The organism is Granulosicoccus antarcticus IMCC3135 (assembly GCF_002215215.1).
Classification (GTDB): Bacteria; Pseudomonadota; Gammaproteobacteria; order Granulosicoccales; family Granulosicoccaceae; genus Granulosicoccus; species Granulosicoccus antarcticus.
In genome coordinates, this window is the sequence record NZ_CP018632.1 from 3094483 (window position 1) to 3152153 (window position 57671).

Genomic DNA, 57671 nt, shown 5'->3' on the forward strand with positions numbered 1-57671 from the left:
CGATGGCAAGTTTGAGAATGTCTAGCTCTGATTGGCTTTTGTCCATTATTTTTTAGTGTACATTATTAATGTACATCGGTCAGAAGTAGTACGTAATTTCATCTGACGTGCAGGTCGAGTGCCTGTCTGTCTTGGTGAGGCCGGGCTAAACTGGCAGATACCATCATGCCACCCCCGCGCTGTAGTTGGAAAAAACATCACCCGGCAAAGGGTATTGCAACCTCCAGGTAATCTGGGTCGGCCGTTCCGATTGATGTTCCACATGGCTGGCCGGACCTGCGAAAAAATAGGACATGGTTTGGCCATTGGGCTGCTTCTTGGCAACTTGTTAACAGGCTTCGGGCTCGCCCAGCTCCGGCGGAACCAGGCGCTATTTGTCGAGTTTGTTCCGTGCGCGGACATTGCGCTGTTGGTTGGATTGTCGGGGAGGAGACAGCGTTGGAGGATGGACGTGGTGATGCCGAGTTGGTTTTGACGGCTAGATCTGGGGAATACGGCTTCCTGGCAAGATCTCGCGCAGGTAAAGAGATCGTCGTCGTCTACGAGGCGGCAGTGGCGAAGCTGCTACCAGAGATAGGTGACGGACAAGTGATCCGTGTTCTCGACGGCTTATAGAATAGAGAAGCGCTGCCAGCTTGAGATAAAGGCGTGGACAGAGCTCTATGTTGTGCAATAGGACAAGTGACTGTTTGTACCCGGCGTTGATTTGGATGCAGAGAGGGAAAGTAGCGGTGTTTGTCAGCATAGTTGCGTGTGCCGCAGTAATGCGGATCGTTCGACAAGGAGTCTACCGAGAAGTACGAGAAGCTAGAAACGATGCAGATGACCCATTGGCAACCGGAGTAGCCACTGGGGGCGGTGTGTCCTTCAAGGCGACTCGTTTGCCTGAAGACACGGATGCAGCGATTGTGCAGGCTTTGGAGGACAAGTTGTGGCAGGCCGAGCGTCCCTTGCTTGGTCGTATGGGGGCTTGCTGAGATAGCGAATGCGAAGAAAGACCGACGATGAGGTCTGCAGTTGCTCTTGCCTGATCCGTATCCACAGAATCTATGGATAACCCTATGGATGCATAGCGTATAGATCGTCTGAGCAGATATGAGGTGGTGCTATCGAAAATCTGCACAGAAAATGTACAAGGCCCGTAATCCATCAGCGGGTGACAGTAGGAGAGTGACACGAATCCGCGTCAGACAGCATCAGGATTTCGGCGAGTAGCGTGCCAGTATCTCCGTCACACCTGGCGTGGCCAGACCCAGCGACTTGGCGCGGTCGAGTTGCAGGTCGATTCGTAAGGGAATGCCCCGGTTAGCTGGCGCAGGTCCCTCATCGATGTTTTCCGGAGCATGCCCCCAGTAACGAAGCATTGCCTTGGCGAATTCAGAGCGGCTGATCGATTCCTCGCCAGCCAGATTCAGTGTTCCTTGTGCATCGAGATCCAGTGCCAGCTTCAACAGGCCCTCGGCGAGGGCATCGATCCATATTGGTTGGCGGTATACATTGTCAAACAGGCTCTGACGTTCGCCACGTTCTAACCGGGCGATGAATGAGGCTGTGCCACGATCAATCTGTTCCAGGCCATAGATCAGTGAGGTCCGGACGCACACGACATTGTCATGAGCTGCCAGTGCTGTAGCTTCAGCCGCCGCCTTTGATTCACCGTAGGCATTGATCGGGTCCGGGCGCGCGTCATCGGCATAGGCTCGTGACGAGCCTGCGTAGACCATGTCGCTCGACACGAGGACCAACCTTGATCCTATCGCTTTGGCGGCTTCGGCAACGCGCGCGCTCATTGTCTCGTTGGTGCCGATATTGTCGTCGTCAACCCCAGGGTTGATGGCCGCTGCATGAATGATGGCATCAGGGCGATACTGCTCGAACAGTCCTTGCAGATCGTTTGTCAGGTCAGCCTGCAGCCATTCAACGCCTTCTTCTGTGTGGGGTGCCTTTCGGGATACTGCCAGTACATCCGCTCGTTGCTTTGCGAGCGGCACCAGGCGATGGCCCAGATAGCCGCTCGCACCGGTTATCAATAGACGACTGCGAGAGGAGGGTGATGGCATGCTGCTTATCCGGTAAGGGCCTGAAGAGCGATTTTACCTCAACGTGCGGAAAGCTCCGTCCTTCAGGGCGGGGATGGATAGGTGCGCCCGGCATGGGTGCAATCTTGGAGGTGAAAGTCCTGCCGGAAGCTGACCATAGCGAGCGAAGTAAAGCACAACTGTGCGAGGGTGACCAAGCGCGGGGAGAAAAAGGTGATGCGTGCAGCGCTTGCTGTGGCTGGGTGATAGGTGGTTGACCGCGAGTAGTCAGCTCTCGGGGTCTGCCGTGGAGCTGATGGCAGAATTCGAGTCCGCTTCGGTCTGAGTAAGGGCGTTGTGGGGAGGGACGTCCTTGAGATTCGAGTGTGGGTAATTTGTAGGCTAGCTTTTGGCCAATCGTTGGCTGAAACTCCGGATCAATTGGCCGAGTCTCGATGAGCCTCGACTAGTCTGGCGGGTTCCAAGTTCGGACGGTTTGTTAACCAAGAAGCCTGTCTGCCAAGTCCATGCAATGATAGCGCCTGTTATTACAAAGACCCTTTTTTATCAGGCGCAGATTGAACAAACGAATCGCGGTAAGAACGGTTGGGTCTTTCAGTAGTTGGCAAGCTGCTTCATATCCCTGGACCTCCAGGTGAACCTGGTCAGAGCCCCCTGTTTCATATAGATAATTGCCCATTTGCAAGCTCCGGTGCTTTCTCTTCAGCGAGTCAAGTGACTTTCCGTGTTCAAGTTCCAGAGGCGAGCGAGCCAGGTGAAAACTAAACCACAAGACATTATCCTCATTGATCACCGTCAAGACTTCTTGCCAATAAACATTGATTCTTGAGTAAACGGTGACGTGCTTAGTGCTATATGTGGGTAGGCAGGAGCAGCTCCAGAATGAGTATTCACTTTCTATCGGAACAGGCAAGCCCAGCTGCACATATCGTCGCAAGAATTCGGTTGACTCTTCTGCATAAGGCTTGGAGGCGAGTGTCTTGAATCTCTTCTGGTATTTCTGACGAAGAGTTTCGTCTTGGATTCTTGTACCTGTTAGCAGAGGGGCGTCATGTGTCTGAACCCATTCATCCTGTTCAGCTAATGGCATCACCAAATCAAAATCTGACACGCCTTTGGGAATGCTGGTCAGGGCAATGTTTCGCAATGTGAAGTCTTGGTCTTCCAGGCCACTGATGACTGCCTTCTCTTCAGCGCTGAGTCTTGATTTTGGTACACGCTTGAAGCTGATATGACTGATGTCATTATGAATTATGCGATGTTGTACATAGCGTCGGGTGACATCTGTCGACTTGCCTGCATAAACTTCACCGTTGAGAAATCTCAGTACGTATATTCCGCATCGATTCTTTTTTCCGTAAATACCAGCTATCGATGCTCGTCCTTCAACATGACGGGCTCTGGGAAAGTAATAGCGTTCCTTCAGAAACGATTCCAGCTCCTGCATGAGTGGGTGTTCCGGTTGTCCATGAATCGGAGGGTGTGTACTTCTGGCTATTTTGAAAGCATACTCGCCTTTTGAGCAGTCGGATGCGTAAACCCGTCCCGCCAGTTGAGGTTTGTCCACAAGGACATTGTGATACGGATGCGGCCAGATGTGTTCCCGATTCCAGTAATCGGACTTGTTTTGATCGCTTCCGGATGCTGGGTGGTTCTTATCAACGGGTGCTTGGTGTACACCAGTTGTGTCATGTTGTTCATTGTTTGGGCAGCGCAAGAAATGATGTCCCAGGAATGGCCGTTTTTGATTGTTCGATTACCAGCAATTTGCTCATGATGTTTTGCCTGCAGTTTCGGCCGTTCGGCTATCGAGTTGTCCAACGAGTGCTTGACGCAGCCTTGCAGCAGCCTTCGACATACAAAAGTGGCAGCTATCAGCAGTAGAGCGAACTCTATTTCTACATAAATTATCCGCAAGGAATTCGTCGCTCAAAATTTCGTGTGGCAATGAGTCCATCGTCCATCGTAGTGCGTTATATTAGATGGTTCTGCTAGACCAGTAGACCTTGGGAATAATACCAACGCTGTTGATTGCCCGGCTTTAGGTACTTGTAATATGAGCATGATCTGGTGGAAAATCACTGGTTCTGTATGACCTGGTCTGGTGAGTTTGAAGTTGGCTTGCCTCTGAATCAAGGTAGTCTGCAGTTCTAAGCGTAACCGCTCCCAGGCAGCTGGGGTGGTTTTAAGGAATCGTTCACCAAAGGATGGAAGGGCACTTTGCTAGGTACAATCAAAAAACTATGGAAACGGATTTTTCCCCCGCTTGGTGTGTCACATGGTTCCGCTCCTTTTCCAGATATCGATAAAGATAGTCTCAGGCGTGAGTTGGAAGTCGTTGAGAAAGCAAAGGAGGAGGGGGTCAAGAACCTTCCTGACAGCCACAGTGTCAGAGCTGCAAGCTACGAACAGACTATTGTCCAGGGTATCAGTAAGATTGCCAGCGACACCAGCCAGAAACTGACAGCGGTTTTGAAATCACATGCGCAAACTGCCCAGCTAACCCCCGTACAGTTTGATCGAATAGCATTGAAGAATGCGGTTGTATCATACAAGACGGATGTCGAGGGGATTTTGGTCGGAGCTACTCCAGAAATTAATGCGAGTATGAGGCGCCTTGCTCAGCGTGAAACAGAGCTGAGTCGCTTCAGGAAGACACATGGTTTGCGACGACATGCCGAATATCCGGATAGCTCTCTGTTAACCTGGGCTGTTCTCGCAGCCATCATGGTGCTGGAATCCTTATTGAACGGTTATTTCTTTGCTCAAGGCTCCGCAAGTGGAATGCTTGGCGGCTTTGGACAGGCAGCAATGATCTCATTGGTTAATGTCTTATTGGCTGCAGCTGTTGCACTGCTGCCAGCACGACTTATACCGCACAAAAATATTATTCTGAAGTTGGTAGGTGTGTTGGTTACTGCTGCATATTTCGTTGTGCTCGTAGTCGTACTTCTATTTCTGACCCAGTATCGTGATGCCTTCACCGCCGATCCTGACAAAGCGCTTCAGGTTGCTTTTCAGAATATTGAGGCTGGCAACTGGAAGCCAAGTGATATCAACTCCTATCTCTTCTTTGCGTTGACACTCTTGTTTGCTATCGGTGCTTTTGTGAAGGTTTTGTATTCAGATGACAGATATCTGGGATATGGCCGGATGACACGCAAAGTTGTGGCAGCCGAAGAACTGATCGCGGGCTATCAAGATGATCTTTCCAGTGCTATTCAACGAGAGAAGGATCTATGCCGTGAAAAAATTGAAGAGTTTGGTGAGAAAATCGAATTCAACGTCAATAGCATTCATGATGCTGTGAAATCCCATAATAGGTTGTTATCACATTGGGAAAATTTCGGACAACATCTGGTTGCTTGCCATGATGCGCTTGTTGCCGACTATCGAATCGCTAACCGCAACGCTCGTAGTGATACTCCGCCAGATTGGTTCAAGGAAATCACACCTTTCGATATGGCTGCTTATCAACCGCAAGTTCAGGAATGCAGTTTGCCAGACGGGTTGCCAGAACACTTAGAGGAATACAAAGACTTTGAGGCTCGAGCGATTGAAGTTCTTAGTAAGACTCATAACAATATGATTGAAGAAATGCATGCTCTTTTGTCACTTGATAATTATGGGAAAGTGTCATGAGCGTACTGAGAAAAAAGTCCAAGGCTAAGAATGATCGTTTAGGTGTCTGGATCTTTGCAGTACTGGGAGTTGTTGGCTCAGCAGTAGCGGCTTTTCTTTGGTGGAATACTCAGAGCCAGGTCAAGTACGATGATGCTACGGGTTGCCCAGCTACCGGGCCTTCCGCAAAAATGGTATTTCTGATTGATACCAGTGACCAGATCAGTCCGTTACAGCGACTTGATCTACGAAAACAGATTGACAAGTACATTGAATCCGCGCCGACTTACGCCAAAATAGTTATCTATAGTCTGGTGCCGGACGAAGAGACCCATGTTGAAAAGGTATTTGATAGCTGTAAGCCGCGTGATGGAACCGCTGCGAACGCTCTGACCGAAAACGAGCGAATTCTCAAAAATGGGTGGCGTGAGAAATTTGCAGAGCCAATTAAAATCATTCTCAGTGACGCATTGGTGACGAAAAATTCTGATGAATCACCAATACTGGAAGCGCTTCAATACGTTTCAGTTGCTCAGATGGATGATTCTGATCTGGCTGGAGACGTTCAGCTAATCATTGGCTCTGATATGTTGCAAAACATGCCAGAGTACAGTCACTACCGTGATTCGCAAGATTTCAGCTTCTATGTCGAGCTTCCTTATAGTCAAAAGACAGCTCTTTCTTTACCGCCAATAGACGTCAAGCTGCTCTACATTGCCCGTACAGGCTACGAAACTGTGCAAAGCAGGAAACATGTGCTCTTCTGGGAGCAGTACTTTGCAAATGCCGGGGCGATGATCGACTCGGTAAAGATACTCCCAGCTGGCGGATAACATGGCAGATAGCTCGAGAAAGAAAGCTGTGAGGAGTGATATGGAAGACGCAAGGTCAATGGATCTGGCCAGAATCTTCCTCACGATATTTATACTCGGCTCACTTGTTGTTGCAGCCCCACTGCTCTTCCCATCCTTTGGTGTAAATCCATTGCTGAAGACTCTGGGTACGGTTATACCGATTGTTTTGATGGTCATTTTCATGAGAATCGGCAGGCACCGTGTGGAGGAGCAAGGATCTGTTGAAATAGAGCAGGTGGCTGATAGCTTGTACTTCATGGGCTTTATGTTCACGCTCGTTGCACTGCTGGTAGCGTTGCGTCAGATCAGTTTTCCAGTTGACATGAGTGCAATCACATCTCGTTTTGGTATTGCCATGATCACCACGTTGGTTGGTTTACTGTTAAAGGTACTGTTGACTCAGTTCAAGCAGGTAGGCGGTGTTTCGCAGCGCCAGGCGCAAAACGATTTGCTTCGAGCCACAATACGTTTCACCAGAGCGCTGGACAGGAGTTCGGCTAATGTTGAAAAAACTGTCAACGACGCTGCTGCCAAAATGTTGGCTTTGGCGGAAGCCTCAATAACGGATATGACCGACTATGCGAAGAGTGCACAGGAGTCTGTAGCTGTTCAGGGAAAGTCTGCACTAAAACAAATGTCTGCACAAAGCAAGTCAGATATAGAAATGCTGGCAGCCTATTCCAAGTCGAACATTGAGGGAATAGTGGGTCAAGGGAAGGCAGGTATCGAGATGATGTCACGTCATAGTAAGGAGGCACAGATTCAAATGCTGGGTGATTCAGAGGCGGCATCAAAGGCTTTAGCGGAGGTTTCCAAGTCTAGTTCAGTTGCGAACAGTGAGTATATCACCCGGTTGAATATGCACTTGAGTGGTTTGCAGGGTGTGGTAGAAAAAACGAGTGAACGCTTTGATGATTTAAGTAGCACTGTTGATGGTTCAATTCAGAAGCACAGTTTAGCTCTCGAACCGCTTGAGCGATTTGGGAGCTTTTTGGCAGGCAATAACGATCTATTGTCAGACTTCCAGGGCACGTTGACGAGTGTTGTTGCTACAGGGAGTTTTCTCAACGAGAGTGTTGAGCGTTTGGAGGGTGCGGTTACTCAGTTACAAGGAAGTTTGAGTAATGCAGCGAGAGTTAACTCCTATATTCATCTTGGAGATGACGCAGATCAGTCATGATTTCAAGCTGTTGCAAAAAGACTCGAGGTAGATTCGTCGCAACCTGGAAAGATAATGGGTATGGCCATTGTATTGCGCATTAATGGCATATTCGCTGAGATGAATATGTCAATACAACTAGATAGTACTGTCTCTGTTAACATGTTTGAGCTGCCACCACATGATTGATGCAGCAGAGCGGCGTTCATTTCTGTTTGGCATAACACTGACGGAAATTTTGGTTCTCTTTGTTTTTTTGCTTGCATTGTTGATTGGAGGCAATATGGAAAATAGACAAGCCGAAGCCTCAGCTAGGAAAAATTTGCCTGAGAAAGTCTTTGATCTGCAGGAAGAGCTGGTTGGTACACGCCAGAGAATGTTCGATACTGGCGAGCAAATGACGTTGCTGAAAAGTCAGTATCAGCAGATTGTAGATGAGAATGCGGCTCTCAAGGATATGGTCAAATCAGAGTCAGCTATACAGAAAAACCCTGAGCATGAGGCAGTGTTATCGGCTTTGACCCCACTGTTGAATCCAGAAACTGTCGAATTCTTGAAGGAGGTGACGGATACACTGAGGCAAGATTTGGGCGTGGAGTCTCTTGCAGAAAAGACTGATCTCTTGTCGGATTTACTGGACGCTAGTAAATCGAAAGTAGAAGCATGTACGGGTCTACTGTCTGAGGATAATCAGAATTTTGGTGAGTTTGAGATGGATATTCAGGAATGTACTGGAAGACTTCGGTATTTTGAAAGAACGTATGCTGAAGGTATTAGCGATGTTCCTCCACCTTGCTGGATATCCGTGAGTGGTAGATCTGAGAGTCTATTCTTTGTGAATATTGACACAGAGGGGTTTGAGGTAGGCAAAGCCTGGGCGCCAGGTCGTCAAGAGGATGCTGCACAGGTCGTGGGCGCTTTGCCGATGATCGGGAAAAAGCTCGATTCCCAGCAATTCCTTGCAGCCACAGAAGGTTTGTTTGAGCAGTCTCGGCAGCTAAAGTGCCGGCACGTAGTTGACGTGTATGACAAGATTGATAAGGACAAAGAGTTATACAAGGCTCGAATGAAGATCATTGAGGCGAGGTTTTATAAGAACCTGCGAGGCTAAAATGGCAGGGCTTTGACTTGTTATTTGGCCGAAATGTAGTAAAGCCAAATGCTCGTTGACGATCAATGGGTGACTTGTTTATGAAAACACGAGTCAAGGCATGGCCATGAACTATTCGACAGTGAGAGAGTGCAAGGTTAAACTCGGTTCTGTGAAATCACGAAGCTCCTGCAATGAGGCATGAGTCCTGAGAGCAAGTATGAAGATGGGTATGGATATGGAACTGGTTATTATCAAGCGAATAATTGACGTGCTTGATGGAGTCTTTGAAATCGTACCTAGACCTTCAATTTGCAAATACGTTACTAGATACTTTGCGCATAGTCTTTGGCTTCATATTTTGAACAACGCCCAGGAGCTAACAGACTCGTTGCCGGTCTCAACTCGAAGAACCGAGTCCATTCAGAATGTTGGAGTTCTGCAATGAATAGCTCAGTTGAGATTACCTCGCTTGAGCGGGATCGCCTAAAAGGATTGTTTGCGTTCGGTCGTGGCCTTCTGGCCGCAAGCTCCAAGACGTTGACAGATATGCGAGCTCCCGGACTCGGTTGTTTTCTTGAATCTGAGCTATCAGAGCTCCGTGGTCTTAGCCTTGATCGTGAAGATGGAACTTGGTTAAAACTTGAGAGGCAGCAGCCTTCTCGACCGCCGAAGCCTGAGCAGTGTATTCGAGATTGGTTTGATGGAGGTATCGATGACCCTGTAAGCAAGCCCACACTAAAAACAGTATTGGTAATCGAAGTTCCTATAGAAGATGCATCGGATCTCTGTGAAGGTGGACTTGTCTCGATCGAAGATATTCACGAGCATGAAGTAAATGAGGTAACTGTTCGGCTCGCTATACGATTGGAGAATTTGCAAGAACTACTTGCGGAAATAAATGAATGGATTGCAACGGTTTGGGTAATATGGGCGGAAGATGAAAAAATAACACGCGTATCTACTGCCGTATATGAGCAACTTTTTCGTCTTTATAATCAAATGCATGGAGGGACAGAGACGCCTCCTGAGTTGGTATGGGGTATGGGGATTGCAACTTGGCATCATGAGGGCGTCAGAATCAATAAACCTGTGCTCGAGCAACTAGTCGATCTGGAACTAGCCGATGACGGGGCGCTCCTGATTTCCCCGCGAGACGTTAATTTGGCATTGGATCTGCGACCGTTTCACGATATCGATTCCAATGCAGGTGCGCGAGCTCAAACGAATCTGGAAGAGCCCATGCGTGCGCTCGTGTCGAGTGAATCTGAGCCAATATCGCCGTTTGCTCCCGCGTATTGGGAGCCTTTGCTGGCACAGGCTGCCAGTTTACTTGCATCAGATGCGCGTTTCATGAGTCGCGAGGAGCTGGGTGCAGGTGGGAATCTTGCTGGTTCCGGGGACTCGCTTGAAATAGTCTCCAGATGGGCGCTTTATGCTCGCCCGCGCACGACTGGAGCGCTAGAAGACGACCTCCGACGCCTTGGTGAAGAAGCCATGGATGCTTCCGGTGCTGTTGCCGAAGCGTTGTTTGGTTTCGTGCGTGATCCATCGTCGACAGTTGATGCTCCGGTCATGTCTCCGACAGTTCAGCGAATTGGTGGAGCGCAGACGAATGGCAATAATGATTGGGATGGTGAGGAAGGAGCCTCCGGGTCCGCTAGTCCAAAGGCTGTGCCACCAACTTATTTCTTTCCCCTGCCGTACAACGAAGAGCAGGGTCGCATTATTGATCAGCTTGAGAAACATCCTGTTGTCACAGTTACCGGGCCGCCGGGAACTGGTAAAACACATACGATTGCCAATATAGTTTCCCACTACATGTCTATTGGAAGACGTGTTTTGGTGACGGCACGTACTGCGGAGGCGATCGCTGCTGTTCGAGAAAAACTACCTGAGGAACTAGCTGTATTAGTCATTGCATCGGTGGGATCAGATAGAGAGGGAACGCGGCAACTGGAGGAGGCGGTCGAACGACTGTCTGATGAGGTTGTATCTCTTGATGAGGTGGCGGTGCGAGAAGAAGTTGATCGACTCGGAACAAACCTGCTCGCGATAGATACCGAGGTTCAAGAGTTGGATTCAAAGCTTGCTGCAATAGCCAAGAAAAACCTTGATCCGCTGAAGTGGCAAGGTGATGAGCTGACGGCAATGGAGATTGTTGAACAGCTGAGGTTACATGCTCCTGAGCACGAATGGTTCGAAGACCGACCTAGCGTAATGGCGCCTTCGACCCTTGATGCTGTCGTAGAAGAAATTCGTCAAAGATTGCCTTCTATCGGTAATGATCTTGCTCATTTGGGAGTCGCGTTACCAGATTTGGCATTGTTGCCAAACGCCAAAATTCTAATAGAACTACATACGAATGAGCAAGAAAGGCGAAAGCAGCCCGTTGTAGACCCAGCCTCCCAACCGACGATGGCGCTCGCTTCGGTTGATTCGGAGACGCAGGCCAGGCAAGTTCTGAAACTCCTTTGCGATGCTCAGGAGAGATTTTCCACTCTTACCCCATGGGTAGCAAATGCAATAGCGTATGGCTTAGACGCGCGTTGTCGTGGTGATAGAAGTAGTGATGTCATGTTGCCAGTGCTGGAGGCTAACCAGCGGCTTGAGGGCATTTCAGTGAGTGCATTGTTGTACGAGCTTGGTGAGACTACGCAGGTAGAGTTCGAAGAGGCGATTGTCAAAGCCTGTAGAACCGGTAAGCCGTTATCGATGATACAACGCCTGTCAAACAAAGCACTCTCACAAACTATTGAATCGATTCGATTGGAAGGGGCTGCGCCTACCAGTATCGATGATTGGAGAGATGTAAATAGCAGCTTACGAGCTGAAGCGATGCGACCCGATATTGAAGCTTTGTGGCGTGAGTCAGCGCATTACTTGTCTCTCCCGGCCTTACCTGAGTCGTTACCTGAAATGACTGGTATCGTCAGTGAATGTGCTAATTGGCAAGAAAGAATAGAGCGTGCTGCGGATAAGCTATTCACGGTTGTTGAAACGCTTGAATCGCTGTTTCCAGTGGGGCTCGATGTGCGTGGGAGATTTGCGGCATTGGAGTTCGATACGCTGATTACGGCATTGGAAGCTAATCTAGGGAGGTCGACAGATCAGTCTTCGACTCTAGAGGAGTTCCTACACATGACGAAAAGTACATCAGGAGAGCTGGCAGAGCAACTGCAAATACTTTATGACATGATCGGCGAGGAGTCTGTTAGCGGCAATGATCTTGTTGTACAACGAAACCTGATTACTCACGAGGTTGCTCGGCTGAATGCTCTGCAACCTTCACTGGATAGGCTTGGTATCTTGCTAGACGCGCTTAGTAAGTCGGGTGCGTCTGTATGGACGAGCCGTCTAAAAGCTAACCCCGTAGAGGCTGAGGCTTTATTGCCAGGTAATTGGCGAGATAGTTGGGCTTGGGCAGAAATGACTGTTCGAATCGGTGAAATACTGTCACTAGGGAACGGCGATGATATTTTGGAGAAGAAGCGACTTTTAGCTGGTGACAGGCAGAAGCTGTTACGCAAGCTAATTCGTGCAAAAACACTGCTTGGTTTGAAGCCACGTATGAGCGATGAAGTGCGTTCGGCCCTGCATGCTTTTACCGCTGCCGTTCGTCGGCTTGGAAAAGGTACGGGGGCTAGTGCACCTAGATGGCGACGCGCCATGCGTGAGGAGGCCATGAAGGCTTCGGGTGCAGCCCCAGTTTGGATTATGCCTGAGTACAAAGTGTCCGAACAATTGCCTAGCGTGCCTTCTTCTTTCGACCTTGTTGTGCTTGATGAAGCGTCGCAATGCGATGTCACCTCACTTGCTTCACTAGCACGTGGTGCACGTTGTCTGATTGTTGGCGATGAGAAGCAAGTTAGTCCTTCATCAGTCGGCCTTCCTGTTCAGCGCATAGATACACTTCGAGCGGAATTTTTGTCATCTGTTCCTGCTCGAAATTTGATTGACCAGGATACATCTATCTTCGATCTTGCAACGCAGATGTACCCTTCTAGCCACTTGATGTTGAAAGAGCACTTCCGTTGCGTGGAGCCTATTATCAGGTACTCATCTCGCTTCTATCAGGATAGGCTCGTGCCATTGCGAGTGCCGAAGGCATCTGAGCGTTTTGATCCTCCGCTTGTAGAGTTGCACGTGGCCGGGGCTTCTCGTGATGGTGTGACGAACTCGGCTGAGGCAGCTGTCATCGTCGATGAGATTGCAGCGATCGTACAAGACCCAAGTCATGCATGGCGGGGGATTGCTGTTATCTCGCTGCTCGGTCGAAAGCAGGCTGATCTCATTGAACGGCGTCTGATGGCGGATGAGCGAATTGGTACAGAGGCGATGAAGAGACATCGCATTATATGCGGTGACGCTCGTACGCTTCAGGGACAGGAGCGTAGCGTTGTCTTTCTATCAATGGTAGCGGTTCCAGAATCCGTGCGTGCGCAAAGTAGCAAGGACATTCAACAGCGTATGAATGTAGCGATGAGTCGTGCATGTGATCGATTGTATCTTGCACGTTCTGTTTCAATGTCGGATTTGAAGCCCGGTGATATCAAAGCAGATGTGCTGAAGCATTTTCGTGATCCCATGCCGGAAGGGGGCTCCGCACGAGACAAAAGTGTAATCGAACTTTGCGAATCCGGTTTTGAACGTGATGTTTGTCAACGTTTGATGGATGCGAACTATCGAACTCGAGCACAGGTGCGCGCAGGGCCGTTTAGAATCGATCTTGTGGTTGAGGGTGGGGATGATCGTCGGCTTGCTATTGAGCTAGATGGAGATCATTGGCACGGTCCAGATGTTTGGCATAGAGACATGCGTCGACAAGCCTCGCTTGAGAGGGCCGGGTGGACATTCTGGCGTGTATTTGGGAGTCAATGGATTTCAAATAGGGATCATCATTGGAATGATCTTCTGGCAACGCTTGATAGGCTTGGTATACAGCCTATAGGGGCAAAAGCGAGCAATGAGGTGTTCAGCGAAACTCGACGATTTGTTGTAGATGGAGATAACGTAAGGCAGCGGGGAGTTGTCATAGATGATGACGTCGATATCGTTGATGACGTCGAAAAGTTGGAAGTTGTCGAGCCCATTGTGATATCTGATAGCGATTTTGACGTGATTGCCGAAGAAGCGCTTGACGACGAGTCCGCCGCTATTGATTCAAGTCTGGATGTTGTCGATGCTGCTCAAGAAACCGAGGGGCTGTTGGAAGCTGGTATTGGTTCTGAGAATATAAATACTGATAACCAGGTAAGCTCCGGTAATGATGAAGTGTTGGTAGAAGACGTTGCGAGGCCTACTGATGAAGATTCAGCATTCTATGACGACACCCATCGGCCAATTTTGCTAAAGAGGTTGTTGGAAATAGTAGATGCTGAAGGCCCGGTGGATAGAGAGCTATTAACTCGTAAAATTTCGGGAGAATATGGCTTCAAGCGTACAGGGAGTGTTATTCGTGACACCGTACGGGATGCACTGGGTAGTCACCGTGCTATCACGGTGTGTACGGAAACCGAGCGCGAAACTATTTGGCCAGAAAATCAGTCACCGACTGAAATAATTCCATGGGAATCAGGTGCGACAGGGAGTAGTGCCGATTGGGATCAACTTTGTGCTCCTGTCAGAGCCGGGCTGATTGCACATGTGCTCATTGATAGACCGCGGAATATTGGGCGCGCTGTACTCACTCTGATCGAACAGCGCAAATTGACTATGAAGTTAGCTTTAGAGATTGAAGCTTCTAGGGTCGTTGCGGAGCGTCATGTTGATCATTCTTCTATGGGTCCAGCGGTAGATTTATTTGATGGTATCGATGCCTAAGATTAGGGGGTGTTGTTATCGAAATATTGCTAAACAGTCTCTTCTTACAATTGTTGCTCAACACAAAAATACAAGGGCAACATTGGCGCTTTGGCGATGAAATGTATCGACGGAGTTCGATGCGATGTTTTATCGGCTAGGACAGATAGTCTGACTAGCCATCGACTGGATTTCCTTGAGATAGAAACTTCCGAAATTCATCGGATATCCTGTCATTGTTTGTGACCCGTTCCCAGAAATTTCTGGCTAATGATTGAACCTGTTTTTGCATGGGTACGTTCCCATTCAGGCAATCAAGCCTGCTATGCTGGCAAGCCAGAAGAGCCATTGCGCGTCGGGACCGCGGGGTTACCACTTTTTTGTATTGATCTCCTTCATGACATCGACCTCCAGATCACGCTCTGCCAGTAGTTTCTTGAGGGGTTGGTACTCGTCACGCAGAGCCTTAAACTCTTTGACATCGTTGACTTGCATTCCGTCATATAGCCTTTGCCAACGATAGACTATTTGCTCAGTGATGCTGTGACTTCTGGGCGTAGCCGCGGCAGTCGTCTCGTTGGCTTCGCGTAGAATCTTGAGGATCTGCTCGTCTGAGTGTTGCTTCTTTTTCATTCCCGTTTTACTCTGATTGGGGAAAACCTAACACGCTCCTTGGTCCAGTGCTAAAGGGGCACTCCACCAGTACAATTGGAAATGATGCGAAGAAGCTGTTGGTCAACCTGACTCTTTTCTACTGTTTGAAGAATTAATTGAAAAGAGCCTGTGTCTCAGAACATCTATTTAGAAAGGCTATTTCGGTAGGGAGCCTACTCATTCAACAACAACTCCGCCATCCCATCCAACTGCTGCTTAACCCCCCTCCACTCCGGCATCACCTGCCCAAGCAGCCGATAAAATCGCTCCCCATGATTATGTTCCTCGATATGACACAGTTCATGCAGGATCACATAGTCAATGCAGTCCCGAGGGGCCTTGACCAGGTGGGGGTTGAGCATCAGGGTGCCACGGGCTGAGCAGCTACCCCATTGTTTTTCCATGGACAGGATGCGAAATGCCGGTATCTCCTTGACCCATCGGGTTTGAGGCAGCAGGTGTTCCAGTCTTGTGGTGAAGACCTGTTGTGCGCGTATTCGATACCAGTCTTTTACTAGCTCTCTGACGCGATCAGGCTTGTCATCCTGAAATTTGGGAAGACTCACCAGTAACTTCCCTCGGGTCATTTTGACCTGCTCGGTAAGCTCGGGGTTTTCCTCTACCTTCAGGACATGGCGTCGACCAAGGTAGAATTGCATCTCGCCGCTGACATAACGGCGTGGTTGTACGTAGGTTTGTTGTTCGTTGAACGACTGCCGGCTGTCGTGTATCCACTTGGCTCGTTTCATCACGGCCTCATGGATAGCGGTTTTCTGGGCACCCTCGGGAGCGCTGACGACAACCCGGCTATCGGGCGTTACCCGGATGGTGATCTTTCTGAGCTTGTCGCTGGCAATGGCTTTGCGTTCGACGCGGTAGGGAACATGCATATCCCCGTAGACAAAACCGTAATCCTCGAAGCATTCCGGCGCGCTACCGTCGTCTGTCATTAAGACTGGTACCCGGACAGCCCCAAGCGGGTAATCTGTATCACCTCGGCAATGATAGCTTGTGCTTTTTCCACGCCGATCTCCTGGAACAGCAATGGCAACAGTCCGACTCTTATCTGGTTCTCGATTTCCTGCGGGTTGATGGAGTTTTCAGCGACCGACTTGCGCACCACTTCGTCAATCTTTACCGAGAACTCGAAGCACTGGTCTTCGCTCAGCGGGGAGGGCTCGCCCAGTTGCATCAGGAATAGCCCGTAGTAGGCCTGTACATGTCGCCTGACGCCCGGTTCAAGTTCTGCGAATCGTTCTGTAGGTAGTCCGTCTACCTCTCGTGCCTCTACCTGGCTTTCAAAGTCTGCGAAGAGCAGGTATTGCTTTACCGGTGCATCGAACATCTCTTTGGCTTCGGCGATGGCCTCTTGCAGTAACTTTGAAAAGTAGGCTTGCGCGTAGGGGTCGTCGGCCAGTTCCTGTTCAATCTTGCGAGTGACGCGGCCGGTGATTCGGTCACGGCGGTTGCGCGCCTCGTCGTCGCTGAGGGTTTCCGGGTTGGTGTCCTTGCCCAGATCGGTGACCAGATAGGCCCCTTCAGGTTCGTTGATGGCGACACCACCGATATGCTTGTCCAGCAAGGTACGGATACTGTCAGCATAGGCATCGTAGTCCACCGTTTCTTCGGCATCTTCACGCACCTGTTGTCGTAGCTGCGACATCATCTTCAAGGTGTCCTTGTACAGTTGGCGCTTGTCGTCGAAGCTCTTGTCATCGAAATAGGTGGCTGATTGCAGTGCCACCTTCATGCAGTTGGCAAAGGCGGTGAGGGCGTCGTAGAAGTCGTGACGCTGTTTCAGGTTGAGGTCAGTCAGTTGGCCATCGACTGTTTCGATTCGTGGGCTGAGGACCTGACGCAGGGCAGGCCCGTCCTGCCTGTTCTTGACGGCGGCAAAGATGGCCCACAGATCGCTGTACAGTCCGGGCAGCTTCTTGTATTCCGTATCCATGCGATTATACAGGCCTTTCAGGTCATCGATGTCGAAGCCCTCCTGCGTGCGCTCGGCCAGATCCTGATATTTCTCGATAGTGGCATCCAGCTCTTTGAGAATGCCGCGGTAGTCAATCAGGTAGCCAAACTGCTTCTTGCTGTGCAGGCGGTTGACACGGGCAATGGCCTGGATCAGCGTGTGCTGCTTCAGGGGCTTGTCGATATAGAGCACCGTGTTTCTGGGCTCGTCAAAGCCGGTCAGCAGCTTGTCGACTACGATCATCAGGTCTGGGCCGTCTTCCCTGGCAAAGGCGGCAATAATGTCATCGGTATAGCGTTTCTCATCTTGCGCACCGACGGTGTTCTTCCACCAGTTCTGTACCTTATCTTTACTTTCCGTGTCGATGTCATCGTGACCCTCACGCGTGTCTGGCGGGGACATGGCTACCACCGAGGTCACTTTGCCTATCTTGTCCAGAAGCTGCTTGTAGGCGATGGCAGAGGCCTTGGAATCGCAGGCGAGCTGCCCCTTCAGGCCTTGCTGCTTGAAATTCTGGAAGTGATCAGAGATGTCGTGAGCTATCAGCTCCAGGCGCCCTTCAACCTGATAGATCTGCCCTTTGCTTGAGAATTTGCGTTTCAGGTCCGTGCGCTGCTTGTCGGAGAGCTCATCGGTGATGCGATCGAACCAGGCATCGATGGCCTGATCATTGGTATTGAGCTCGGGGATGCGCTCTTCGTACAGCAGGGGCGTGACGGTGCCATCCTGCACCGCCTGCTGCATGGTGTAGGAGTGGATGATGGTGCCGAACTTGTTCTCGGTTTTATCATCCTTCAGGAGCGGCGTGCCGGTAAAGGCCACGAAGGCGGCTCTGGGCAGTACCTGCTTCATGCGAATATTATTCTCACCGCTCTGGCTGCGATGGCCCTCATCAATCAGTACCAGTATGTCAGCACTGTCGTTATAGCAGGCAGGCTGGTTCACGGCGGTGCCAAACTTGTTGATGATGGAAAAGATGATGCGCTCATTGCCTTTGCCGATTTGTTCGGCCAGACGTTTGCCAGTGGTGGCCATGGCCTCGGTTCTGTCCTTGTCTAGTACCGCGCCGCCCGAGACGAAGTTTCTGGCCAGCTGCTTTTCCAGGTCAACACGGTCGGTGACGACCACGACCCGGCACTGGGAAAGTTCGGCCAGCCAGATCAGGGCCTTGGACAGAAACACCATGGTGAATGACTTGCCAGAACCGGTGGTGTGCCAAATGACGCCACCATTGCGCGCACCTTTATCATCGAAGGTGGTGATGCGTTTAAGCAGGGCATTGATACCGAATACCTGCTGATAGCGGGCGACAATTCTGCCGGCCTTCTTGTCGAACAGCGTGAACAGACGCGTCATGTCCAGCAGGCGCTCAGGGCGGAGCAGGGAGGTCAGTAGACGGTCCTGATCGGTGACGATGCGCTGGCCGCCGCTCGTCAGGGTTTCATATTCCTTGCGAGCGCTTGGGGGGCGATGGTCGAACAGGGCAGTGAGCTGTGTGGGCGTCAGGGTCTGGTTCTTCAAGCGCAAGAACTCGGCTTCATCAATATCCTCCTCCTTCCACTTTGCCCAGAAGGTGCTCGATGTACCGCAAGTGGCGTATTTGCCTTCATGCCCGTTGATGGATAACAGCAACTGGCTGTAGGCAAACAGATGCGGAATTTCATCGACTTTCTGATTGCGGATATTCTGGGAAATGCCTTCATCGACGGTCGGTTTGCCACTGAATGAGGAGTCGGGGCGTTTGGCTTCAATGACGACCCAGGGTAAACCATTGACGAAGCAGACGATATCGGGGATGCGCTTACCGGTGCCTTGCGCGTTCTCGACTTCCATTTCCTCGGTGAAGTGGAAATGGTTTTCAGAAGGCGTTGTCCAGTCGATGATCTGAATGGTCGGGCTGGCTTTCTTGCCGTCGACAAACTCGGTGACGCCGACCCCGAAGGTCAGCGCGTTGTAGAATTTCTCGTTGGCCGCCTTAAGCCCTTCGTTCATGGCCGGGGTAGCCAGCTCATGCACGATTTTGTCAATGGCAGCCTCAGAGAGTGGCTGTTCCTTGCCCATGAAGGGGAAAGTCTTGCTTGCCAGTACCGAGCGCAGCACGGAGGGCAGAATCACCGATGAGCGGCTGCCGCGCATGGCCATGCAGACGTTGGGCGGGATAAACTGATAACCCAGTTGAGCAAGCAGCGCCAGCGCAGGAATCTTGGCACTGTGCTCTTCGTTGAAGTTAGCGATAGGGTCAGTCACGGTTCTTCTCGTCGAGTAGGGCGCGTAGGGCAGCAATATTGGTTTGAGCGCCTTCGGCCTCTGTCAGGCGGCGGCGCTCCTCGGTATAGCGATCGAATTCAGATTTTGCCTTGTCGTCCGCCGCTTTTCTGGAAATGCTTCCCGCGTTCTCAAGCACGTCGCGATCATTGAAGCGCAGAAAGTCATCAAGCTTGCTTTGCCAGTCTTGCAAAAATACCTGCTTGCGTCGTAGAGTCTGATCTTCGGCAAAGTCTAGCCACATGGTCACGATACGATTCAGGGCCGCAATTTCGGCCTCGTTCAGATAGTTCTTGTCAATGGTTACATCCGTCTTGCGAATATCCTCATTCTTGAAACTGGTCAGTCCCATATCAGGCTTGTCGGCATCCACACGCTGAGCGATGAGTTCGGCAGCCGTCAGACCAGTACTGGCAAAATGCAGTTTGTTCTGAATGATCTGAAAGAAGCGAGTGGTGTCCTTGTTGCTCGGCGTGTAGTCCGCAGCGAGGGTGAAGATGTCTTTGACGCGCAGATAGACCCGACGTTCGCTGGCACGAATATCACGAATGCGTTCGAGCATTTCGTCGAAGTAATCGGGCACCGCGGAATGACCAACGGGCGGATTCTTCAGGCGCTCGTCATCCATGACGAAGCCTTTGACGAGGTATTCTTCCAAGGTACTGGTGGCCCAGCGGCGGAACTGGGTGCCGCGTGAGGAGCGTACCCGGTAGCCTACTGCCAGGATGACGGGCAGGCTGTAGTGGCTAACCTGCCGTTTTACCTGCCTTTTGCCTTCGGTTTGAACTTGTAAGTAATTCTTACAAGTTGCAGCTTCGACCAACTCATCTTCATCGTAGACCGCACGAATGTGCTGGGTAATGGCTTGTGGGGTGACGCCGTAGAGCTGGGCAATCAGTGCTTGTGATAACCAGAGAGTGTCTGACTCAAAGCGACACTCCACCCGTACTTCACCATCCTTGCTTTGAAACAGGATGAATTCGCCAACGGGTGGGGTGTCGTTGGGGGAGGTCATTGGGGGTGTAGGTGGCTGCTATTGAGGCTGGGGTTAGTCATCGACTTTGACCCGGCGTTTGCCTGTTAGCAGTTGTTGCATTAGTGCTTTTTTTTCCTGACGGAGACGAGCTAATTTTAATTCGATTTGATCTATTTTATTGTCAGCAGCACTGAGAGCCTGAGCAATTTTTCTTTGCTCAACTAACGACGGCATTGGAATGAAGCATTTGGCAACGTGTGATGGACCAAAATTCAATTGGGCAGAGCCCGTGATTTGCCTTCGGATTTGATTCTTGAACAATGATGACATAAGGAAATATCTGAGATACTCGATGCTCGCCGTTGCAATGCAGCTTGAATTGACTTTGAATCTCATCGTGCTTGTATTCATGCACAAAGGTAAATGAGATTTTTCTAAGAACGCAATTTTTTCATCAAATCGATCTACCGAAATTCCTGAGCACGCAATAACTAGGTCGCCATCTTCCGCTAGAAAGTGAGCATATGGTCCATAGCCTTCCTCTTCGGAAATATGCGTTCTTGTGTTTTCCAAATTGATTCGCGACTTCTGAATGTTTGTTCCATTGAAGAGCTTGACGCCCGACTCGGTAAATTGATGATTTCTAACGCCTGGGCCTTCCTGAAACCAATAATGTTTAGCAATTCTTTGCAAGGCCCAATATTCGGGCAGTTTCCCCAGTTTTTTCTGAACGAAACCTTCTCTCACAGAGAAATCCCCCTCAAACCCCGCAAACCGCTTCTTCCCCGTCAACAACTGCTGCATCAGTGCTTTTTTCTGCTGCTTGCTGGCATCGATCAGTTTTTCAGTGGCGGCGATTGCGCGATCCCAGGTTTGCAGGATTTTGGCGATTTTGCGTTGTTCTGGGAGGGGTGGGGTTAGTAGTGGGATACGTTCCAATGATGCCTTGTTTAGCTTGAAGCGCCCTGCGCCTTGTCGACTGAGAAAACTAAATATATCCCGGTGCATAAAGTAGTAATAGAACCACTCTCTGGTGACAGTTTTAGATTCCGCTATTATGTGTGCATGATTGTTTACTGTGCACTTTCCGTCTACCAACTGTGTCATCGGTTGGTCCCTATATTTTAGGAAGTGATCACCGTCTTCACCAATAAGAACATAACTTCCGTCTTGCTCGTATGAGCCTATATAGCCTTGAATCTTTGTAGGCCCGTAGTATGGAAACGGGCCCGGATTTATACCCCGTTCGCCTTCGTTGATTGGTCTGCGTAAGTTGTTTCTAATTTCGAGAACTTTGCCTATGAGATCAAAGGACCATTGTTCTGGCACAAACGCAACACGAGCCTGCATCAGTTCGAGTGCGCTGTATTCGTTTTCAGGAACCATAACCCAACTCCTCCAAATACCCCGCCATCTCAACCTCCAACCCATCCAGCTCCTTCTGCAACGCCAACCGCTCCTTGCGTACTGCCATCAAGTCAATCTCTGCCTCCTCTTCAAACGTATCCACATACCGTGGGATATTCAGGTTGTAGTCATTCTCCTGAATCTCCTCAACTGTTGCCAGATACGCATACTTGTCCACGCTTTCACGAGCCTTGTAGGTATCAATAACCTTCTGGATATTCTCAGGCGTCAACACATTCTGATTCTTACCGGATTTGAACTCACGGCTGGCATCGATGAACAGGACCTTTTCATCCGACTTGTCTTTCTTGAAGATCAATATGGCGGCTGGAATACCGGTGCCGAAGAACAGCTTTTCAGGCAAACCAATGACAGCATGCAGCAGGTTTTCATCGATCAGCTGCTTGCGAATCTTGCCTTCGCTGGAGGCGCGGAACAAGACGCCGTGTGGCACCACCACACCCATGCGGCCTGTCTTTGGCTTCAGGGTTTCTATCATGTGGGAGATAAAGGCATAGTCGCCTTTGGTCTTGGGCGGGATGCCTCGGCGGAAACGGCCCCATTTGTCATCGGCTGCATCGTCATGCCCCCACTTATCCAGAGAAAATGGTGGGTTGGCGGTGACGATGTCAAAGTGCAGCAGGCCGCCGTCCTTGTCTTGCAGTTTGGGGTTTCTGATGGTGTCGCCCCATTCAATGCGGTGATTGTCCTCGCCGTGCAGGAACATATTCATCTTGGCCAGTGACCAGGTGGAGCCGATGGCCTCCTGACCGAGCAGGGCATATTTGCGGGAACCGTTGAAGTTCTTCTGTACCTGCTTGCCGCACTTCATCAGCAGTGAGCCGGAGCCGCAAGCGGGGTCGCAGATCTGATCGCCTTCCTTGGGTTCCAGCAGGATGGACAGCAGGTCGGAGACTTCGGGCGGGGTATAGAACTCACCGGCCGATTTTCCGCTGCTGGCCGCAAAGTGCTTGATCAGATATTCGTAGGCGTTGCCGATGACATCCAGCGAACCGACGCGGCTGGGGCGCAGGTCGAGGGTTTCCTTGCCGAAGTCTTCGAGCAGGTGGCGCAGGATATCGTTCTTCTGTTTTTCATCACCGAGCTTGTCGGTGTTGAAGCTGATGTCCTGAAAGACGTTCTTCAGCTTGGTGCCGTTGGCCTCTTCAATGGCGTGCAGGGCTTCATCGATGCGTGTGCCATTACCCGGCGTGTGGCGCTCCTTGTACAGCACGGAGAAGGTGGCATCGCTGGGAATCTTGAACGATTGGCTTGCCATCATGGCTGCAATCATCTCGGGGTTTTCCCCGAACTGTGTCGCCAGCTCTTCAGCCTTGTCCTTGTGCACATCGGAGATGTACTTCAGGAACAGCATGGTGAGCACGAAATCTTTGTAGATGGAGGGGTCTACGGTGCCGCGGAAGGTGTCGCAGGCACCCCAGACGGCCTTGTTGATCTGGTCCTGATTGATTTGTACGTCGACTGTCATGTGGATTGCTCTGTTGCCAACGACCAGGCGGTCGTCTGCGTAATTTTCTGATCGATTGTTGCCAGTTTTTGTCGCACGTGTTCTCGTTGTTTATGCAGGGCGACAAGCTGGGTTATTTTTGTCTGGACGTCGAGTGTCGGCAAGGGGATGTCCACGCTGCCCAGGTTATTTTCACTGATGAAGGCGATGCCGGTGCCTTCCTTCAGAGCGTGCAGGCGTTGCTGCACCTGTGGGGTGTTCAAGGCCCAGTGAAGGTAGTCAGCGGTGGTCTGTTGTGGGTCAGCGGTAATGACCAGCAGGCCAAAGGTGGTGATGATGGGCTTGCCTGTCACTGTTTGCAGGATCGGACGATAGGCGAGCTGACGCTGGCCTCTGGCCATGAAGACGACATCGTGTTCATTGACGTGATAACGAGGCACCTGTTTGCCGAGCTGGACGCAAGTCAATGTGCCTGTTTGCAGCTCGGCATTTTGCGTAAGGTCGCTGGCCTGTATGACCCGGGTGTCTCCAGTCTCATCATGTTCGATACGACCGCGGAAGGCGAAACCGTTTCGCAGGGTGGCAATGTCTGAGACCTTGGCCACTACCGGTGACGCTCGGGTTCGATGAGGCTGGTGGCTTGGCTCAGGCTTGTGTCGGTTTCATCGCGTGGGTGGTTATGTTCTGACATGTTTGATCGGCTTGTCGCTTCTGCTTCCTGCAAGGACGAAGAAATACGGGATGGTCGCTTTTCACCACGGTTGCAAGAGTAGGGAAGGTGGGGGTAATTGTCAATTGCTTATTGATCCTACTGCAATATAAATGAACAGGCTTGGTGATGATTTTAGCTGAATTTGCGGCGAGATATTCTGCAAATTGTGTCGCGAACAGCTTGTGGTTCCGGACGATTGTGGGATTAGGGCGTGACAATTGTGACCGAGAGGCAGGGTGAGGGGGTTATTGACGCCGGTTTGCTTCAGAGGCAATGTGCGCGAACGCCGTTGAACAATTGCGCGGTGTCAGTGCCCCGCGGTGCGTTTCCTCGGCGGGTGGTAGTGGTATCCAGTGATTCCTTCAGCAATGGGGCCATATGAAGACTTTCAGGTATAGAATGCTCCATGACAAAGGGACAGGCAGATGGCTAGTGCAAGCCAATTAAAGGCGTTGCTCGAATCGCACCTGAAAGGTGACGATGAGCGCTTCTATTCCGTGGCCATGCAAGTGGCCGCGCACGAAGCGAAGCGTGGGCATGGCAAACTCGCCGAAGAGTTGCGATCACTGGTTGATCGGACCAAGGAAGCACGAGGTGTTGAATCGCTGGAATCAGCGCAGGCGACGCCTATCAGCCGTCCACGAGGGGAGCTGGCAAATCTGCTGGCCGTGTCGTATCCGAAGGCTCGCATGGGCGATATGGTATTGAGTGATGAACTGACCGTGCAGCTCAATCGTGTTGTTCGAGAACAACGACAAGCCTCCCGTATTCTCTCGCACGGCCTGACTCCTCGGCGAAAGCTACTGCTGATGGGACCACCCGGTACTGGCAAGACAATGACCGCTTCAGTGCTGGCAGGTGAGCTGGGGTTACCCCTGTTCCAAGTTCGCTTTGACGGTTTGATTACCAAATTCATGGGGGAGACAGCGGCCAAGTTACGGCAGATCTTCGATGCAACGGATCGAACCCGCGGTGTCTATTTCTTCGACGAATTCGATGCCATCGGTTCTCAGCGTGGTCCGGCCAATGACGTGGGTGAGGTTCGGCGCATTCTCAACAGCTTTCTGATGATGATTGAGCAGGACACTTCACACAGCCTTATCGTTGCGGCTACTAATCATCCTGAGATTCTGGATCACGCTCTGTTCCGTCGCTTTGATGATGTGCTGCACTATGACTTGCCGGACGAGGCTAATATCGCCTCAGTGCTCAAGTCACGCCTTGGGTCTATGGCTGCAAAAGGGGTGTCATGGAAGAGGCTGGCTACCTTAGCGCAGGGGCTAAGTTACGCAGAAGTGGTTCGCGCCAGTGATGAAGCCCTGAAAGTCGTTCTGATTGATGACCGTGAAGAGGTGTTGGAAAAAGACGTGAGGGATACCTTGGTAGAGCGGCAACGGATAAAATCAAGACTCCAATCACGGTAACTCGAATCATGGAGATTCTCGAGTCGTATGGCGACACAGGACGAGCGACGTAAACGGCATTTCATTCTCAGTGGTACTTCTGAGGCAAGAGGATATAGGCCTCCAACAGGGGGCGGAGTGCGGTTACACGTTAGTACTTCGTTAGACCCATTCCCTCTGAGCGAGGGTTCTCGACGTGCTATAGCTATGAATCGTATGAACTACGTTTCGGTGTCAAGCGACCTCTGATTCAACGGCGGACTTCCAGGCTCGAATCAAAAAAGCGGCACGGTAATGAGGAGAAGCGTTCACAATCGGGGGAGGGTGATTCTGCGTGGTTACTGGGCGCGAGAAACCGCCACAAGGGCTCGCTCCATTACGGCACTAGTTGGTACCGGGTGTGCTGAGATCAAGCGCATGGTTGTTCAAATAAACTGGAATAATTGAAAATCCACATGGCTGACTATTTTACCCACGAGCATTTTAAACTGTTGAACGAGTGGAAGGGGAAGAAGCGCGACAAAGCCAATCCCGATCAGAATCACGCGTATGAAGAGTTGAAAAACGCGTACGAGGTGACCAAAGCCTGGGCTGATGAGTTGCAAACGAGGTTGTTCCCAACGGGCTATGTTGACGTTCGAAAACGCCCAACAAGCCGGGCGAACACCTTTTTTCCGTACAACTGGGCGCGTATCTATCCATCGAAAGACTCTCCCAAAGCGTTGGCCTATACCGTGGGAATAGGGCATGATGATGGCTTTGTGGTGAAAATCGATACCGTACACATTAATGATGGTGATTCTGTTCGTGGAGAGTACTTGTCATTGCGTGGTAACTACGACAATACCTCCCCCTTTGTTGCCGTGCTTTCAGCCTCAGATGGGCTTGAAAAGACTTTCGCCGAGTTGGTCGATTGGAGCGTTGATAGCGTTCGAAAATTTTCTATTGACTATGATGAGTTGGCAAACAAACTACAGTTGGAGAAGCCACAAGGTGATGAAGCATTACTCCAACATTTTGATGGCAAGCCTTCCTTCAAAACATTCCGAGCGTCTTGGACATCACAAGAATCAGCTGCTTTTTGCAAGCTAGCCAGAACCGTTCACGAGCTAGGTCTGGATTGGTGGCACATGGCAAGCGGCATCGAGGTGCGCTTCGGTCGCAAGAACCCCGATAGCGAACGAGCCGTTGGCGTTATCGGTACCATTCGCGGTAGTCGCACCCGCACCATTACCTTGAGGCGCGAAATAGGTGAGTTGGCCAAACTGCATCGGGAGCCATTTGCCGACGAACTGATTGAGACTATTGTTGGCGCATTGTCTGCTGAACCGGAGAACCTCGAAGACCTGCTTGTGACGGAAACCGGGCGCGAAGGTCTTTGGCCAGATCAGCTTCGGGATGACCCTGCGGAATCTGGTGTGGATTCGGATGGCAACTTGGATAGCGCGCAGGCTGATAGTCAGGCTCTCAATCGCATCTACTACGGTCCACCGGGAACCGGAAAAACCTATCAGGTATCCAGACTGATTGAACGAGAGTATGTGCAGAAGATGTCTTTGGTCAGTGAAGATGAATGGCAAAGTCAATTCATCTCGGAAAATATTGCGAGCTTGACTTGGTGGGAAAGTGCAGCAGCAGCTCTCTATGACCTTGGAGGTTCAGCGCGTGTTGATGCATTGCTGAGTCATGCTTTCATGCAAGCAGTTGCTGCGGCCAAGAGCGCCAACAAGAACGTTCGAAACACCATCTGGGGGGCCTTGCAATACCACACAGTTGAAACATCAGAAGTTGTCAAGATGAGCAAGCGCATGGCACCTGCGGTGTTTGACAAGACAGCGGATTCAGTTTGGAGTTTTGCAGGGGAGTGGGAAGAGTCATGTGCAGATATCATTGAAATGGTAAAGGCTTATCGTGCTGGCCCTCCTGCGGCAGGGTCTGTTCATCGATACAGCTTCGTCACTTTTCATCAGTCCTACGGGTATGAGGAATTTGTAGAAGGTTTGCGCCCTTTGCTGGATGACGACACTGAATCCGGTGCTATCAGATACGAGATAAGAACAGGTGTGTTTAAAGAGCTATGTCGTAAGGCGCGTCTTGCTCCCGCTCAGCGGTTTGCGATGGTCATTGACGAAATAAACAGAGGCAATATCAGCAAGATATTTGGCGAATTGATCACGCTGATAGAACCAGACAAGCGTGAGGGGGCGGAGAACGAAATATCCGTGATACTGCCTTACTCGGGTCATCATTTTTCGATTCCTCCCAATGTTGACATCATAGGCACAATGAACACAGCAGACAGATCTCTGGCTCTACTGGATACGGCTCTGCGAAGACGATTCGAGTTTGTCCCTGTGCTGCCGGATACGCGTGACGAAGAGGGAGCGCCTCTATTTGGTCTTTGCGTGAGCATGGATGAAAAGACTATCGATGTTCCTCGATTGCTTTCTGCCATCAATCAACGTGTGGAAGCGCTTTACGATCGTGAGCACTGTATCGGTCATGCCTACTTTACCTCTCTTGCAAAAGTTCCTGATGGCGAAGAAAGGATGGTTGAGCTGTCTCGAGTGTTCAGGAATCGAATCTTGCCCTTGTTGGAAGAATATTTTTTTGAAGATTGGCAAAAAATACAGCTTGTGCTGGCTGATAACCAGAAACCTGAAGCGGTCCAGTTTGTGATTGAACAGCAGGAGCATGAGCAAGACCTCAACCGCCTGTTTGGCAGCGACCACGGGCTTGATACCTATACCACCAAGCAGCGCTACATGATTCAGGATTCATCGTTTGCGAATCCGGATGCCTATATCGGAATCTATCAAACGCTGCCAAGTAGATGAGCGGCATTACCATTTTCGAGTTTGATGCTTTAACTGCTGATGGAGTGAACTTCACTGAGGCCGATGATGTACATCAGATTCCGCATAGCGTTCTGGCCTGGCTGGAGGAGCAATGCTTGCGAGCGGCTGAAGCGAGGCAGGGGCCCTGGCTGCGATGGTGTCAGCGAGGTGGGCGTCGTGCAATACAGGTGACCAGCTTTGTCGGTGTCATTCGTGCCCCGGACGGTTACCAGATTGAGGTGCTACCCAAGGTAGGTAAAAACATCGGAGGCGGGGTTGTTGAAGTACGCCAGTTACTGATAGACATGTTGTGCTGTCTGCCTGGTTTCAGGCATATTCAGACCGATAATGCGAAACTCGCTGCAGCGAAGATGCCGCTGTTGGAAGTCTTTGTTAGCGAATTTCTCCGTGCTGTTGAGAGAGTCGTCAAGCGAGGGCTTCGAAGTGACTACCGTCAGCGTCAAGACAATCTGTTCGCCTTGCGCGGCAAGCTCATGATGGCGCCGCATCTTAGGCAGAATCTTTACCGAGCAGACCGATTCCTCGTCGAGTTTGATGAATTCTCAACTGATCGGCCAGAAAACAGACTGTTGCACGCCGCATTACGTCGAGTCTTGAAATTGACGAGAACTCAGACGAATCAGCAATTGGCAAGAGAGCTCGATTTTGTTTTTGCCGACGTCCCATTACCTAAACAGATTCGGAGCGACTTTCAACAAGTACGAGTGGATCGTGGCATGGGCTTCTACACCGATGCTCTGGCGTGGGCACGACTCATACTGGATGAAGAATCACCGCTAACAGGCTCTGGCCGCGACACGGCACCGTCATTGTTGTTTCCTATGGAGGCGGTTTTCGAAGCCTATGTGACCAAACACCTATCAAGGCAGTTGAATGCCTCGCTGACGCTGAAAACGCAAGCACGTAGTCATCATCTAGTGGAACACCGCGAACAAAACTGGTTTCAATTGAAACCTGATTTCCTGGTTCGACAGTCAGGTAAAGACATACTGGTCCTTGATGCCAAATGGAAGTTGCTGGATAGAGGAAAGATGAACGGTTCGGAAAAATACGGGTTGTCCCAGAGTGACTTCTATCAACTGCAAGCCTATGGGGTGAGTTATCTGGATGGTGTCGGTGATGTTGTTCTGATTTATCCCAAAACAGATGAGTTCTCAGAGCCACTGTCAGTTTTCGATTTTCCAAAGAATATCGGTATGCGCCTTTGGGTTCTGCCATTTTGCTTGAAACAGCGTCGATTGATGCTGCCGAGTGTGTCGGGCTTTGGTGGGCTGTTTGTTCTTTAGGGGAGCGAGGGAAGCCAGGGGCGGGGTAGTTATCTGTAAGCTTCTGTCTTGGCGGCTATGTCTCATGTGTTCAACTTTAGCTGACTCTCGGTTGAAAACGTTCTGTGGCGGTGACTTGAAAGTAAGTTGGTCGCCAAGTTAGAAATAATTCGGGGGAGTTTTAGGCTCTTAAAAGATGAGGTGCTTCTCCTTCTCAGACAGTCTTGTATTCGCTCTTCGGAAGTCGTTTGGCGCGGACTCGGTTTATTCTGATGCATTACGCAACCCCAATAAAAGCAGTGCCCCTGACCAGAGCTCGGATTTTCTTGGGGCTCATCAGAACGTGGACTAGGCATTGATCGAGAGAACGTCATATAGCTAGAGCTGCCGGCGTATATTTGTACCAAAATGTGTCTGTTCAGCCCGCTGTAGCTCACCAACTGAGTATGAACACCTATTTTCACGGAGGAAAATAACATTAAGTTGGCTCTACTTGCCGGGAGGCACCCCCTCAAACCATCGCCGCCCAATACTCTACAAACATGTCCCCCGGCAGGGGCTGTCGCAGCCGCCAAGACGACCTGAAGGGGGAGTTCCGATTAATGCTCGATGTAGCCGGAGGGACTTGCTTAGAAACACGGCATGGTTATTTCATTGGTTTTTTCCTGATCAATCAGATGATCGAGAGGATGGGTCTTCTACGTTACTTGGGAAGCCACTATTACCAAGTCAGCAAATAGCTCATCCATTATCATGATCATCAGAAGTCACCCCCAATCACAACACGAGTCAAAAAAGGATGAATTCAACAGGGCGCGTAAGGCATAGCGTTGTTCTCACCACCGGTATCCTACTGTCGGCAAGCGCGCTAGCAGACACTACAGCTCCCGGCAACCTTCGTTATGCCGTGTATTCCAATACGGCCGCTGAGCTCTTCTGGGATCGCGCCAGTACCGACGATGGCTATGTTAGCGGTTACGAGATCACTCGTAATGGTGAAGTGCTCGACATGCGTGATGGTCTGAGTCTGTTCATCACAGACCTTCAGCCGGGCACTGAGAACGTATTCGCCATAACGTCCATCAGCAGCGTTGGTGAACGCTCAACCAGCGTCAGTGCGAGTATCGATACCGGTTCAGCGACACCGCCATTCAACTCGGCGGCACTAGCTGCACCAACCGGTCTGCGCAGCAATCGTTATTCCTCGCAAGCCTTCGAGCTTTTCTGGGATCGTGTCGAGGGACAAGCCTACCAGTACGACGTGGAGATCAATGGGACGGCTGCCGGTAGCACCGATGGCACCAGTTTCTTCGTTGGTGACGAGACGCTTTATCGAGATGAATCGGGTGAGTTGCAGGTCACGCTGGTTGCGCGCAATGCGGCAGGTGCGAGCTCGGCGCAAAGCCTGTTGGCACTCACGGCAGGCGATGGTAATGGGGTGCCGGATGATGGCGAGGATGAGCCACCAGTGGCTGGTGATGATGCCTTGCTCTCACTCGAAGGCGCCGGCAGTCTTCTTCAGGAACTCACCAGTCTGATGCGCAATAATGGGTTGACTGAGCATCTGGGTACCTTGATCTATCTCAACAGCATTGATGGAAACAACTACAGTTCTGTGGAGGTGCTTGAAAACACGAGTAATACGTTTTATACCTCCGATGCTCTGTATCGACGTGAGTGTGTCGATGGTGGCAGCGTTAAACATCGCGTTGAATGGAGTTACCACCTCTTTTACAAACACAGCTACAACGTGAGCGATTGTCGATTTCCGGATTATCGCCTGGTTTCCGGATTTGGCACATACACCAACGAGTACGACGGCTACGTCTATATCGGTAATCGCTGGACCGGTTATCGTGGGGAGTTCGATGCGCTGGTTGTCGAGCAAGGGGACACCCGCGAAACGATGACGGCATCGTTGATACAGAACAAGACCGCGCAAGGTCAGTTCCGTCCAGGCGATCCCGATAATGTGCGTCGGTATTTGCGTATCGAAGACGGGGAATACGATTATGAGCAGGGTGACGTCGAGGTTCAAGTGCGTGACTGGAGTCATCGCTTCAACCGCTACGATCCGAATACGGGTGAGAATGCTTTCAATCGTCTGAACTCCACCTTCACTGTGAGCGCAAGCTGGACGGATGGGCAGACACTCGACATCGACGCGGTGTTTGATGGTCGCGGAGAAGAAGCCCCCTGGTTCGATAGCGGTCGCCTGCACATTGTCAGCGACAACGGTGACACGCTCGAAGTACTGGCCGGCACGGGCGATCCGGAGACCTATCAGTTGGTGTCCACCGTGAATGGCGTGACGGTCTCCGAGATACGTCGCTGGGATGTCAATGGCTGCGAGCTCGTCAACACGACTTGGCAGCAGGATCTTGAGCGGGAGCAGTGCGTGTTCATGCCTCCGCTGGGGTGAGGGCATCCGGCCCTAAGGCAGGATGTGAGTGCACTAGCCTTGATGAGACAATAATCAGGCAGCCCTTTGAAGGTTTGACTGCCATCTGATGAAGTTCTTCAGCACCGAGTCGTTGGCTCCCAAGTCCAGCACAGCCTTATCTGATACATTCAGCAGCAGCTCGGCGCGATGAATTAATCGTTGGCGTAAGGTGTTGATATGCTCGTACCGCAGTAGGGTTCGTCGCTTTTGAGTACGAGCTATTTTCACCCCATTAGCCGTGGCTTGCATGGAACGATTGATGTTAAAGGCCATCAAGTTCAACAGCTGCCAGGCGCTGTTGGCATGGTAGTTTTGAGTCGGAACCGCTGCGAAGGCAAAACCGGATTTCAGCTCTCCGTATACTTTCTCGTGAGTGCCGCGCCCGCTCATGAACTTCCACAAGGCCTTGCCGGATAGAGACTTATTGCTGGCCACCGCACTGTATTCGTAGTGACCGTCATCGGGATCGAACAGGTCAAGCTGGAAGTGCCTTGAGCGCTTATGGTTGACCAATCGGCGGTAAACAGTGATCTTCTCGGTTCGCTTCCAGGGTTTGATACGGACCTTGGTTGTGAAAAAATCTACACCCGGCTCTGCCACCGTCCACCACCGGCGGTTCAGGATCCGTTGTTTGAGGCCTAGCCAATCATGCATCGGAGCCTTGCATAGCATATTCCACACGCTCCCGATCCAGCAATTCGAAGACATCTCTGCGAAAAAAGGCACCATCCATGCGCATTTCCCGAATCAACTTGCGGTTTGTGCTGCGCTGGCATTGATCCAGAATACTCTGGATAAAAGCGGGCGATGCTTTGCCATCATGAACGTTTCCTGGTCGGTTAAGCACGCCAAGCATCAAACTGCGGTTGGCCTCATAGGCACTGATTGGATAGTAGCTGGGTACTTTGCGCCGGTGCGGGTTGTATCCCCCGTTCGGCTCCTTCGGTTTGCAAGCCTGTGCAGAGTACCGATCCATCGATATGGATCGTCAGTCTAGGCAGATTCAGGGATCGGATCAGTCGACCCACCAGTTCTTCGTTCACGCGCCGAAGAGCTATCACTGAGCTGTTATCAAACTGTCCCATCCATCGAGCCACGCTGCGGGCACTGGGCAGTTGCTTCAATGAACAGAATTGCTCAACGATGGGATCGCCACGCAGACTATTGATGAAACGCAGTCGCCGACCGCCACTAAACAGCAAGGCCAGAAGGAGCAGAATCATGGTTACTTTGCCGTGGTCGGTGCCCGGCAAATGCTTGAGTGCATGTTGTCGAAGCAAGCTTGGCAAAAGCACTCGGCAACAACTAATGCGCAACAGCTCCAATCCTGCGTAACTGGAGAGTCGATCATCGGAGGCTCGAAACGTCAGATTGCCATTGATTCGACCCTGTGAATCTGTTCTCCATAATCTCACGGGAAGTGACCTCTTGATATTGGAATTTTTGAGCTTGGTAACCCAAGAATATCACTTGCCAGAGGCACTTCTCGTACTTACAACTGCATCAGATCGCTGTTACGTTTTGTCTCATTAAGGCTAGAAGCGAGGGGTTGCCTGATTGTTACAGGTCGCGCTTGATCGGCTTTGCAGGCATGCCACCCTGAATGAGGCGAAGCTTCGGCCGGCCGGGTTTTTTCTCGGCTCGGTCGGGGCGACGGGTATCTACCCGTTCACGACATGACCACTGCGTGAGGCCGGTTCAGGCTTAAGACATCAGCCCAGGTGGGTCGAACACAAATCGCGCGTTCACCTTGTCAGTGGCCAGGTGTTGCTCACAGGCCGTACGAATGAAGTGGTAGCTTGACACTCCGATCTTGTGGGCAGTACCGATGGTACTCAGTATCAGCGACCCGAATTGATCGCCCTGATAGGACTGGCTGGCAAAACTCAGTTTTCACCAGAACACGTATGAGCGCAGATACCGCTCAGCGATATTGTTGCCCAATGGTATGCGGTGGATTCTCGCGACAGCAAGTGAATACACTGGCGTTTAGCTCGCCCATCGATTCGCAATCGCGCACCGCGTTTCAGGATCTGCTGAAAACCTTGCCTCAATCGGTTCATCAGCCGAAAGTAAACGGCCTCTTCGATCTTGCCTTCCTGCCACCGGTGTCGTGTCTGAATAACCGCATGGGAAATCAGTAACAGCCGTCGCCCGATCCTGCCGTCGTTGCCGACACGTTCGTTAAGAGCAAGGATAGTGGATAGATGCTGCCCAAGGAGGAGAGGCGTAGGTTGACTTTGGTGTCAGCTGATATTTGCATGAATGAGTTGAAAAACGCGAGTATTTCGGGCGAATACAAGCATTTTCGTCTAGAGCAATGCGGCGTTTTCTTGTTACTTCGCGTGGGGCGAGGTGAAGGCCTCACTCGAATGGCTTGTGTTTCAGAAGTAGAGGCACTGAATTTGCACCGCATTTCGGAAGCCGGATCCAAGGGTCTGATTCAGTCGACATCCCTGCATTGTCGGGGAGCAGCTATGAGAGCAGCATGCGTCTACCTATACTCGTCATTCTGGCCTTTTTGGTCAGTCTATTTGCGTCTGGAGCTCAGGCCCTGACCTTGTCGGGGACGATATATGGGGGATCCTCGCCCCTGCCGAATGCCACTATCAATGTGTTCGGCTCATCATCATCCACAGCGATTGAAAGTCAGAATAGCAGCGCTGAAGGAGGTTATTCATTCACGCTGGATCCAGGCACCTACCGACTTGCGATCGATCCTCCACCGGGTAGTGAATTTGGCGCTGCAAACGTCCCGAATATTACGCTGGATGGCAATGAGACTCGGAATGTCGCCTTGTTGGCGCAGTCCAATACACTCAGTGGCACGATTACGTTACCTGATGGTACGCCGGTTGTCGGCGGAGAAATCACGATCTACAGGCAGAGTGCACCATACCCGGGAGGGACTCGAGTTGCCAAGGCGAGTACCGATGAGAACGGTGGCTATTCGATTTCGTTGACGCCAGATGTCTACATCATCGGGGTGTATGCATCAAACTCAAATATACCAGGCGATGCGGGTGTTTATAGCGTTAATCGCGTGGCGGAAAATCTGGATCTGTCGAGCGATCTGGAGAAAAATATAGTATTGCCGTACGTGACTGTGAGTGGAACCACGACCGATAGTAACGGCGTGCCGGTAGCGGATGTCGAGGTGGAAATCGAGTATACGAATACACCCAATTACGGTGTGTATGGTGTGGTAACGGTACGCTCGAACGAGCAGGGGGCCTACTCACTGCTCACTCCGGCTTACACATATGATGTTATGCTTCGCCACAGTGGCGTAGGTGGAGAATTTGGTACGACTGAGTATCAAGATGTAGATTTGAACGCAGACACCACCCGTGATTTCGTTATCGAACGAGCTAATACACTTAGTGGCACGATTACGTTGCCTGATGGTACGCCGGTTGTCGGCGGGGAAATCACGATCTACAGGCAGAGTGCACCATACCCGGGAGGGACTCGAGTTGCCAAGGCGAGTACCGATGAGAACGGTGGCTATTCGATTTCGTTGACGCCAGATGTCTACATCATCGGGGTGTATGCATCAAACTCAAATATACCAGGCGATGCGGGTGTTTATAGCGTTAATCGCGTGGCGGAAAATCTGGATCTGTCGAGCGATCTGGAGAAAAATATAGTATTGCCGTACGTGACTGTGAGTGGAACCACGACCGATAGTAACGGCGTGCCGGTAGCGGATGTCGAGGTGGAAATCGAGTATACGAATACACCCAATTACGGTGTGTATGGTGTGGTAACGGTACGCTCGAACGAGCAGGGGGCCTACTCACTGCTCACTCCGGCTTACACATATGATGTTGTGCTTCGCCACAGTGGCGTAGGTGGAGAATTTGGTACGACTGAGTATCAAGATGTAGATTTGAACGCAGACACCACCCGTGATTTCGTTATCGAACGAGCTAATACACTTAGTGGCGCGATTACGTTGCCTGATGGCACGCCGGTTGTCGGTGGAGAAATCACGATCTACAGGCAGAGTGCACCATACCCAGGAGGGACTCGAGTTGCTAAGGCGAGTACCGATGAGAACGGTGGCTATTCAATTTCGTTGACGCCAGACGTCTACATTATCGGGGTGTATGCATCAAACTCGAATATACTAGGCGATGCGGGTGTTTATAGCGTTAATCGCGCGGCGGAAAATCTGGATCTGTCGAGCGATCTTGAGAAAAATATAGTATTGCCGTACGTGACTGTGAGTGGAACCACGACCGATAGTAACGGCGTGCCGGTGGCGGATGTCGAGGTGAAAGTAGGGTATGCAAATACACCCAATTACGGTGTGTATGGTGTGGTGACGGCACGCTCGAACGATCAGGGTGCTTACACGTTTGTCACTCCAGCATACAGTTACGAGCTACTGATATCCCCTCCTGGTAACAGCGGATTTGCTACCGCGGCAATAGATGATGTGGACCTTACCCAAGACACGAAACAGGACGTCGTTCTCATTTTTGATGATGTGACGGAACCCGAGATCCTCGCCGGCCCATTTATCAATGCGGTCAATGAGACGTCGGCTGTAGTCGAGTGGCAGACCGACGAGCCGACCACCGCCGAAGTCAGCATCGGAGGGGTGCGGGTAGCCCCGTCAGGGTATCGGCGTTTTCACAGTGTCCCTGTGTCCGGACTGACATCGGATACGGTCTATACGGCGTCTGTGTCGTCCGTCGATAAACATGGCAACGGTCCTGTTCAACGCAATTCTGATGAGTTTCGTACCAAGGTTTTGGCAGACTTGACAGCACCGACGTTCGTAGCAGGCCCGGTAGTTAGTGTAATGGGCCCCGATCGAGTAAATGTACAGTGGACAACCTCTGAGCCATCGACGAGCGAGCTGAGTTTCGGTGAGGTCGAACTGACACAGACCCGTTCGCTTGCCGGTTTGCGGAGCATCCACGAGATAGAGATCGACGGACTCCTTGCCGATACGCGCTACGGCATCAAGGTCTTTGCCTCGGATAGAAGTTCAAATGGACCAACGGAAAGCGAGGTGCTGAATTTTCAGACTCATGCTTTGCTTGATGCAGATGCACCTATCATTGTGGCTGGTCCGTTGCTGAGCGACATTACTGACACCGAAGCAACTATCATCTGGACGACCAATGAGCCTTCGGTAAGTGGTTTGACGCTCTACGATGGCGAGCACTATGAAGTTCATGGTGACGAGACCCTGACCTTGGAACATGAGATCCGTTTGACCGGTCTCGAGGCTGACTTTACATACGATTTCACCGTGTCGGCAACAGACGATTCTGGTAACGGCCCTACGTTGAGCGGTAAAAGACAGTTCCGCACACAATCCGCGCCGGACGAGCAAGCACCAGTCCTGGCCGTTGCCGTCACCGTATTCGCCACAACGCATCATTCCACACAGGTTCGCTGGCGCCTTGATGAGCCCTCCATCGGTGTTGTCGAGTACGGATTGTCCCCGGGTGCTCTGACTATGTTCGCTGGAAAGGCCGCACTGAGCACGAATCAGGTGGTACACCTTTCGGACCTGCAGAAAAATACTCGCTATTACTTTCGCGTGCGATCGACTGATTCCAGCGGGAATGAGTGGGTTTCCGATGTCGACTCGTTCCAAACGCGGAACAAGCGAGATAAGCACAACCCAAGATTCACTGAAGTGCCGGTTGTGACCGGTCGAAACAAGAGTGCAGTGACGCTTGCCTGGTCCGGTAACGAGCCGACCAGCGCAGTGATCGAATACGAGGGAGAGACGGGATTGCTCCGTCATACTTTGCCAGAGCTTGCAGTCAATCATCAAGTGACCCTGGCAGGGCTCAAGGCCAATCGAGAGTACCAGTTTGCGGTAGAGCTCTCTGACAGTCAGGGCAATGAGCTTGTTTTCAACAGCCGTGCCAGTGGTTTGCGTTCGCGCGCTCTTCCAGTTACAGACAGCAGACTGTTAGACGATGAAGCGATTACCGGATTCTCCACCGCAACCGAGGCAGATTTGATTTCGCCGTTGTTTGTTGACGCACCATCCATAGTCGCAGCGTCTTCCGATCGTGTACTGCTTCGCTGGAGGACAGATGAGCCAAGTACCGCTGCATTGAATTTCGGTAAGGCAGGATTACCCGCCGACAGTGCACTCGCTCGACTCGACTACCGCACTGAGCATTTGATGGTTCTTTCAAATCTACAGTCTGGAATAAGCTACGACCTGAGCATCGAGGCCGTTGATATGTCAGGCAACGTCAGTTCCACGTCTTTGAGCGGATTCACCTCGTCGGGGCAGGCAGATGATATGACTCCGGAACTCACGGAGCAGCCGTCAGTTGATTCGGTCTATGACAGCGAGGCCACAATAAGTTGGCAGGCGGGGGAGTACTCGATTGCCACAGCCACCTGCACGAGTGCCATTGACGGGGCGAGTTGGAGCGCTTCTGCGCAAGAGTGGGCGATGGCCGGTCAGTTGACGGTTGATGGGCTGAGTTCTGGGAGTGATTACGAGTGCCATATTCGTCTGGTTGATCTCGCTGGGAATCAACATGTGAGTGAGAACGTATCGTTTGTCACCTCAGGTTTGTCGCCAGACGAAGACGGAGACGGGTTGACAAATGCTGAAGAGATTGTTATTGGCACTGACGCATCCAATTCGGACAGTGATGGAGACGGTGTTGTCGACGGTATCGATCACTTCCCGCTGGATTCAGAAGAAAGTCGAGATACTGATAATGATGGAGAAGGTGACAACGCAGATATTGACGATGATGGTGATACGCTGCCAGACACCTACGAAATCGCTAACGGACTTCTACCGCTCGACTCTTCTGACGCTAGCGCTGACGCCGATGGTGACGGGTGGAGCAATCTGACTGAGTACTCGCAAGGGACCGAGGTTACTCAAGACGACAACCCTCCGGATATTATTGTGCCAGCGTACCTCGTGACAGAATCGACTGGCGCCATGACCGATGTAGACGTAGGGGTGGCAATGGCGATCGATGCTGCTGATGGTCCACTGTCAGTTGCGCTGGATAATTCAGGCCCTTATATACCTGGAAGACATGTCCTTACATGGTCTGCGGTTGACACAGCGGGTAACAGCAGCGAAGAGCAGCAGATTATTGATGTTTTACCAATCATCTCGTTCGGTGTTTCTCGTGAGGTTGGTGAAGGTAGTAGTACCTACATAGATGTGATGCTGAACGGACAACCTGTGAGTTACCCGGTCACCGTTGCCTTCGACGTTCTTGGTACTGCCGTCGAGGGGGTGGATTACCAGCTCTCGAACGACAACCGGTTTTTTACGATAGAACAAGGGCTTGGAGCTCGAATAGGGATTGAAACATTTGTCGACACTGAGCAGGAAGGTGATGAAGTAGTAGAGATAGTGTTTGGTGCTATCGAAAATGCAGTTTCGGGTGTAAATGATATCTACCAAATGACCATTCGAGAGGAAAATCTTCCACCGAGTGTCAGCATAAGCTTTGAGCAAGCCGGTCGCGCAGTCAGCGTGGTGACCGCTACTGGTGGCATGGTGAACGTAACTGCATCGATAACGGATGGTAATCCCGGCGATAGCCACACTTTCGATTGGATGTTGACTGATGCTGATCTGCAGGGCGAAGGGATTGCCGGAGATGCAAGTTTCGTGTTTGATCCCTCTTTTCTGAATGAACGATTGTATCGACTGAACGTTCGAATTGTTGACAACGGTGAACCTGCTCTCGCGGCGGCTGGAGCTAATGCCATTGTTGTGAAATCGGTAGCACCGGAACTTGCCGCAGTGTCTGATAGCGATGCCGATGGAATCGACGACTCTCTTGAGGGAATGGCAGACGATGACGGTGATCGGATACCCGACTATCTTGATTCAGCCACAATTGCCAATTTGATGCCAGTGGCTATGAATGAGCGTTTATTGCAAGGCGAACCAGGCGTATCGTTGCGTTTGGGATTAGCTGCCTTTGCCGCAGGACAAACGGGTGCCAGGATTGGCGTTCGAACGCAAGATGAGGTACCTGATGAAGGAGAATCGGCATTGCCGGTTGCCGAGTCAGAGTTTGATTACCCAGGTGGCGTGTTCGATTTTGAGATAGCGGGAGTCGAGCCCGGTGCAGCCAGTTCCATCGTAATACCATTGGATGCTGTCATTTCAGCGGGAGCGGAGTACAGGAAGTATTCCGTGACCAATGGTTGGAGCCGTTTCCTGGAAATTAATGGAAATCGGGTTAGTTCAGCTGCGGGTGGGGAGAGTTGTCCCGCACCAGGTGACATTGCTTTCACTCCCGGTTTGACGGCAGGGCATCGTTGTGTGCAACTTACCATTGTCGACGGTGGGCCTAACGATGCTGATGGGGTAGCTGACGGTGTGGTACAGGATCCAGGTGGAGTGGCGGTGCCTGCATCGGTTGCTAATGAACCGGACGGCAGCGATGGAGGTGATGTGATTGATGTGGATGACGTAGCGGATGTCACGGATACTCCGGATGTGCCAGATGTTCCGGATGTGCCGGATGTGCCGGATGTGCCGGATGTGCCGGATGTGCCGGATGTGCCCGATGTGCCCGATGTGCCCGATGTGCCAGATGTGCCAGATGTGCCAGATGTGCCAGATGTGCCAGATGTGCCGGATGTGCCAGATGTGCCAGATGTGCCGAATGTGCCGAATGTGCCGAATGTGCCGAATGTGCCAGATGTGCCAGATGTGCCAGATGTGCCCGATGTGCCGAATGTGCCAGATGTGCCAGATGTGCCAGATGTGCCAGATGTGCCGGATGTGCCGGATGTGCCGGATGTGCCAGATGTGCCAGATGTGCCAGACGTGCCAGATGTGCCAGATGTGCCAGATGTGCCGGATGTCACCGCCGATACAAGCGTTCCTCCTATTGGCCCCAGTGCTGCGAACGAGGTAACGGAAGGTGGTGGCTCTGAAACTTCAAGCTCAATAGCCGTTGGAGGCGGCATGACGGGGTTTCTGATTTTATGGCTGCTTTTTGGACAACTTCTATGTCGGAGTTCGAAACTGCGCGCTGAAGTTCAGTAACTCATGGCTTCCGAACGCGTCTGGCACCGCCACGACGCGTTCGGCCTGCGCTACGAAATCCGTCTAGATTGAAATTGAGGGCAATCAGGTTCAGCAACTGAGAGGCTCTGAGTATCACCCTATCTCTTGATCGACCCACTAGTGCTAGAAGGAAGGTAAGCGATCCATCACGCCCAGTCCTATCCTGTAACGATTAAGGAGGATTTTTTTGTACAGGACTCGGTTGGCTGTGGTAAAGCGTCGCAGCCTGTTCCACGCTCAGCTGCCAGGGCAGTAACGCCTCGATGTCTTCCAGCGACTGGGCATTGGGTATTTGCGCCAATACCGCTGTCATGTAATGCAACGGGTTGTGGTTACTGGCTTTTGCGCTTTCCAAAAGGCTGTAAATCATCGCACTTGAGGCTGCACCGGCCGGTGTATCTGAGAACATGAAATTTTTACGAGCCAACGCCACCGTTTTGGCCACGTGCTCGGTGAGTATGTTCGATATCGGCAATCGCCCGTCATCACAATAGCGACGCAGGCCAGCCTCGTGTTTGATCAGGTAGTTGAGCGCCGTGCGTGTCTTGGCGTGCCGCACCCCTAGTGTCTGAACCTGCTTCGCCCACTCCATGAACGTGTCCCAGATCGGCACCGCCTCTCGCTGACGTTTTTCCAATCGGTATTGGGGTGGCAACTCAAGGATTTCCTTCTCAAGTTTGTAGAGCTGCTTGTAGAAGGCGATAGCCTTCGTCGCTACCCACTCCTCGCTTGTTTCATTCTTCTTGCGTTTGGGGGCGTTGCGCCCGGCCTCGACAAACTTACGTCTCGAATGTGAGTTATCAGGAGCACAAGATAATGACCACTATCTGGAGTCGTTTTTTATCACGAGCTGTGAAGAAAAGAACATCAGATTAGGATGTAATTGAGTTTTTCACTCAAGATAAAAACCATCTTTTAGTGATACCGGAAAGATGAAAACACCTGGCTTCAAGCTCCATGCAGTTTTCTTCACTGACTCTATTCCTGCTGTTTCCCAGAACGAACCGACGCAACAGGTTTCCATTGTCAGGTTCGTCGTAATGTCTCTGCTAGTTGTACTGGCACTGGCATTACCTACATCACAACGGATGACGGTAGTATCTACGCCGATAGGAGAAGTGCCACTGAGCAACTATGCCTTGTCGCGTGGGGTGAGGTTTGATTGATGGCCTTTTTTACTTTCCGCCGTTACACATCGCCCAAGAATGTTGGCGACGCCATCGCGGGACCAAGGCTGCCCTAGGGCGTTGAAAAACAGTATATTCTTGGGCTCACCTAAGCACACATGCTGCCATTGGTTCTGGTTTTATCTTGACGAAATTGCGAGTTATACGTTATTCACTAAGGCTTAAAGGCTTGTCACTCGTGATAAAAAACGACTCCAGATAGTGGTCATTACAAAGGACGGTTACCAGTTCATTCTTGCTAACAATGGCATTGAAGCTCGGTGCCGCATCGACAACCAGATAGCCTTTGAATTCTTCGAGTAGCATCGAAGCCACAGCCGAGCCCTTGGACACGTTGTAATCCAGTAGCACCACCGGTGTCTCTGGGGCACCACCGCGCCGGATCCACAATGCACTACGACTACTAGCTGATCGTCCATCCTCCTTGAGCACCTGGATACCGGTGTCGTCGGACATGGCGATGTCGTAGGCGAAGAACACCTCCTGCATCAGGTTGTATAGCGGCTGGAGCAAGGAGGCCCTGTCGATCAACCAGCGGGCCAGCTTCGAGCGCGACAGATCCAGCCCCTCACGGGCCCAGATCTTCTCCTGGCGATACAGGGGCAAGCAATCCAGGAGTTTTGCCACCATGGTGTAGGCCAGAATCGAGGGGCTGGCCTGTGAGCCTGGCAAGGGTTGCAACGGCATCAACGCGGTTTTTACGCCACACTCCTTGCATTCACAGGCGTACTTGATCTTCACGTGCTGGATGACAAACTGACGCGCCGGGATCACTCCGATCTGTTCGGTGATTTCTTCTCCAATAGGCATCAGCTGGCCACCACACCTGCCATGGCGATGTTCCTCGTCCAGTTCGTGCGTGACACGGACACGCTCCAGATGATCGGGCAGCACACGACGTGGACGCGGCTTTGCCGGGTTGGCAGGCGGCGCTTTGTCAGGAGCGTCGGGATTGGCCGCATCGTCTGCATCGGTAGCCGAATCACTCACCGGCTCATCTGTATTGTCCAGCTCCTCCTCAAGCGTTGCTTGCATGGCCGCAAGCTCCGCCTCGTTGAATAAACTCAGATCAGCTTGACCGGGGTGCTTTTCCGAGGAACGCCCCAATGACGCTGGGCCAGTTGAGCAATCACCTGCTCCAGCTTGTCGATCATGCGTATTTTACCGGCAAGATCACGCTCGGCGACAATGAGCCTCTCGCGCAATTGCTCGATGTCATTGATGTCGCTTGGGGGAGGTAGGGTGTTCACGCAGACGACAATACTACAAGCCTGAACAGAAGTCAGACACTCACTTCCTCAGAAGTGACGTGCGTATATCTGTTCGCGATGCGGGCGCATTCCATTAAGGTCATACCCATCGAGCAGGTAGTCCAACTGCTCCTGATCCAGCTCGATAGTCTCGTCATCGCCAAACCAGTCGGGCCAGTGGAAGCGTTGATTCTCCACGCGTTTATACAACAGCCAGTAGCCGTTCAGATGCCAGATGAGTATCTTGACACGGCGAGAACAGCGACTGACGAAGACATAGGCAGTCCGGTCAGCAGGGTTCTGATCAAGCTCGGCGGCAACCAGTTCTGATAAGCCATCTATTTGCTTACGCATGTCGACGGGGTGGCGATACACCAGCACACGCTCGGGCAACCAACGCGCACTCACGATCGAGCCTCCCGAGTCAGGCGAATGATGGCTTCGATACCGACGCTGGCACTGCACTGCAGACGAACGTCCTGTCCTATGTGAAGAATCACATCTTCACAAACGTGTTGATCAAGCATGGCAGTGGCCTTTCGTTGCACCGGGCGAAAGGCTGACGCTTTCACCTCGCTCTTCTTGCTTCGTGGTGCACGGCGGGTACCAGCGAACTTATCACTACGTCGATAGTGTCGTGCAAATACAAATCGGGACAAGCCCTCGCGTTCGCAGAATGTGCTCTGCGTAAGTCCCGAGACAAGAAACTGGTCAATCCAGGCATCCCATTCGGCGGCGGTGAACTTGGGTGATGATGGCATAGCGGAAGATCCTGACGATGTGAGATGGAATCGTCAGGATCGGCATGTCGATTGGCCTTGTCACCATGGGCGCTATGGTGCGTTTACGAAGGAAGTAGTGCTCATGTTCTGCACAAGTTATTTTGTTACAGGCTCTAACTTGCGCTCGATACTGAAAGTCGGAAGATGTGTAGAACGCGTACAGAAAGTCGGGCAGGCTGGCGCTGGACTCGATGCGTGTCAAATAGCAATCACAGTAATTGGATACCGTGCCGGCATCCGGTGCTTCGGCGTAGGCTGCCAATAGCGAGCCTGCGGGAATGTCGCTGGGACCGGTACGGCGCGAAGCCATGCGGTGTCTCATGCCAACTCGACAACACTTCCAACAGAGAGCACACCGCCTTGCACCACCTCGGCATAGACACCCATATCCATATGGCTGTAGTGTTCGCGCAGTAGTCGGGGCGTTTTCATATCACGCTCACCGGTTTCCAGATTGACCTCTGTTGCCGGGCATCGCCTCGTGCGCCTCACGATTTTCAGTCGAGCTGACCCCACGGTGATTTCCTGCCCCACCATGTCCAGTTCGGAAAAGGGCGACAAGCCTGATAGTTGGACGTTACCTCGAAACCGTCTTGGATCGACAGCCTGACCGATGGCCTTTTCAAAGGCCTCCACACTGTCCTGGTTGATGATGGACACCGCGTTCATCATCTCGACAGAATCCACCGACACATCCGTGAAACGGTGAGGGGAGGCCTCAAATAGTTGCGGACTCTCTTCATCTGGCAACGCAAGGTACGCTTTCAGAAACTGACTGGCCTCTTGTTTGCCCGCATCAGTGCTGATGTCGAAACAGGCGCTGATATCGGCGGCTGTCAGAACAAGAATACCCGTGTCCTCGTCATACTCGGTGTCGAGCAGAGCCAGACTGGCATCCCGAGCGAGCATGTAGAATTTACCCTTGGGCAACGGCTTCGGGTTGGCAGGATCAAAGCCGCTGTTCGGGCGAGCGAAACCGAATTTTCGGTCGCTTGGAAAACCCTGGCCGGTGGCGAGTGTCACGCTGTCAAGCAGCTGGCCACTCAGGCCCTTTATTGGGAATCGGGTTAACGCTTCAATCTTTATTGCCATGGTAGACCGGTCGTTATCTTTACCAGGAGCAAGGGTATCCAGCCAGTAAAATTCAGGGCCGGAGCGGGTGACAGCAATCGATCTCTGCTGCCGGATGCGATGAGCATATCAGGCACACGCACAGAAGGGCTATCACATGGCTCCGAGTGCACCGCTACGTAGCTCTGCACTCCGACCTGTCTTCAAGCGATGAGGTTCTCTCATCGGTTCGTAGTATTGCGTCGCGTCACAGCTCCTTGATAGTGGGCAAGCGCCAGTTGGAGTAGCCAACGAATTCGGACGTCTGTACTGCTTGAGGCTGCACCGGCTTAACGATTCTTCTTGCGGGACTTCTTGGTGGCGGCACGCTGTTTCTTTTTTGTTTTGCTGTCCACGGGCTTGGGTTTGGTGGCTGAGGGGCCGGGAAGTTCGGGCGGAAAATCAGGCAAGTCGAATGGAAAACCTGTGCCCTCGCTGAGCGCGCTTTTGCCCATGCCAAACAGGTTTGGATTTTTCATGGCTGCCGCCATTCTGGTGGCCGCATCATCAGTCAGTATGCTCAGGCATCGGTCCGCATGCTCGGACTGATAGGCTCGTTTGAGGAAGCTGAAAAAAGCCCGCGCATCGTCGATCATGTTGATCGCTTCGGAGGCTGGCATCATGACCTTCTGAGGGATAATCTCGTAGAGAATCTGCTCAAGATCTACGGGGCGCAGAGTAGCAACGGTGCAATCCAGGTAGTTGAATGAAAAGCTCATGATCAACGTAGAGACACTCGCAGCAACGTCGATGGCCTTGGCCTCTGGAGAGGCCTGGTACTTGTCCTGAAGTTCTGTGCTGAGTGCATCATGCAGCTCCCAATCCATTTCATCGCTTGTTCGCTCCATGGTAATGAGGCGTGCAAAGAGTGAATCAGAGGCTCCGTTTTCATGCATGACTTGTTCGTAGGGGAAAGGTGCTTCAAGCACGATTGTCATGGGGCCCGAGTCTGTCTGGAGGGTTTGCTCTATTCTTGTCGGTGAGGCGCCAGTGTGCGAGGCGATGAAATCCTTGTTCGATAATGCGTAGACCAGTGAGCGGGCAAGGGTGTTGAACAGCGTTATATCGCGTGGCGTTATGGGACGCATCGTCCGGCCTTCAGCGGGCGCCATCAGTACGGGGTAGGCCTTGGTATTGGCGACTTTCCAGCCATGGCTGGAGATATCCTTGCGTATGTCTGCCTCTATCTCTTTCGCCGGATCGAAAGACAGGAACGTGTGAGGGGGGGAGTCCGGTTCCACGCCTCTGCTCAGTGCATCGTCCATGAGCATGTAGCGCTCGTATTGGACGAGCTGATCGAACAGGAGGATGCCGAAGTGTTGACCCATCTGGCCGATGACCGATAGCGCTGCGTGCTTCACACCCATAGCCTCGATGCTGACACTGATCAGGCTTTGGTCGTGAGGAATCAGACTCCACGGCTTGGCGCGATACAACAGGGCGGCAGCGTCAAAGAATTCACCAATGGCCTCAGCACCGGCTCCGGTGGCGGAATACGTCATGGGTTTGCTCAGTGCCATGTCCTTTTGCATGATGGATTGCAGTCTTGCGAGCTCAGGTGTTGGTGCGCACTCAAAATGGATGGATGGGAATGACGCCTTGAGAATTTCGATGTGTCTGGCATCGCTCATACGAATATGCGAAGGGGCTCCTGCTGGCCCGATAGCAGGCTCGTTGATCGCCATTTCGAGTTCTTGTGGCAGATCGAGTTCCAGATTCTCCGGGCCCATCAGCTCTATCCTGATGACCTGGCCAATGTCATTCAGCCACATGAACATCTGAGGACGATAGGGAGCTCCCGGTTCGTCCGTGATGAAGCGAGGGGCGTCAATCAGGCCCCCGATCCACTCCCGCTTGCGGCCTATCGAGGAGATGCTTGCTGAGCCGCTCTTGTCACTCTGGACCAGTGATAACGGTGTGGGTTCCTGGCGGCTTGTGTCAGGGGATTCCACTTTTTCCAGAAGTTCAGGGGAAACATTCCATTTCGTGCCGGCATAACTCAAGAGAGTGACCGTCTTTTTGTTGGGTTTGATAACAATCGCCTCTACCGGCTCGCCGTGCTTGTCCTCGAAGCAGACCCGGTCGCCAGGCTTGAACCGAGCCATATGCGCAGCTCGACTGTCTGCCTGTTGCTGCTTGGCCCGTTCGACGATGTAGACATTGATGAGCGATAGATCATGTTCTGTACAGTCGTCGAGAAGCGACTGTATGGCGCTCAGATGTGCAGGTAGTTCAGGTAGTAATGCCATGGGGGAAGCTTGATTAGAATGACGCTACCGACAAGGATACAGGCGATGAGACGAGAACTGAAGTGCTCACTTGGTTCACATCGTCTCACCTGGCAACTGTGGAATTTTCAGAGGGTAGTGGACTGATGCAGGTCGAGTTCACGCTGGGGAAGCCGACTGCTGGCGAGGCACACACCGAATCAGGGGTGATATTTCCTGAGATTTGAGGCGTTTGTTGTCTGATTTTCGATCGCCCTCTGATGCTGGCGCGACGCAGCTTTTGCGCTGAGTGTGATGTACTTCATGGATTTGAACTCGTGCTGCACTACTGCTGTATACACGACAATAGTGTCAGGTCGCACGCGAGTAGAATGCATGCTGAATCTGAAATGGCTTTAATAGCCTCCAGGTAACAAAGGATTGCTTCACTATGCCCTTATATGATCCACCAAAGCAGTGGCGCCCTTTCTACCACCGGTGCGGCAAGTTGCCGGCTGATGGTATTGACGTTCACTATCTCGGCAACGAGTTTTTGAACCGACCACCTTGCTGGGTGATGACGATCAGCCGGGAAGCAACCGAGTCTGATCTGGAAGAGAATCACAAACTGGAAGAGGTGGGCGAGTCGATCTGGATGGTGGCTGCGGAGATTACCCATTGCCCCTACTGTGGCGAACATCTGCCAGTGCCGGATGTGGAAGATCACGACCTGGAAGTGGATCTGGACGAAACCGAGCACGCCGGTCATGATGCGTTCGGAGCGTTTTCGCTTCTGAACATGTAGTCGTGGTCGGTCTCGAAGAACTGGGCTTGAGCCTGCCTTTGCCGCCCAAGCCGATCGGCAACTACCTGCCGGCTGTGGTAGACGGCGACATGCTTTATGTATCGAGAACGCTGGGCACCATACGCGACGAAAACGACAATGACATCGTGCCTATCAAGGGCAAGCTGGGATCTGATCTCACCATAGAGCAGGGCTACCAATCGGCCAGGTACATGGCGCCGAGCATTGCGGCATTGGAGGCCGATGATGAATACTTCAAACAGATCAACCTGCTGACACTCAGAAATACCATGCTTGGCAATTTCCTGGGGACCCCGGGTGTGAGCCTGCCTGTTGGCAAGGATGGGCAGGGTTTGCCCGTTGGTATGCTGGTATCGGCTGCGATGGATCGTGACGATCAATTATCGCGTATTGCAAGGGTGATACAGAATGTGATTGAAAGGTAGGTGGTTATCTCCTGTTGGATAAGCTGAAACACGAGAGCATTTACCGGGCTAATTACGTTAGCCGGGCACTGTCAACGAGCCTTCAAGGGCTTCGCTGATAGCACAAAGCAGGTCTGAGCGCGAAACAGGTTTTGAGAGTTGGAGGTTGCCACCACCTACCATTTCATCAGCAACGCAGAAGTCGGAATAGCCAGACATGGTAATGACCGGCAGTTCGGGGCAACGCTTACGCAGAATGGTCGCCAGATCAACACCATTCATGCGGCCGGGCATCATGACGTCAGTCAATAGCAGATCGAAATCTTGATTGCTCTCAATTATAATGAGGGCCTGATCCGCTGTGTCGGCCGTTGTCACCGCATAACCGGCGCTGCTAAGCATGGCTTCGAGTACATCCAGAACTTCAGCAGTATCTTCGACGAGCAGAATACGTTGGCCTGTCGGTTCAAGCGCTTTTCCCACTGAATATTTCGGCTCTGCGTCAACTGCTGTTGTGCTGGCCGGAAAGAAAAGTTCAAAAGTCGTGCCTTTGCCAGTCTCGGAAGTGACCGCCGCTCCACCTTTCGACTGTTCCATGAATCCCTGGATCATCGACAGGCCCAGCCCCGATCCTTGCCCCGGAGCTTTGGTGGTGAAGAAGGGTTCAAAAATTCTCGAGAGATTTTCTGCGGCGATCCCATGCCCAGTATCGGTGACTGATAACACCACATAAGGACCTGTTTGAATCGTGTCTGGATAATCAGAGGTGCTTTCAGTTATGTCGACACCAGTAGTGGTAATGGTTAGTGTACCGCCATCGGGCATCGCATCACGGGCATTCAGGATCAGGTTCAACAGTGCACTTTCTGTCGCACCTACGTCCACTTCGATCGGCCAAAGCTCTTCTGTGAGGGTGGTTTCCACGGAAATGTTGGTGGCAATGGTACGCACAGTCCAATCACGCGTCTCTCTCACCATCTCGTTTACGTCAACCCTGCGCGGCTGCAGTGGAGCCTTGCGGGCGAAGGCGAGCATGGAGCGCGTCAGGTCTGCGCCACGGCTGGCCGCACCGATACTGGCATCGATATGTTCGAGGTGAACTTCGTTGGAAATATTGTCGCGCAGTAACTCTTGTCGGCTGAGGATGACGGCGAGAAGGTTGTTGAAATCGTGGGCTACACCGCCGGTAAGCTGACCGACCATGCTGAGGCGATCGTAGTGCTCCACCCGCGAGCGATCGCGTTCATGCTCCGTTACATCCTCGATGACAAGCACGGTACCGATCTCAGGTGATGCCTTGCGCGGCAGTGATGTGCTTGCCAGCCGAACACTGCGCATCTCCTCAGTAGCGGCACCCGACATAAGAAACACGCCGACTGCCTGGTGGTCTTTTGACAATGCTCTGTTGACCGGGTTCTCCACACCAACCAGTGCTTGCGTCTGGCCGGCATTGAAGAACAAGACATCACTGGGCCAGTTGATCGGTGTGGAGCTGTCATCGATCCCGATCATCTCTCTGGCCACCGGGTTGGCGAATACGATTTCCCCATTCCGGTTCATGCCCAGAATACCGCTTTGAGCGGCGTCCATTACGGCGCGCAACTGGCTGGTTGCGTTGAGTGTTTCGGCAGTTCGGTCTTCGGCGTGATTGCGCAAGGTTTCCGCTTCCCTGCGTGCTCGTTCCGCTTCGTCGTGGGCCAGTTTCGCTTCACCATGTGCGGCCTTTGCACGGCGGCGCGCCCGATCGCTCATGATCAGCGCCGAACCAAAGGCAAGGATGAGCATTGCTGCGGCTAACAGCCCTGCGATGGCGATTCGTTGGCGACCGGCAGTCCAGAAAACTGGCGCACCAAAGTATTTCTGCCTCAAAGTGGCGTAATCATCAGATAGCAGATAGCTGCCAATTGCCGTATTCAGACGTTCTCGAACCTTGCCTAGTCCAAAGCGCAGAAGAATTCCTCGTTCTGAGCGGTAGAGTTCGGGAGTAAGTTCCAGTATCTCTGCTGATAATTCCCGCCGCTCAGCACTCGCTGAAGTGTAACCTTTGGTTTTCAGAACGACGTCGATGCTTCTATCAAGCAGGGCATCCAGAAGGTAGTCTCCCGGTTCGAACGTGATAACATCCAGAGTCTTGTCTTTGAGCGCCATCCTGTGGCCGAATGTGCCTCCCAGGACACCCACCTTGTGTCCGGAAATATCGCCAAGAGACAGAGTTTCCTCACGTTCATTGCGGCGCACAGTTGCAGTAACGAGAAGCTCTTCCGTGGGCAGGGTGTGGTCAGCCAGTCCGCGGGAGTCGGTCGGAAGCGCGAATAATGGGATCAGATCTACGCCAGACGCATTCGGCCCTTGAGTCATGTCCGCAAAACTTATGACCTCGAAGCGGTAGTTCAGACCCGCTCGCTCTGCCAGTTTCTGGAACAGTTCAATGGCGAACCCGGTGTACTCTTCATCCTCTTCCAGAAGAAAGTACGGTGCGAATTCCAGACCTTCAACGATTTGTGGAATTCCAACCTTCAGGACTTCCGGTTCAGGCTCGAAATGTTCCATCAGGTACCTTCTGCGCAATTCCGGCAGGGAGCCATCCGCCTCCATCCTGTTGATAGCGGTATTGATCGACGGCAGTAAATCAGCGTGGGAGTTGTGAAGGGCAACCACTCGCTGAACTTCTGCGACAGGCTCGCTGATCGGCAAGATCAGGTGGTCCAGACCTGCTCTGTAGGTCCACGTCTGGACTGAGTCTTCGGGGAATATGACAGCATCGATGTCCTGTGCCAGGAGTGCGAGCAATCCTTCGCCAGGGCTTGATATCGGAACCTCTATCTGATGTTTCAGATACTCGTCGACTCCTGTGGGTCTTCCCGGCAGCACGGATACCCTCAGTGAGCCGTCGAGCGAAGTATCCAGATCGTCCAGACGCGAACTCAGGCCGAAGAGAGCATAGCGTGATGTACCGACGGACTGGGAAAAGACGTTGCTCTGGTTGAAAATCGCTAAATCTGGAGCGCCTGCAAGCATATCCGTCTCACCGGAAATCTGGGCGTCGACCAATGCGGTTATGTTGTCGAAAATCTGGATTTGTACATTGCGCCCAATCTGCTTACCAAGCAATCTGGCAAACTCGACAGAGTAACCGGTATATTCACCGTTGCTTCCGATCTCGAAAACAGGTGGGGCGAGAGTCCATCCTATCTTGAGCGTGGCTTCGGAATCTGAGCGGGCGTTTGTCACCCATAAAGTGGCTGCTACGAGAATTACCATCGCTGCTATAGCACGAAAAGTGATGGGTTCCATTCTAGCCATTGTGTTGCGATCAAACCTCAGTAGCAATACCTGCAGAGCTAGACTTATTATACTGTGGGCACAACGTGTTAGTGCCGAGAGAAGGCTCGATCACGCTTTCTTGAGGTAACTTTCGCAATCATGCTTGCAGTATAGTTCTTTCCTCTCTGCGCACTGTTGCACTAAAACTGAGCAAGTAAATCAGGGTGATAATCATCTGTCGTTATCTTGATTTTATGCTGTTCCATTCTGGTATCAAGAAGCCTGGACATGGCTGCCAGATTATCCAGGGTGATGGTGTTGTCATCCAGTTCGTATAGCTGCCTTGAGCCCTTATACATGAAGTTCATGATAATCATCGCATCCACATTATTGTCTTCTATCAGTGGTTCGATTTTGCGCTGTTTGCGGTAGATGCGATTGAGCTGTTTTTTCAGATTCCATACATAGACCACCTCATTCATGAACGCATTATCTCGACAGTGATAAATCACGTAAGCAGCTATCAAGGCTGCAAGCACGACACCGATGAGGTTCAAGATGAAATGGGATTCCTCCGGCGTGCTGAACCAGCTAATGAGCAGGCTCGAACAGACAATTGAGACGATCATCATTTGGACGACGATCGCTGCAAATATTATCTTGTAGTGCTTGCTGTAGCGTTGTTTGTCAATGGCTCTGAGCTTCATTCAATAGTCCGGATTAGGGTTACTTGAATTTTAACGAAAATGTGTCCCGTGCGCAGGGGTTACAGTCTGGGTGGATTCACTTGCAGTGCCTCTGGTTTTAGGGAAAATGGCACTCGTGCTGGACTGCAAAAAGTTAAGATGAGTGTAATCATCACATTCCAGTGTGTGCTTCGGAAACCAAGCGAGATTCTCAATTGACAGGACCAATTCTGATTTCAATCATCCAGAGCATGATCGCGCTGCTGCTTGCCGGTGCGCTGCTCTTTCCGTTGTTTTCTCGCCCCCATTTCGAACAGAACACAACGACCAGGGTTCTGATCGGCTTGATTTTCGGGATAACCTATGTAGCGCTGTCTCTCAACAGCCTCGTGTTGAATGACGGTGGAGTGCTGAATGCCTCGGCGGGGGTGCTGATCTTTGCTGCGTATCTGGGCGGGCCAGTCGCCGGTGCTATGGTCCTGACGGTTTCGCTGGCTATTCGAGCTGGTTTGGGTGGAGATATGCTCATCCTAGGTCTGGTCATGCAAGCGATATGCGTGTTTGCCGGTTTGTTGCTGCGTATGATCAGACCTTTTTCAATATGGCCACAGCTGCCCAATCGTATTCTGTTTTACGCCCTTGGCGTTTTTCTCGTGATGCATTGCTCAGGCGTCATTCTGGCCATTCTCCTGGATTTGGCGGCTATCACCCCGATTGCTTCTGAATTCGTCGTCTTTATATTGGCAGGACTACTGTCGGTGACAGTTACGTGGGCTGTTATTCAACAAAGCTGGCGGCTGGCCTCTATAGAACGGGAGAACGGTGCACTGCTGCGACAATTGCAACTGATATTCAAAAATTGCGGAATTGGGGTGTTGTACTACAACGGGCGTAGTGGACGGCTCGACTTTGACCCGAGTTTCAGGAAACTCTACGGCCTATCGGAGAACGAGGTGCTTGAACCTTACACTCTCATTTCGCGCCTGGTACATGCCGAAGACCGCGAGGCGGTAAAAGTGCACATTTCGAATGCCATCTACGGCAGCGGAACACATGGCAGCCAGCTGTTTCGGACCTGTAGCGACGATGATCAGTTGCGCCATATACGATCAACCTGGCAGGCCGAGAGCGAGACACCAGAAGGCTTGCGAAACCTCATCGGACTGCACATTGATGTAACCGATGTCACCACTGCACAGCAACAACGAATCGAGGCTCAGCAACAGATCGCAGCCATTGCCGAAAACTTGCCGGGTGTCATCTTTCAGTTGATCTGGCAGAACTGTAGCGTGAAGGAGCTGACGTATATCAGCTCAAAATCCGTCGATTTGTGGGGGCTGACGCAAGAGGCGGTGCATCAGGCCCCCTGTGAGAGTCTTGCAGCTCATTTTGAGGCAGGCGAGGCAGAAAAGGTCAGTAGGGCTATCAATGATGCCGCGAGCAACGGCGGACGTGGTTCCACACGCGTCTGGATGCGGGGCCGGAGCGAAAAAAGGATCAGAGTCGAGCTACAGGTGCAAGCCATGGACCTTGGTAATGGAACTCACCTTGTCAACGGTATCTACGTAGATATCACGAGTGAATCGGCCGCGCAGGAAGAGGCCGATCTACAGGCGGCACTTGCCCGACAATCTCAGAAGAACGAGAGTATCGGTCGGCTTACCGGCGGTGTTGCGCATGATTTCAATAACATCCTGGCTATCATTCTGAGTAACCTTGAACTGCTTCGGGATACGGTTGAAAGCGATAGTCAGAGAGCAATGATAGATGCCGGAATCGGCGCGAGCCATCGAGGGGCCGGTCTGACCCGAAGTATGCTGTCTTTCGCACGAACGGCAAGTCTTGATCCTGAAGCTCTGGACCTGAACACGGTTGTGCGCCATGCCAAGAACTGGATGCACCGCGCCATGCCGGAGTCCGTCGAGGTGGAGATGTCCCTGTTAGCAGGGCTCTGGCCTGTCAGGCTTGATGCATCATTACTTGAAAGTGCGTTGTTGAACCTGATCGTGAATGCGCGTGATGCCATGCACAATCACGGCAAGCTGACGATCGAGACTGCAAACGTACGTATCGACCAATCCTTTATCGACACGCGAAATGAGACGATTTCACCGGGTCGCTACGTCATGCTGGCGGTAAGCGACACCGGCTCTGGGATTGAGGCGGACACTCTGGAATGTATGTTTGATCCTTTTTACACGACAAAGGCGCCAGGAGAGGGCTCAGGCATAGGCCTGTCGATGATACAAGGCTTCGTCAAGCAATCCCTGGGGACTATTCGGGTCTATACCGAGCTGGGAATGGGCACATCCTTCAAGATCTATTTCCCCGTCTGTGACACCGCACCCGTGATCAAGCACAAAAAGATTGACGAAGTGTCGTCGCACGAGTGCAGTGGCGCTCGCATTCTGTTGGTTGAGGACGATGAAAACATTCGCGAGGTTCAACTGGCCATGCTTGAGAGAGGAGGGTATCGGGTTGTCACGGCCAATAGTGGTGATGCTGCGCTGGATATTTTCAACGCTGACTCAGCGTTCGATTTGATAGTAACCGACATTGTCATGCCTGGAGAGCTGCAAGGCACAACTCTGGCCAGTAAGGTCCGTGAAACCAACCTGCAGATTCCCTTTATTTTCATGTCTGGCTATGCAGCCGAAGCGACCGTACATGGGAATGGCCTGAGACCGAAAGATATTCGTTTGATGAAGCCGGTGCCCATGTCCAGTTTGCTGAATTCAGTGGCCGCTGCGCTCAAACTCCGTGATTAACTTGGCAGTATCGACAATGGGTCTTTTAGTGTGGGTGGCTGTGTAACCAGCAGGGTCAGGAGTATAATCTTGAGGCCATGTCTGCGAGCAAGTCCATGAGCATTGAAAAGCACGACCAGTCCGACAATACAGTCAGTGAAACACCTGAACAACTGGCGCAATACCGGCACGCTTTTGAACAGCGCCTGGCAGATATCAATCAGCGTATCGAACAGGTCTGCGCCCGTTCAGGCCGCGCAAGAGGCGATGTGCGCCTGTTGCCGGTGAGCAAGACGGTAGATACCAGTCGCTTGCGCCAGGCCGTCAGTGCCGGTTGCCACCAGCTTGGCGAGAACAAGGTACAAGAGGCCATGGATAAGGCACAGGAACTCAGCGACCTGCCTGTTCAGTGGTCCATCATCGGTCATTTGCAAACCAACAAGGCCAAGTATGTGGCTCGTTTTGCCCATGAAGTCCAGTCGCTTGACTCCCTGAAACTGGCGGAAACGCTGGACAGGCGTTTGCAGCTGGAAGGTCGGGCACTGGATGTCTATGTACAGGTCAACAGCTCGGGGGAGGCCAGTAAGTACGGCCTGGCGCCAGATGATGTCCCGAAGTTCATGACCTCACTGAGCCCCTTCAGCAGTTTGCGCGTGCGCGGCCTGATGACTTTAGCTGTTTTCTCTGCCGACGATGTAACCGTGCGCGAGTGCTTCGTTCGTATGCGGACGTTAAGGGGTCGCTTGCGAGAGGAGCTCCCGGACCCGAGCTTATGCCAGGAGCTGTCCATGGGCATGTCAGGTGATTTTGAAATCGCTATCGAAGAAGGTTCTACCTGCGTACGCGTGGGCCAAGCGCTGTTTGGACCTCGCGCCTTGCCGGATAGCTACTACTGGCCTGGCGAAACCAAATAAGAAGAAATATTCCAGAAAAAACAAGGCAGCGAAATCCTATGGATACCTACACTCAATCAGCACAACCGGTTATCGTGTCTATCCAGTCACAACTGGTGTATGGCTGTGCGGGTAACAACGCCGCCATGCCACTATTGCAGAAACTCGGTGCCACGGTCTACGCGGTGCCCACGGTGCTGTTGTCTAACACGCCTCATTATCCAACGATAGGTGGAATCGACATGGCCTCTGATATCGTCGAGGAGCTGTTGAGCCGCTTGCTTGACCGTGTTCCGGCCACCGGGCTAACAGCCATTCTCACAGGTTACATTCGAGATGCGGCAACCGTCACCGTCGTTGCGAATTTCATTGATCGTATTCGTAAAGAAAATCCTGGCATCATCGTACTGGCGGACCCGGTGATGGGCGATACCGATCTTGGTTTGTTCATACCCGAAGAGGTGGCGCATTGTGTGAAGAGCCAGTTGCTCAGCCGGGCAGATATCTGCACTCCCAACTTGTTTGAAGCGCGCTTCATCATCGGAGAGGATGAGGTGGAGCCTCAGGATTTGCAGGTTGCTCTGCGGGCAGCCGGGGCTGGTATCAGTGTGATAACCGGGCTTGGTCTTGAGCAGGGCGCAAGCGAGGTACAGACAGTCGCCTGTCAGGGCGCTCAGCGCTGGAGTACCAGTACACCGCGGCTGGATATAAGGCCTACGGGCACTGGTGATTTACTCGCTGCCGCCTTCTTGTTTCACTGGCTGGCTACACGCGATGTGTCGATGGCATTGCAACAGTCTGTGGACAACGTATATTCCATCATGCGGCAAGCCGCAGACATGAGCCTGCAGGAGCTTGAACCAGCGCGCCTATAGAGAGGACTTTCTGATCAAGGACCCTGTATAGGGACCTGTGAGCAATTGTGAAAAAACTGGGTATTGAGTCGATTGTTGGCCGATGAAACATCAAGAAGCTGTAGGCGCAGCCGCTGTTTCATGGACCAGGGGGTGTATTGCCCCAGCCCGTATCATGGACAATGAATTCGAGGACAATCAAACGGATAAGCCGGTCTCGCTACTGCCTATGGCTCGTATGGTTTCTGATTTGCCTTGCCCCTGTGGGTCATCCCTTGGCGGATATTGGCGGATATGCTGATCCTCTTGAGCCGCCGGTCAGTGTTCTTGAGGACCCGACCGGCGAGTTGACGATTGCTGACATCGTCGCTGCCGATGAGCAGTTCTCAACCAGTATCGGGGCATCATTCAATTTTGGTTT

At 51.9% G+C, this 57671-nt stretch carries 42 protein-coding genes and 1 pseudogene (2 of these 43 only partly in view); 19 read left to right on the plus strand and 24 right to left on the minus strand.

From position 1 onward, the window contains the following. Nucleotides 1-46, minus strand: the start of a protein-coding gene (locus IMCC3135_RS13355) for a type IV toxin-antitoxin system AbiEi family antitoxin (RefSeq protein ID WP_088918073.1). The gene continues 1100 nt to the left of window position 1, outside the view; the window shows 46 of its 1146 coding nt (coding positions 1-46); it begins with the start codon at nt 44-46; its stop codon lies off the left edge, out of view. 344 nt (nt 47-390) lie between these two features. Here IMCC3135_RS13355 and IMCC3135_RS34045 point away from each other — a divergent pair, with 344 nt between their 5' ends. Both IMCC3135_RS34045 and IMCC3135_RS13365 read left to right on the plus strand, forming a co-directional pair. Beyond that, entirely contained in the window at nt 391-615 is a 225-nt protein-coding gene (locus tag IMCC3135_RS34045; protein WP_157735963.1) for a hypothetical protein, read from the plus strand. A gap of 116 nt (nt 616-731) precedes the next feature. Continuing rightward, on the plus strand, nt 732-977 hold the full coding sequence (locus tag IMCC3135_RS13365; protein WP_157735964.1) for a hypothetical protein: 246 nt from the start codon (nt 732-734) through the stop codon (nt 975-977). A gap of 219 nt (nt 978-1196) precedes the next feature. On the opposite strand, the gene IMCC3135_RS13370 is transcribed toward IMCC3135_RS13365, so the two are convergent. Beyond that, complete coding sequence (locus IMCC3135_RS13370; protein ID WP_088918076.1) at nt 1197-2060, minus strand: SDR family oxidoreductase; 864 nt, start codon at nt 2058-2060, stop codon at nt 1197-1199. Nucleotides 2061-2517: 457 nt separating this feature from the next. Beyond that, nucleotides 2518-3486 carry a GIY-YIG nuclease family protein gene (locus tag IMCC3135_RS13375; RefSeq protein ID WP_088918077.1) on the minus strand — a complete coding sequence of 323 codons (969 nt, stop codon included), beginning with the start codon at nt 3484-3486 and terminating at the stop codon, nt 2518-2520. A 773-nt stretch (nt 3487-4259) separates the two neighbouring features. Between IMCC3135_RS13375 and IMCC3135_RS13385 the strand changes: the two genes are divergently transcribed. From IMCC3135_RS13385 to IMCC3135_RS13410, 5 genes are all read left to right on the plus strand, one after another. Beyond that, entirely contained in the window at nt 4260-5681 is a 1422-nt protein-coding gene (locus tag IMCC3135_RS13385) for a hypothetical protein (protein WP_157735965.1), read from the plus strand. Beyond that, nucleotides 5678-6493 (plus strand): hypothetical protein, encoded by an 816-nt coding sequence (locus IMCC3135_RS13390; RefSeq protein ID WP_088918080.1) that lies wholly within the window; start codon nt 5678-5680, stop codon nt 6491-6493. Before IMCC3135_RS13385 ends, IMCC3135_RS13390 begins: the two co-directional genes overlap by 4 nt. A 1-nt stretch (nt 6494) precedes the next feature. Beyond that, entirely contained in the window at nt 6495-7694 is a 1200-nt protein-coding gene (locus IMCC3135_RS13395) for a hypothetical protein (protein ID WP_205738030.1), read from the plus strand. A gap of 160 nt (nt 7695-7854) precedes the next feature. After that, nucleotides 7855-8784, plus strand: a complete 930-nt coding sequence (locus IMCC3135_RS13400) for a hypothetical protein (protein ID WP_088918082.1) — start codon at nt 7855-7857, stop codon at nt 8782-8784. Between the two features lie 423 nt (nt 8785-9207). Further along, on the plus strand, nt 9208-14586 hold the full coding sequence (locus IMCC3135_RS13410) for a DUF3320 domain-containing protein (RefSeq protein ID WP_088918084.1): 5379 nt from the start codon (nt 9208-9210) through the stop codon (nt 14584-14586). Between the two features lie 348 nt (nt 14587-14934). On the opposite strand, the gene IMCC3135_RS13415 is transcribed toward IMCC3135_RS13410, so the two are convergent. The 7 genes from IMCC3135_RS13415 to IMCC3135_RS13445 form a co-directional block, all read right to left on the minus strand. Beyond that, nucleotides 14935-15198 carry a transposase gene (locus IMCC3135_RS13415; protein ID WP_088918085.1) on the minus strand — a complete coding sequence of 88 codons (264 nt, stop codon included), beginning with the start codon at nt 15196-15198 and terminating at the stop codon, nt 14935-14937. A gap of 194 nt (nt 15199-15392) precedes the next feature. After that, on the minus strand, nt 15393-16169 hold the full coding sequence (locus IMCC3135_RS13420) for a M48 family metallopeptidase (RefSeq protein ID WP_088918086.1): 777 nt from the start codon (nt 16167-16169) through the stop codon (nt 15393-15395). Next, a complete protein-coding gene (locus IMCC3135_RS13425) occupies nt 16169-19438 on the minus strand; it encodes a type I restriction endonuclease subunit R (RefSeq protein ID WP_088918087.1) in 3270 nt (1089 codons plus the stop codon). Before IMCC3135_RS13425 ends, IMCC3135_RS13420 begins: the two co-directional genes overlap by 1 nt. Beyond that, on the minus strand, nt 19431-20471 hold the full coding sequence (locus IMCC3135_RS13430) for a virulence RhuM family protein (RefSeq protein WP_088918088.1): 1041 nt from the start codon (nt 20469-20471) through the stop codon (nt 19431-19433). Before IMCC3135_RS13430 ends, IMCC3135_RS13425 begins: the two co-directional genes overlap by 8 nt. A gap of 33 nt (nt 20472-20504) precedes the next feature. Then, a complete protein-coding gene (locus tag IMCC3135_RS34050; protein WP_157735966.1) occupies nt 20505-21818 on the minus strand; it encodes a restriction endonuclease subunit S in 1314 nt (437 codons plus the stop codon). Next, the gene (locus IMCC3135_RS13440) at nt 21808-23328 is read right to left on the minus strand and encodes a type I restriction-modification system subunit M (RefSeq protein WP_088918089.1); all 1521 of its coding nucleotides are present in this window, start codon (nt 23326-23328) and stop codon (nt 21808-21810) included. Before IMCC3135_RS13440 ends, IMCC3135_RS34050 begins: the two co-directional genes overlap by 11 nt. Next, nucleotides 23325-23912, minus strand: a complete 588-nt coding sequence (locus IMCC3135_RS13445; protein ID WP_088918090.1) for a restriction endonuclease subunit S — start codon at nt 23910-23912, stop codon at nt 23325-23327. The genes IMCC3135_RS13440 and IMCC3135_RS13445 overlap by 4 nt, the downstream gene beginning before the upstream one ends. A 532-nt stretch (nt 23913-24444) precedes the next feature. Between IMCC3135_RS13445 and IMCC3135_RS13450 the strand changes: the two genes are divergently transcribed. From IMCC3135_RS13450 to IMCC3135_RS13470, 4 genes are all read left to right on the plus strand, one after another. Next, nucleotides 24445-25443 carry an AAA family ATPase gene (locus IMCC3135_RS13450; RefSeq protein ID WP_088918091.1) on the plus strand — a complete coding sequence of 333 codons (999 nt, stop codon included), beginning with the start codon at nt 24445-24447 and terminating at the stop codon, nt 25441-25443. Nucleotides 25444-25877: 434 nt separating this feature from the next. Further along, nucleotides 25878-28259, plus strand: a complete 2382-nt coding sequence (locus IMCC3135_RS13455) for an McrB family protein (RefSeq protein ID WP_088918092.1) — start codon at nt 25878-25880, stop codon at nt 28257-28259. Beyond that, the gene (locus IMCC3135_RS13460; protein WP_088918093.1) at nt 28256-29566 is read left to right on the plus strand and encodes an McrC family protein; all 1311 of its coding nucleotides are present in this window, start codon (nt 28256-28258) and stop codon (nt 29564-29566) included. Before IMCC3135_RS13455 ends, IMCC3135_RS13460 begins: the two co-directional genes overlap by 4 nt. A gap of 778 nt (nt 29567-30344) precedes the next feature. Next, nucleotides 30345-31967 (plus strand): fibronectin type III domain-containing protein, encoded by a 1623-nt coding sequence (locus IMCC3135_RS13470; RefSeq protein ID WP_157735967.1) that lies wholly within the window; start codon nt 30345-30347, stop codon nt 31965-31967. A gap of 54 nt (nt 31968-32021) precedes the next feature. Here IMCC3135_RS13470 and IMCC3135_RS13475 read toward each other — a convergent pair whose 3' ends face one another. The 3 genes from IMCC3135_RS13475 to IMCC3135_RS13485 are packed head-to-tail and all read right to left on the minus strand — an operon-like array spanning nt 32022 to nt 33403. After that, on the minus strand, nt 32022-32642 hold the full coding sequence (locus IMCC3135_RS13475; RefSeq protein WP_088918096.1) for a hypothetical protein: 621 nt from the start codon (nt 32640-32642) through the stop codon (nt 32022-32024). Next, the gene (locus tag IMCC3135_RS34055) at nt 32635-32964 is read right to left on the minus strand and encodes a transposase (protein WP_157735968.1); all 330 of its coding nucleotides are present in this window, start codon (nt 32962-32964) and stop codon (nt 32635-32637) included. The genes IMCC3135_RS13475 and IMCC3135_RS34055 overlap by 8 nt, the downstream gene beginning before the upstream one ends. Continuing rightward, complete coding sequence (locus IMCC3135_RS13485) at nt 32861-33403, minus strand: hypothetical protein (protein ID WP_088918098.1); 543 nt, start codon at nt 33401-33403, stop codon at nt 32861-32863. Before IMCC3135_RS13485 ends, IMCC3135_RS34055 begins: the two co-directional genes overlap by 104 nt. Nucleotides 33404-34476: 1073 nt before the next feature. Here IMCC3135_RS13485 and IMCC3135_RS13495 point away from each other — a divergent pair. After that, nucleotides 34477-41019 carry a choice-of-anchor U domain-containing protein gene (locus IMCC3135_RS13495; protein WP_088918100.1) on the plus strand — a complete coding sequence of 2181 codons (6543 nt, stop codon included), beginning with the start codon at nt 34477-34479 and terminating at the stop codon, nt 41017-41019. A gap of 193 nt (nt 41020-41212) precedes the next feature. Here the strand turns inward: IMCC3135_RS13495 and IMCC3135_RS35210 are convergent, their stop codons facing one another. After that, a complete protein-coding gene (locus IMCC3135_RS35210; protein WP_335589299.1) occupies nt 41213-41449 on the minus strand; it encodes a transposase domain-containing protein in 237 nt (78 codons plus the stop codon). Beyond that, nucleotides 41432-41824: pseudogene (locus tag IMCC3135_RS35215) on the minus strand (IS66 family transposase); the annotation flags it as partial. The pseudogene IMCC3135_RS35215 and the gene IMCC3135_RS35210, both read right to left, overlap by 18 nt. Nucleotides 41825-42080: 256 nt before the next feature. Here IMCC3135_RS35215 and IMCC3135_RS35220 point away from each other — a divergent pair. After that, nucleotides 42081-42206, plus strand: a complete 126-nt coding sequence (locus tag IMCC3135_RS35220) for a hypothetical protein (RefSeq protein ID WP_257790408.1) — start codon at nt 42081-42083, stop codon at nt 42204-42206. A gap of 168 nt (nt 42207-42374) precedes the next feature. Here IMCC3135_RS35220 and IMCC3135_RS13505 read toward each other — a convergent pair whose 3' ends face one another. From IMCC3135_RS13505 to IMCC3135_RS13525, 7 genes are all read right to left on the minus strand, one after another. Then, entirely contained in the window at nt 42375-43334 is a 960-nt protein-coding gene (locus IMCC3135_RS13505; RefSeq protein ID WP_088918102.1) for an IS66 family transposase, read from the minus strand. Further along, the gene (locus IMCC3135_RS34060; RefSeq protein ID WP_157735969.1) at nt 43292-43477 is read right to left on the minus strand and encodes a hypothetical protein; all 186 of its coding nucleotides are present in this window, start codon (nt 43475-43477) and stop codon (nt 43292-43294) included. The genes IMCC3135_RS13505 and IMCC3135_RS34060 overlap by 43 nt, the downstream gene beginning before the upstream one ends. 48 nt (nt 43478-43525) lie before the next feature. Beyond that, nucleotides 43526-43885: an IS66 family insertion sequence element accessory protein TnpB gene (gene tnpB / locus IMCC3135_RS13510; protein ID WP_088918103.1), complete on the minus strand. Its 360-nt coding sequence runs from the start codon at nt 43883-43885 to the stop codon at nt 43526-43528. Continuing rightward, nucleotides 43882-44238, minus strand: a complete 357-nt coding sequence (gene tnpA / locus IMCC3135_RS13515) for an IS66 family insertion sequence element accessory protein TnpA (RefSeq protein WP_088918104.1) — start codon at nt 44236-44238, stop codon at nt 43882-43884. The genes tnpB and tnpA overlap by 4 nt, the downstream gene beginning before the upstream one ends. Then, nucleotides 44189-44569: a hypothetical protein gene (locus tag IMCC3135_RS34065; RefSeq protein WP_157735970.1), complete on the minus strand. Its 381-nt coding sequence runs from the start codon at nt 44567-44569 to the stop codon at nt 44189-44191. Before IMCC3135_RS34065 ends, tnpA begins: the two co-directional genes overlap by 50 nt. Nucleotides 44570-44577: 8 nt before the next feature. Further along, nucleotides 44578-45351, minus strand: coding sequence for an MOSC domain-containing protein (locus tag IMCC3135_RS13520; protein ID WP_088918105.1), 774 nt, complete (start codon nt 45349-45351; stop codon nt 44578-44580). Between the two features lie 308 nt (nt 45352-45659). Continuing rightward, nucleotides 45660-47618, minus strand: a complete 1959-nt coding sequence (locus tag IMCC3135_RS13525) for a hypothetical protein (protein WP_088918106.1) — start codon at nt 47616-47618, stop codon at nt 45660-45662. Nucleotides 47619-48027: 409 nt separating this feature from the next. On the opposite strand from IMCC3135_RS13525, the gene IMCC3135_RS13530 reads away from it, so the two are divergent. Continuing rightward, on the plus strand, nt 48028-48381 hold the full coding sequence (locus IMCC3135_RS13530) for a hypothetical protein (protein WP_088918107.1): 354 nt from the start codon (nt 48028-48030) through the stop codon (nt 48379-48381). 2 nt (nt 48382-48383) lie between these two features. After that, nucleotides 48384-48827, plus strand: coding sequence for a RidA family protein (locus IMCC3135_RS13535; RefSeq protein WP_088918108.1), 444 nt, complete (start codon nt 48384-48386; stop codon nt 48825-48827). Between the two features lie 57 nt (nt 48828-48884). Here the strand turns inward: IMCC3135_RS13535 and IMCC3135_RS13540 are convergent, their stop codons facing one another. Together IMCC3135_RS13540 and IMCC3135_RS13545 are read right to left on the minus strand one after the other, a co-directional pair. After that, nucleotides 48885-52100, minus strand: a complete 3216-nt coding sequence (locus IMCC3135_RS13540; protein WP_169727458.1) for a transporter substrate-binding domain-containing protein — start codon at nt 52098-52100, stop codon at nt 48885-48887. A gap of 170 nt (nt 52101-52270) precedes the next feature. After that, nucleotides 52271-52777, minus strand: coding sequence for a DUF3087 family protein (locus tag IMCC3135_RS13545; protein WP_088918110.1), 507 nt, complete (start codon nt 52775-52777; stop codon nt 52271-52273). A gap of 194 nt (nt 52778-52971) precedes the next feature. Here IMCC3135_RS13545 and IMCC3135_RS13550 point away from each other — a divergent pair, with 194 nt between their 5' ends. The 4 genes from IMCC3135_RS13550 to IMCC3135_RS13565 form a co-directional block, all read left to right on the plus strand. Further along, nucleotides 52972-55524, plus strand: coding sequence for an ATP-binding protein (locus IMCC3135_RS13550; protein ID WP_157735971.1), 2553 nt, complete (start codon nt 52972-52974; stop codon nt 55522-55524). Nucleotides 55525-55619: 95 nt separating this feature from the next. After that, nucleotides 55620-56417, plus strand: a complete 798-nt coding sequence (locus IMCC3135_RS13555) for a YggS family pyridoxal phosphate-dependent enzyme (RefSeq protein WP_205738031.1) — start codon at nt 55620-55622, stop codon at nt 56415-56417. 38 nt (nt 56418-56455) lie between these two features. After that, the gene (pdxY, locus tag IMCC3135_RS13560; protein WP_088918113.1) at nt 56456-57271 is read left to right on the plus strand and encodes a pyridoxal kinase; all 816 of its coding nucleotides are present in this window, start codon (nt 56456-56458) and stop codon (nt 57269-57271) included. A gap of 242 nt (nt 57272-57513) precedes the next feature. After that, nucleotides 57514-57671: the 5' portion of a sensor domain-containing diguanylate cyclase gene (locus tag IMCC3135_RS13565; RefSeq protein ID WP_169727459.1), read on the plus strand. The gene runs 1648 nt beyond the window's last position; 158 of the gene's 1806 nt are visible here — the first part of the coding sequence; its start codon is at nt 57514-57516; the stop codon falls past the right edge of the window.

Bases quoted from the DNA above. Each gene is read 5' to 3' on its own strand.
- IMCC3135_RS13370 (WP_088918076.1), bottom strand. From the start codon at position 2,060: ATGCCATCACCCTCCTCTCGCAGTCGTCTATTGATAACCGGTGCGAGC.
- IMCC3135_RS13375 (WP_088918077.1), bottom strand. From the start codon at position 3,486: ATGCAGGAGCTGGAATCGTTTCTGAAGGAACGCTATTACTTTCCCAGA.
- IMCC3135_RS13390 (WP_088918080.1), top strand. From the start codon at position 5,678: ATGAGCGTACTGAGAAAAAAGTCCAAGGCTAAGAATGATCGTTTAGGT.
- IMCC3135_RS13395 (WP_205738030.1), top strand. From the start codon at position 6,495: ATGGCAGATAGCTCGAGAAAGAAAGCTGTGAGGAGTGATATGGAAGAC.
- IMCC3135_RS13400 (WP_088918082.1), top strand. From the start codon at position 7,855: ATGATTGATGCAGCAGAGCGGCGTTCATTTCTGTTTGGCATAACACTG.
- IMCC3135_RS13410 (WP_088918084.1), top strand. From the start codon at position 9,208: ATGAATAGCTCAGTTGAGATTACCTCGCTTGAGCGGGATCGCCTAAAA.
- IMCC3135_RS13415 (WP_088918085.1), bottom strand. From the start codon at position 15,198: ATGAAAAAGAAGCAACACTCAGACGAGCAGATCCTCAAGATTCTACGC.
- IMCC3135_RS13420 (WP_088918086.1), bottom strand. From the start codon at position 16,169: ATGACAGACGACGGTAGCGCGCCGGAATGCTTCGAGGATTACGGTTTT.
- IMCC3135_RS13430 (WP_088918088.1), bottom strand. From the start codon at position 20,471: ATGACCTCCCCCAACGACACCCCACCCGTTGGCGAATTCATCCTGTTT.
- IMCC3135_RS34050 (WP_157735966.1), bottom strand. From the start codon at position 21,818: ATGGTTCCTGAAAACGAATACAGCGCACTCGAACTGATGCAGGCTCGT.
- IMCC3135_RS13440 (WP_088918089.1), bottom strand. From the start codon at position 23,328: ATGACAGTCGACGTACAAATCAATCAGGACCAGATCAACAAGGCCGTC.
- IMCC3135_RS13450 (WP_088918091.1), top strand. From the start codon at position 24,445: ATGGCTAGTGCAAGCCAATTAAAGGCGTTGCTCGAATCGCACCTGAAA.
- IMCC3135_RS13455 (WP_088918092.1), top strand. From the start codon at position 25,878: ATGGCTGACTATTTTACCCACGAGCATTTTAAACTGTTGAACGAGTGG.
- IMCC3135_RS13460 (WP_088918093.1), top strand. From the start codon at position 28,256: ATGAGCGGCATTACCATTTTCGAGTTTGATGCTTTAACTGCTGATGGA.
- IMCC3135_RS13470 (WP_157735967.1), top strand. From the start codon at position 30,345: ATGAATTCAACAGGGCGCGTAAGGCATAGCGTTGTTCTCACCACCGGT.
- IMCC3135_RS13475 (WP_088918096.1), bottom strand. From the start codon at position 32,642: ATGCATGATTGGCTAGGCCTCAAACAACGGATCCTGAACCGCCGGTGG.
- IMCC3135_RS34055 (WP_157735968.1), bottom strand. From the start codon at position 32,964: ATGGATCGGTACTCTGCACAGGCTTGCAAACCGAAGGAGCCGAACGGG.
- IMCC3135_RS13495 (WP_088918100.1), top strand. From the start codon at position 34,477: ATGCGTCTACCTATACTCGTCATTCTGGCCTTTTTGGTCAGTCTATTT.
- IMCC3135_RS35210 (WP_335589299.1), bottom strand. From the start codon at position 41,449: ATGTTCTCAGATACACCGGCCGGTGCAGCCTCAAGTGCGATGATTTAC.
- IMCC3135_RS35220 (WP_257790408.1), top strand. From the start codon at position 42,081: ATGTCTCTGCTAGTTGTACTGGCACTGGCATTACCTACATCACAACGG.
- tnpA (WP_088918104.1), bottom strand. From the start codon at position 44,238: ATGCCATCATCACCCAAGTTCACCGCCGCCGAATGGGATGCCTGGATT.
- IMCC3135_RS34065 (WP_157735970.1), bottom strand. From the start codon at position 44,569: ATGGCTTCGCGCCGTACCGGTCCCAGCGACATTCCCGCAGGCTCGCTA.
- IMCC3135_RS13520 (WP_088918105.1), bottom strand. From the start codon at position 45,351: ATGGCAATAAAGATTGAAGCGTTAACCCGATTCCCAATAAAGGGCCTG.
- IMCC3135_RS13525 (WP_088918106.1), bottom strand. From the start codon at position 47,618: ATGGCATTACTACCTGAACTACCTGCACATCTGAGCGCCATACAGTCG.
- IMCC3135_RS13530 (WP_088918107.1), top strand. From the start codon at position 48,028: ATGCCCTTATATGATCCACCAAAGCAGTGGCGCCCTTTCTACCACCGG.
- IMCC3135_RS13540 (WP_169727458.1), bottom strand. From the start codon at position 52,100: ATGGAACCCATCACTTTTCGTGCTATAGCAGCGATGGTAATTCTCGTA.
- IMCC3135_RS13545 (WP_088918110.1), bottom strand. From the start codon at position 52,777: ATGAAGCTCAGAGCCATTGACAAACAACGCTACAGCAAGCACTACAAG.
- IMCC3135_RS13555 (WP_205738031.1), top strand. From the start codon at position 55,620: ATGAGCATTGAAAAGCACGACCAGTCCGACAATACAGTCAGTGAAACA.
- pdxY (WP_088918113.1), top strand. From the start codon at position 56,456: ATGGATACCTACACTCAATCAGCACAACCGGTTATCGTGTCTATCCAG.